The following is a 53,878-nucleotide window of genomic DNA, read 5'->3' as shown; positions in this document are numbered from 1 at the left end:
ATTGCACGCGCCGGGCCTGCATATGGCGGTGCCCTTCGGGCCCGCCGCGAATGGGAGCGAACTGCAACTCGAAACCGTCAGCAACGCGCGCGACCTCGGCGGCCTTGCCGGAGCCGGCGGCCGTCGCGTACGGCATGGCCGCCTGTACCGCAGCGGCAATCCGGCACTTGCCTGCGGGGCCGACATCGACCGGCTGCAGGGGCTGGGGCTGGACGCCGTGGTGGACTTTCGCTCGCCCGGCGAAAAGTCGGCGGACGAAGCCCCGTTCGGCCAGCGCTTCAACTGGATCGCCATGCCGGTGCTCGAAGGCAGCATGGCCATGGATGTGCTGATGCCGCGCCTGCGCGAAAGCACGCCTGAAGACGTGGATGCATTCATGCTCGGCGTCTATCGCGACTTTCCGGTGCGCTACCGGCAGGTCTTTGGCGATTTCATGCGCAATGCCCAGGCGGGCAAGACGCTGCTGTACCACTGCACCGCGGGCAAGGACCGCACGGGCTTTGCGTCACTGCTGCTGCTCTCGGCGCTTGGCGTGGGGCAGGACGATATCCTCGCCAACTACCTCGAATCCAACCAGCGCAATGCGCGGTTCAACACGCAGGCGCTGGAGCGCATCGCGCAGTTCGGGATCCGGCCGGAAGTCATGATGCCATTGCTGGAGGTGCGGGCCAGTTATATGGAAGCTTCGATTCAGGCAATCGAAGCGGGGTATGGCGATATGGGACGGTATCTCTCCGAGGGGTTGGGGGTGGATGTGGAGGCCCTCAGGCATCACTACCTGGCGTAGCCGGCCGGGGGCTTGCCATGCCTGGCGGGCGGCGCCAGGCATCATCCCCAAGGCCCCGGAGCGCCTAACCCCTCTGCCGCATCATCCTCGCCGTACTCAGCGCCGTGAGATTGTGCGGCCGGTGCAGCGGCGCGAGCGGGATCAGCGCCTCGAGCCGCGCGATCGCCGCTGTCTGCACGCGGTCGGCCACATGGGTGCGGTTGCCATGGACATGGCACGCTGGTAGGCTTGTTTTTGCTGCAAAGCACAATGCGTCACGTCAGGGGCAGGCCCGGATGGCTGACCCGGCATGCGTGGCGCACACACCCGATGCCAACCAGGGAACGTGGAATGCCCGCTAGCAACGCCTCCGGCCCGACCATTCTCGGGTCCGCACAGCCTGAAACCACGGAAGCGACCACTGGCCCACTGGCGCAGTTCGGCGCCCTTGCCCCATTCGCGGCATGGCCGTGGGCCGCGCTCGAATACGGAGTCGATGCCTGGCAACGCTCGGTCCTGCTGCTCGACATCCTGCGCCAGCGCGGCAACGAATCCTCCGAACATGAGCGCGAAGGCATGCCGCCGGTGCTCGTGTTCGACTACGAGATGCTCGCCGACGCGCGCACGCAGCCCGAGCCGGTCAACTATGCGCTGCTGCGCATCATCCCGCCGGCCGGCATGCCGACCGACCCGGCCAGGCGCCCGTTTGTCGTGATCGACCCGCGCGCCGGGCACGGCCCCGGCATCGGCGGCTTCAAGGCCGACAGCGAGATCGGCATCGCGCTGCGCACCGGGCATCCGTGCTACTTCATCACGTTCTTCCGCGATCCGTGCCCGGGCCAGACCATCGAAGCCGTCGCGCGGGCCGAGGCCGGCTTCCTGCAGATCATCAAGGAACGCCATCCCGATGCGCCGGGCAAGCCATTCGTGGTCGGCAACTGCCAGGCCGGCTGGGCGCTGATGATCCTCGCGGCGGTGGCACCCGCCGTCGGCCCGCTGCTGGTGGCGGGCGCGCCGCTGGCGTACTGGTCCGGCAAGCGCGGCACCAACCCGATGCGCTACAGCGGCGGCCTGCTCGGCGGGTCGTGGCTGGCCTCGCTGACGGCCGACCTCGGCAACGGGCGCTTCGACGGCGCCTGGCTGGTGCAGAACTTCGAGCAGCTCAATCCTTCCAACACGCTCTGGGGCAAGCTCTACAACGTCTACGCCAAGGCCGATACGGAAGGCCCGCGCTTCCTGGAGTTCGAGCGCTGGTGGGGCGGACACTTCCTGATGAACCGGGAAGAGATCGACTGGATCGTGCAGAACCTGTTCGTCGGCAACCGCCTGACCGCGGGCCAGGTGCGCAGCGCCGATGGCAAGACCGTGGTGGACCTGCGCAATATCCGCTCGCCGGTGATCGTGTTCGCGTCATGGGGGGACAACATCACGCCGCCGCAGCAGGCGCTGAACTGGATTCCCGACCTGTACGCCACCGACGAGGAGCTGGTCGCCAACGACCAGGTCATCGTGTACTGCCTGCATCCGACGGTGGGGCACCTGGGCATCTTCGTGTCCGCGGGCGTGGCCAACCGCGAGCACAGCGAACTGTTCTGCGCGCTGGATCTCATCGACGTGCTGCCGCCGGGACTGTACGAGGCGAAGATCGAGGACATCGCGCCCGGCACCCCGCACCGCAACCTGATCGAGGGGCGCTATCTGGTGCGCTTCGAGCGCCGCAAGATCGCCGACATCCTCGCGCTCGACGACGGCCGCGAGGACGAGCGCGCGTTCGAAGTCGTGCGCCGCGTGTCCCAAGTCAACCAGCACCTCTACGACACCTTCGCTTCGCCGCTGGTGCGCGCGGCATCGAGCGAGCTTGGCGCGGAGGCTTCGCGCGCTGTCCACCCGTCGCGCCTGGAGCGCTCGGCGGCCACCGACGCCAATCCGTGGATGGCCTGGATCGGCGCACTGGCGCCGATGGTGCGCGAGCACCGCCATGCCGTCTCGCAGGACAACCCGTTCCTGACCATGGAGCGTGCCGTGTCGGCGCAGATCACTACCGCGCTCGACCAGTATCGCGATGTGCGCGATGCCTGGTACGAACAGGTATTCGAAGCGATATACCAGTCACCGATGATGGCGGCGCTGGTGGGCATGACGGCGCAGGCACCCGTCAACCTGGAATCGCCGGTGACGGTGCAGCTGCGCAAGGAGCTGGCGCAGCGGCGCCTGCAGGATGCCCAGGCTGCCATCGAGCAGGGCGGCATGCGCGAAGCCTTCGTTCGCGTGCTGGCCTACGTCGCGGACGCCAATGCCGCGATCGAGGAACGCCCGTTCAACCTGCTGCGCCAGATGGCGCGCGAGCAGCCGGAGGGGCGCGGCCGCCTGACGCTGGCCGAGTTCAAGTCGCTGGTGCGGCAGCAGACCTTCATCGTGCAGCTTGACCGTCAGCGCGCGCTGAACGCGCTGCCGCTGCTGGTGCCGGAGCAGGACGAGCGCCGCAGGCTGATGGTGGCCGCGCATCGCGTGCTGACCGTGAGCGCGCCGCTGGAGAGCGAGCGCCTGGCGCACTACCGTGAAGTGGCCGACGTGCTGGGCACCGACCACGCGCACGGCGGGGCCCAGTCCGCCGAGTTGCCAGTGGCTCCGGCTGCAAAGACCGGCAACGGACGCGCGCGCGTGGCACGTCCGGAGGCAAGCAACCCGGCGGCTGGCGGCAAGCGCCGCGCCGGCGGCCCGCGCGCGTGCTGATCGTCGGCGTGGCCAACGCCGATTCCATCGCCTGGGGGTGCGCAAACGCCCGAGCGCGCGGCGCGCGTCGCGTTGCACGGCCACGCAAGCCATGCAGATCCTGATCCGCGGCCTGCGCCGCAACGTCACCGAAGCGATGCTGCGCGACATGCTCGCGCAGCATGTACCGGTCAACTCCGTGGAGATCGTCCGTGAAGGCGATCCCGAGCGCCCGTGGGCCTGGGTGGACCTGGAGGTCGACCGTTTCATGGCATGGAGCCTGCTGCGCCAGTTGGACCGGCAGTATTTCGCCGGCGGGCGCATGCACTGGTACATCCCCGCGCATCAGGAGCCGGAGTCCCCGGCCGACGGCGCAAAGCGATTACCATAACCGCATTCCGACTCTGCCGCGCCGCCTTCGCAGGGCGGCGCCATCCACGCCATGCTTGAACTCCAGGGGGCCATCTGGTTCCGCTCCGGCTCACACGACTGGGGCGGCAAGGATCGCATCGCGCTACTGGCCGCCATCGGCGAACAGGGCTCGATCACGGCGGCGGCGCGCGCCGTGGGCATCAGCTACAAGGCCGCCTGGGACGCCATCGACGCCATGAACAACAGCGCCGGCGAACCGCTCGTGGTGCGCGCCGCGGGCGGCAAGGGTGGCGGCGGCACGCGCCTCACCGAGCGCGCCGAACAGCTGATCCGCACCTATCGGGCGCTCGAGGAAGAACACCGGCGCTTCGTCGCCCACCTTGGCCGCCTGGGCGATAGCGCGGCTGAAGACCTTAACGTGATGAGGCGTTTCATGATCCGCACGAGTGCGCGCAACAAGCTGTTCGGCAAGGTCGACAGCATCCGCGGCGGCGCCGTCAACGACGAGGTGGTGCTGGCCTTGCCGGGCGGGCAGGCCATCGTGTCCACGATCACGCATGAGAGCGTCGAGACGCTGGAGCTGAAACCTGGCGTGGAGGCGTTTGCGCTGATCAAGGCGTCGTCGGTCCTCATCGGGCTGCCCGATCCCGGCTTGCGCCTGTCCGCGCGCAACCAGCTGCCCGGCGTGGTGTCGCGCGTCGTGCCCGGTGCCGTCAATGCGGAGATCGTGCTGGACCTGGATGGCGGCGGCAGCGTGGCGGCCATCGTCACCAATGAGAGCGTGCAGGCCCTCGGTCTTGCGGCGGGTGTGCGCGCGCTGGCAATCTTCAAGGCGTCCAGCGTCATCCTGGGCGTGGTGGCGTAGGCAGGCAGCGCAGCGCGTGCGGGTCGTCCATAATGTCGGGCCTCCTCGCAAGACCCGATCTTCCCGCACATGGACGCCTCGCTGGCCGGTTTTTCCCTCGGTCTTTCCCTGATCCTTGCGATCGGTTCCCAGAATGCCTTCGTGCTGCGCCAGGGACTGCGCCGCGAGCACGTGTTCTGGGTCTGCCTCATCTGCGCCTTGTCCGATGCCCTGCTGATCCTGGCTGGCGTGTCGGGCTTTGCGGTCATGATCCGGCAGCTTCCGTGGCTTGGCGCGGCCATGCGCTATGGCGGCGCGGCTTTCCTGGTCTGGTATGGCGCGCGCAGCTTCCTTGCGGCAATGCGGTCGTCGGCGGTGCTCGATCCGAGCAATGCCGAGCCCCGGCCGCTGCTGGCGACGCTCGGCGTCTGCCTGGCATTTACCTGGCTCAATCCGCACGTGTACCTCGACACGGTGATGCTGATCGGTTCGGTCTCCACGCAGTTCCACGGCCGCGAGACGCAGTTCGCCGCGGGCGCGGTGACGGCGTCGTTCCTGTTCTTCTTCGCGCTGGGCTATGGCGCCGCGCTGCTGAGGCCGGTGTTCGCGCGGCCGCGCGCATGGCAGGTGCTGGAGGTGGTGATCGGCGTCACCATGTGGGCAATCGCGGCGAAGCTGCTGCTGGACTGAACACGCACAACAAGGCAGGTACCCATGGCAAGAAATATCGAAATCAAGGCGCGTCTGGACAGCATCGACGCCATCGAGCCGCGTGTCGCGGCGCTGACAAGCAGCGGACCGGAACGGATCGAGCAGGACGACACCTTCTTCCCGTGCCCCAACGGCCGGCTGAAGCTCAGGGCGTTCAGCGCCGGTCGCGGCGAGCTGATCTTCTACGCGCGCCCCGATCAGGCCGGTCCCAAGGAGAGCTTCTACCTCCTTTCCCCGACGGCATCGCCCGATACGCTGCGTGCCGCGCTGGCGGCCGCCCACGGCGAAGCGGGACGCGTGCGCAAGGTACGCACGCTGTACCTGGCGGGCCGCACGCGCATTCACCTGGACCGCGTGGAAGAACTCGGCGAGTTCCTGGAGCTTGAGGTGGTGCTGGCCGATGACGAGAGCGTGGCCGACGGCGTCGCGGAAGCGCACGGCCTGCTGGACCAGCTGGGGGTGGAAGCCGGCGCCCTGCTGGAGGGCGCCTATGTCGACCTGCTGCGCACGGCTCAGACCACGCTGGCCGGTAGCGGGGCGTAGACGGGCGGGTGGCGGCGCGCGGTACCGCCGCCAAAGATCCGGCCTTCGCGGATCTCCAGCACGTGCTCGCCGAGCGCTTCCACGTCGGCCGGGTCGTGCGAGATGACCAGCATCGGCACGTCCAGACTGGCCTGCAACGCGCGCAGCTCTTCCCGCATGCGCAGGCGCAGCGCGGGGTCGAGTGCCGAGAACGGTTCGTCGAGCAGCACGATATCGGGCTTTGCCACCAGCGCGCGCGCCAGCGCGACGCGCTGCTTCTGGCCGCCGGAGATCTCGGCGGGATAATTGCCGAGGATCTCGCGCAGGCCGAAAGCGTGGATCCAGCGTTCGGTCTCCGGGTGCATGGCGCCGCGGCGCGGATTGCGCCAGCCCCTGGCGAGGCCGAAGGCGATGTTCTGCTCCACGGTCAGGTGCGGGAACAACGCGTACTCCTGGAACAGGTAGGCGACGCGGCGTTCCTGCGGGCGCACGTTGATGCCGGCCTCGGCATCGAACAGCGTGCGGCCGTTGAGCACGATGCGCCCGGAATCCGGCATCAGCAACCCGGCGATGGCGCGCAGCGTCAGGCTCTTGCCGGCGCCGGAAGGGCCGAACAGCGCGATGCGGCGGCTGTCCGAATCGAAGCTGATGTCCAGCTCGAAATGACGGTCGGCCGAGACCATGCGCTTGCGAATGCTGACCTGCATGCTCATGGCTGCCTCACTGCGCCGTGCGCGTGCGCCGCAGGCGTCCGCGCTCGTAGATTTCGGCCGGGTTGCGCGCCGTGGCGGGAACCAGCCGCCCCGCCACCACCAGTATCGCGACGCAGGTGACCGAGGTGACCAGCACCAGCAGGTTGGCGGTGTTGTCGTCGCCGGCTTGCACGGCCTCGTAGATGGCGACGGAAAGGGTCTGTGTGCGCCCCGGCAGGTTGCCGGCGACCATCAGCGTGGCGCCGAACTCGCCGAGCGCGCGCGCAAAGGCCAGCAGCACGCCGGCGAAGATGCCGCGCGCGGCCAGCGGCAGCGTGACGCGGAAGAAGATCCCCGCTTCCGGCACGCCGAGCACGCGCGCGGCGTTTTCCAGCTGGTGGTCCACGCCTTCAAACGCGGCGCGCGCCGATTTCAGCACCAGCGGAAAAGCGACGATGGTCGAGGCCAGCACCGCCCCCTGCCATGTGAACACCAGTTCGATGCCGAGCGTGCCGAGCCATTCGCCGAACACACCGCGCCGGCCCACCAGCACCAGCAGGTAGTAGCCGAGCACCGTGGGCGGCAGCACCAGCGGCAGCGTCAGCACCGCGTCGACCACGTCGCGTGCCGGAGAGCGCCAGCGCGCCAGCGCATAGGCCGCGGCTACGCCCAGCACGGCGTTGATCGCGGTGGCCCAGCCCGCGACCTTCAGCGACAGCAGCAGCGGCACCCAGACAGCGTTCATGGTATGTGCCGGTCCGGATCAGGGCTTCTGGAAGCCGTAGCGCGCCAGGATCGCCTGGCCTTCGGCCGACAGCACGTAGCTCACGAAGGCGGTAGCCTGCGTGTTCTGCCTGGTCAGGCTGGTCAAGGCGATGGGGTAGGTCACTGGCGTGCGGCTGGGCACGCGCACGGCCACCTTGACCTTGTCCGGCATGACCGCCGCGTCGGTAGCGAAGACAAAGCCCGCTTCGACCTCCCCACGCGCGACATAGTCCAGGCTCTGGCGCACGTTCTGCGCGGGCACGCCCTTGGCCGAGACGGCGTCCCACAGGCCGGCGGCTTCGAGCGCGCCCTTGGTGTAGCGGCCGACCGGCACCGAGGCCGGGTTGCCGAAGGCAATGCGTTTCACCTCGGGCCTGGTCAGGTCCTGCAGCGCGCCGATATGGAGCTTGCTGTCGCTGGGCACGATCAGCACGACCTGGTTGGCGGCGAAGTCGCGGCGCGTGGCCGGGACCACCACCTTCTCGGCCTCGGCCTTGTTCATGGCTTCCTGGTCGGCCGAGGCGAACACGTCGGCGGGCGCGCCCTTGATGATCTGCTGCATCAGCACGTCCGACGCACCGAAGTTCAGGACTACCTTGGTGTCCGGGTGCGCCTTCTCGAACGACTCGGCCAGCGTCTTGAACGCATTGGTCAGGCTCGCCGCCGCCGATACCACCAGGTCGGCGCCGAAGGCGGGCGGGGCGGCCAGCGCCAGGGCGGCCAGCGCGGCGCTGGCGAAATGAACGGCACGGCGCCGGAAAGCCGGGCCCGGCGTGCGAGCGGAGCGGGAGGTCTGCATGGAAGTCCTGGAAGCGCGTGGGCGCGGATAGGCTTGAGCGTACTGTCAGGCGCAATATAAGGCTGTATATAGCGAGGCGTCAATGATGCGCCATGACTGCCTGCATGGGTATTGACCCACGCACAAGGCGGATATCACGGGCGGCGAATGCCGCACAAAGGGGACAGGAGCGGGAGATGGCGCGCCGGTGCCGGCGCGCCAACACGGTTCAGGCCGGCGGTGCGCCGTCCTTGAACAGGGTCTTCAACTGCGCGCGCAACTCAGGGGTGTCCTGGTGCTGGTGCACAGCCACGGCATGCTGGACCGCGGCTTCGAGCAGTTCGTCTTCGCTGTCGGCGCTGAGGGCGACCGTGCAGTTGGCCTCGCTCGGAAACTCGCGGCAATCAATATACTTGCGTCCCATATTGCCTCCTGACACTGGTCCGGCGACCGGTGTTTCCCAGTATAGGGCGCAGGTCGGCAGGTGTTACAGGACGGGATTGAGGACCTTGCCGGTGGCCAGGAACGCCTCCAGGTTCTCGAGCGTCAGCGCGGTCATGGCAGCGCGCGTTTCATGCGTGCCGCTGGCCATGTGCGGCGCCAGCACGACATTGTCGAGCGCCAGCAGCGCCGGCGGGACATTGGGCTCGTCGCGGAACACGTCGAGGCCCGCGCCGCCGAGCCGGCCGTCGGCCAGTGCCTCCACCATTGCCGCCTCGTCGATCACGCTGCCGCGCGAGACATTGACGAGGATACCCTTGGGCCCCAGCGCCTCGATGATCCCGCGCGAGACCAGGCCCTCGGTTTCGGGGCCGCCCACGCAGGCCACCACGAGGAAGTCGGACCATGCCGCCAGCGCCTTCAGGTCAGGCTCGAAGCGCCACGGCGCGCCTTCGCGCGGACGGCGGTTGTGGTACGCGATCTCCATGTCGAAGCCGCCCGCGCGGCGTGCGACGATCTCGCCGATGCGGCCCAGGCCCAGGATGCCCAGCTTCTTGCCCGATACCCGCGTGGTCAGCGCAAAGCCGCCCTGCGGCCAGCGTTGCGCGCGCACGAAGCGGTCGCCGTGGGCAATGCCGCGCGCCGCGTCGATCAGCAGGCCAATGGCCAGGTCGGCCACGCAGTCATTGAGCACCTCGGGCGTATTGCTGACCTGGATGCCGCGGGCGCGGGCCGCGTCGAGCGCGATCGAGTCGTAGCCGACTCCGAAGCTGACGATGGCCTCCAGGCGCGGGAGCGCGGCGATCAGCGCGGCGCTGCAGCCATGCCGGGCGGAGGTCACCACGACGCGCACCTCGCCACCCTGCTCGCGCGCCCAGGCCAGCGGATCGGCCTGTTGCCACAGCGCGGCAGCGCCGAAGCGCTCCTGCAGCGCGAGGTTGGTCGGCGGCGTCAGCGGGCCGACCTGGAGGATCTGGATTGCGGACATGGGAGCGGATGGAAATCGGGCGAAAAACGGAACGGCAATGGTAGCGCAGGCTTGCCGGTCCTGCCGGCCAGCGGCACGCGCGCTGCGCTATGCTGGCAGCCGTCCTGAACAACCGTTGCGCCTGCGCGCCTTGCCATGAAGACCCCTATGACGACCCTCTACCTGGCCGGATTCGATGTGTTCCGCGAGGATGCCCTGGAATGGGGAGAGCAACTCAAGGCGCTATGCGCCCGGTATGGCTTCGAAGGGCTGTATCCGCTCGACAAGGCGGCGCCCGCCGGCTTGTCCGGGCCGGACACCGCTCGCTGGATCTACGACACCAATATCGCGCTGATCCGCCGTGCCGACCGGGTCATGGCCAACCTCGGGGATTTCCGCGGGCCTGGCGAACCGGACTCGGGCACGGCCTTCGAAGTCGGCTTCGCCGTGGCGCTGCAGAAGCCGGTGTGGGGCTACTACGGGGAACACGGGTCGCTGCGCGAGCGCGCGACCGCGGGCGTCGATGCGCGCGGACGTGCCCGGGATGCGCAGGGGTATCTGGTCGAGGACTTCGGGCTGCCGAAGAACCTGATGCTGGCCTGCCCGGCCAGGCTCGTGCATGGGGGGCCCGAGGCGTGCCTGCAGGCGATGGTGGATGCCGAGCGGCGTCGGGCAGCAAGACGGGAAAGGGAGACGGCGTCGCGCGATGCGGATGACTAGGTGCCTGCCATGCCGGGCACCTGGTCAGGCCATACCCGAACGCCTCACTCCAGCACGCCCCGATGCCTGCCCACCGCCTCCTGGACAATCCCCAGCAGTCCGGCGCCGGCATCCGCATCCACATGGCCCAGCAAGGCCCTGCGCATGCGCGGCTCCCAGAACCGCTTGATGTGTCCGGCGATGTCGGCCAGCGCCTCCTCCCGGTCCGGCATCGCTTCAAAGAAACTGCCGATCTGGTTGGCCATCGTAATCAGGTTGTCGATCTTCATGCCAGGCTCGCTTCGTGTTGCAGGCGTTGGGGATGGGTGTAGACCACGTGGCCGCTGGCGCGGACGAAGCCGGCCAGCGTGATGTTGGCCTGCTCGGCCAGCCGCACGGCCAGCGCCGTGGGCGCCGAGACGGCGGCCAGCACGCCGGCGCCGATGGACGCGGCCTTGAGCACCATTTCATAGCTGGCGCGGCTGGTCACGAGCACGGCGCCGGTGGCGATGTCCTCGCCGCTGCGCGCCAGCGCGCCGGCGAGTTTATCGAGCGCGTTGTGGCGCCCCACGTCCTCGCGCACCATCGCGACATGGCCGTCGGCACGCAGCCACGCCGCCGCATGCGTGGCGCCGGTCTCGCGCTGCAGCGCCTGGCGCAGCTGAAGCTGCACGAACGCGGCCTGGATCAGCTCGGCGTCGAAGCTGGCTTCGCTCTTCACCGGCGCCGGCATGCGCATCACCTGCTCCAGCGATTCGGTGCCGCACAGGCCGCAGCCCGTGCGGCCCGCCAGCGAACGGCGCCGCTCCTTCAGGCCCATGAAGGCTTCCGACGCGATCTCCAGCCGCACCGCGATGCCGTGCTCGCGCGGCTCGACCTCGATGTCGTACACATCGCGCGGACTGGAGACAATGCCCTCGCTCAGGCTGAAGCCGAGCGCAAAGTCTTCCAGGTCCGCCGGCGTGGCCAGCATCACCGCGTGCGAGATGCCGTTGTATTCCAGCGCAACGGGCACCTCTTCGGCCAGCTCGTCCGGGCTCAGCGCGTGTTCGCCGTTGCGCCAGCGGCTCACGGCGAAGGTGCTGTGCGTGGCCGGCTCACCGTCCGCTTGCAGCGCCGGTTCGAGTTCCGGCGCATTCAGGCAGCGCATCATGATGCGATCCTCCTCTCAGCCTGCCGCGGCCTGGGCCGGGTCGGCACTGGCGGCTTCGAGCAGCTGCAGCTGCTGCGCGTTGAACGCGTGGTACTCCTTCTGCCACGCCGATGGCTGCGCCACCGGCATCACCTGCACCGCGGTCACCTTGTACTCGGGGCAGTTGGTGGCCCAGTCGGAGTTGTCGGTGGTAATGACGTTGGCGCCGGATTCCGGGAAGTGGAAGGTGGTGTAGACCACGCCCGGCTGCATGCGCTCGCTGACGATCGCGCGCAGCACGGTCTCCCCTGCCCGGCTCTGCACGCCGACCCAGTCACCGTCCTTGACGCCGCGTTCCTCGGCATCGTGCGGATGGATTTCGAGCCGGTCCTCGTCATGCCACTGGACGTTCTCGGTGCGCCGCGTCTGCGCGCCCACGTTGTACTGCGACAGGATGCGGCCCGTGGTCAGGATCAGCGGATAGGCGCGCGTGATCTTCTCCGTGGTCGGCACGTACTTGGTGATGATGAACTTGCCCTTGCCGCGCACGAACTGGTCGATGTGCATGGTCGGCGTGCCTTCCGGCGCCTGCTCGTTGCACGGCCACTGGATGCTGCCCAGTTCGTCCAGCCGCTTGTAGCTGACACCCGAGAACGTCGGCGTCAGGCGGGCAATCTCGTCCATGATTTCGGACGGATGCTTGTAGTGCATCGGATAGCCGAGCGCGTTGGCCAGCAGGATGGTCGCTTCCCAGTCAGCGTAGCCGGCCTTGGGCGGCATCACCTTGCGCACGCGCGAGATGCGGCGCTCGGCATTGGTGAAGGTGCCGTCCTTTTCCAGGAACGACGAGCCCGGCAGGAACACGTGCGCGTACTTGGCGGTCTCGTTCAGGAAGATGTCCTGCACCACGATGCATTCCATCGACGACAGCGCCTCGGACACGTGCTGGGTGTTCGGGTCGGACTGGACGATGTCCTCGCCCTGGCAGTACAGGCCCATGAAGCTGCCGCCGAGCGCGGCCTCGAACATATTCGGGATGCGCAGGCCCGGCTCGGGGCTGATCTGGACATTCCACGCCGATTCGAACAGCCCGCGCACGGTCGAGTCCGACACGTGGCGGTAGCCCGGCAGTTCGTGCGGGAACGAACCCATGTCGCACGAGCCCTGCACGTTGTTCTGGCCGCGCAGCGGGTTCACGCCCACGCCTTCGCGGCCGACATTGCCGGTCGCCATGGCGAGGTTGGCGATGCCCATCACCGTGGTGGAGCCCTGCGCATGTTCCGTGACGCCCAGGCCGTAGAAGATGGCCGCGTTGCCGCCGGTGGCATAGAGGCGCGCGGCGCCGCGCAGCTGGTCGGCCGGCACGCCGGTCACCTCGGCCATGGCTTCGGGCGAGTTCTCGGGCAGCGAGACAAAGTCGCGCCATTGCTGGAACGCGCGGTCCTCGCAGCGCTCGGCGATGTAGGCGTCGGCCAGCAGGCCTTCGGTCACGATCACGTGGGCCAGCGACGTCACCAGCGCGACGTTCGTACCCGGACGCAGCTGCAGGTGGTAGTCGGCGCGGATGTGCGGCGAATCGACCAGGTCGATCCTGCGCGGATCCACCACGATCAGCTTGGCGCCGGCGCGCAGGCGCTTCTTCATGCGCGATGCGAACACCGGGTGGCCATCGGTCGGGTTGGCGCCGATCACCATGATCACGTCGGATTTCTCGACCGACTTGAAGGTCTGGGTGCCGGCCGATTCGCCAAGCGTCTGCTTCAGGCCGTAGCCGGTCGGCGAGTGGCAGACCCGTGCGCAGGTATCGACGTTGTTGTTGCCGAACGCGGCGCGCACGAGCTTCTGGACCAGGTAGCCTTCCTCGTTGGTGCAGCGCGACGACACGATGCCGCCGATCGAATCCTTGCCATGCCTGGCCTGGATGCGCTTGAACTCCGAAGCCGCGTAGTTGATGGCCTCTTCCCACGACACCTCGCGCCACGGATCGGTGATCTTCGCGCGGATCATCGGCTTGAGGATGCGGTCCTGGTGCGTGGCGTAGCCCCAGGCGAAGCGGCCCTTGACGCAGGCGTGGCCTTCATTGGCCTTGCCGTCCTTGTACGGCACCATGCGCACGACCTCGTTGCCCTTCATCTCGGCCTTGAACGAGCAACCCACGCCGCAGTAGGCGCAGGTGGTGACGACGCTGCGCGGCGCCTGGCCCAGCTTGATGACGGAGGTCTCGGTCAGCGTCGCGGTCGGGCAGGCCTGCACGCAGGCGCCGCACGACACGCAGTCCGAGTCCATGAACGACTGGCTGGTGCCCGGCGACACGCGCGAGTCGAAGCCGCGGCCCGAGATCGTCAGCGCGAAGGTGCCCTGCGTTTCCTCGCACGCGCGCACGCAGCGGTTGCAGACGATGCACTTGGACGGGTCGTAGGTGAAGTAAGGATTGGACTCGTCCTTCTTCATCTCGGTGTGGGTCGCGATCGGGCCGCCGTCGTTGTAGCGCACCTCGCGCAGGCCCACCTCGCCGGCCATGTCCTGCAGCTCGCAGTTGCCGTTGGTCGGGCAGGTCAGGCAGTCCAGCGGGTGGTCGGAGATGTACAGCTCCATCACGCCGCGGCGCAGGTCGGACAGCTTGTCGCTTTGCGTCTTCACCTTCATGCCGGCTTCCACCGGCGTGGTGCACGAGGCCGGATAGCCGCGGCGCCCTTCGATCTCCACCAGGCACAGGCGGCACGAGCCGAAGGACTTCAGGCTGTCGGTCGCGCACAGCTTGGGCACGCTGACCTGCGCCTCCATCGCGGCGCGCATCACCGACGTGCCCGCGGGCACGGTGACGCTGACACCGTCGATCTCGAGGGTGACCAGCTCGGTCGATTCGCTGGCGGGGGTGCCGAAGTCAATCACATCGCGGCAATCCATGGTTGTCTCCCGTTGTTCTCTTCGTTAGTCGGCTTAGGTGGACCTATGCCGCCTTGGCTGGGTTGGGGGCGAGGCCGAAGTCCTCGGGGAATTCATTGAGCGCGGACAGCACCGGGTACGGCGTCATGCCGCCCATGGCGCAGAGCGAGCCGTTGAGCATGGTGTCGCACAGGTCGCGCACGAGCTTGATGTGCTTGACAGGTTCGTTGCCGGCGATGATCCGGTCCATGACTTCGACGCCGCGCGTGGAGCCGATCCGGCACGGCGTGCACTTGCCGCACGACTCGACCGCGCAGAACTCCATCGCGTAGCGCGCCTGCTTCGCCATGTCGACGGTCTCGTCGAACACCACGATGCCGCCGTGGCCGACCACGCCGCCGAACGCGGCATAGGCCTCGTAGTCCATCGGCACGTCGAAGCGCGATTCCGGCAGGTAGGCGCCGAGCGGGCCGCCCACCTGCACCGCGCGCACGGCGCGGCCGCTGCGCGTGCCGCCGCCGTAGTCGTGGAGCAGTTCGCGCAGCGTCACGCCGAATGCCTTTTCGACCAGGCCGCCCTGGCGGATATTGCCGGCCAGCTGGAACGGCAGCGTGCCGCGCGAACGGCCCATGCCGAAGTCGCGGTAGTACTGCGCGCCGCGCGCGAGGATCACGGGCACCGTGGCCAGCGAGATCACGTTGTTGATGACCGTGGGCTTGCCGAACAGGCCTTCGAGCGCGGGCAGCGGCGGCTTGGCGCGCACCACGCCGCGCTTGCCTTCCAGGCTCTCGAGCAGCGCGGTTTCCTCGCCGCATACGTAGGCGCCGGCGCCCTTGCGCACTTCAAGGTGAAAACGCTTGCCGCTGCCGCGGATGTCATCGCCCAGCCAGCCGCCAGCGGTGGCGATGGCGATGGCGGCATTGAGCACGGCGATCGCATGCGGGTATTCGGAACGGCAGTAGATATAGCCCTGCTCCGCGCCCACGGCGAGGCCGGCGATGGTCATGCCCTCGATCAGCATGAACGGATCGTCTTCCATCACCATGCGGTCGGAGAACGTGCCCGAATCGCCCTCGTCCGCATTGCAGACGATGTACTTGACGGCCGACTTCGCGCCCAACACGGTCTTCCACTTGATGCCGGTCGGGAAGGCCGCGCCGCCGCGGCCGCGCAGGCCCGAGTCGGTCACTTCCTGCACGATCGCGGCGGGTTCCATCGCGAGCGCGCGTTCCAGGCCGGCAAAGCCTTCATGCGCCCGGTAGTCGTCCAGCGACAACGGATCGGTGATGCCGACGCGTGCGAACGTCAGGCGTTCCTGGCGCTTGAGGAAGGGGATCTCGTCGGTCAGGCCGTGCGCGAGCGCATGCGCGCCGCCTTGCAGCAGGCCGGCATCGAACAGCCCCGGCACATCACTGGCGCTGACCGGGCCGTAGGCCACGCGGCCCGCGCCGGCCTGCACCTCGATCAGCGGCTCAAGCCAGAACATGCCGCGCGAACCGTTGCGCACGATGCGCACGGATTCGCCGCGCGCCGCGGCCTCGCGCGCAATCGCGCGCGCCACGTCGTCGGCGCCCAGGGCCAGCGCGGTGGAGTCGCGCGGGACGAAGATGGTGGTGACTGCGGCGCTCATGCCTGGGCCTCCTCGTTGGCGGGCTGGACGTCGCGCAGCTGGCGCACCAGCACGTCGAAGCGCCTGGCATCGACGTAGCCGTGCAGCTGCTCGCCCATCATCACGGCCGGGCCGCAGGCGCACTGGCCCAGGCAGTAGACCGGCTCCAGCGTGACCGCGCCGTCGGCGGTGGTTTCATGGAAATCGCAGCCCAGCGCGCGCTTCGCGTGTTCGGCCAGCGCCTCGGCGCCGACCGACTGGCAGGCCTCGGCACGGCAGACCTGCACCACGTGGCGGCCGGCGGGCTGCTGGCGGAAATGGTGGTAGAACGTGATCACGCCATGCACTTCGGCGCGCGACAGGTTCAATGCCTTGGCGATGACCGGCACGGCCGTCTCCGGGATGTAGCCCTGGGTATCCTGGATTTCATGCAGGATGGGCAGCAGGGCTCCGGGCATGTCCTGGCGGGCCGCCACGATCGCGGCGATGGCCGCTGTGCGGGCCGCGTCGGCCGGCGCCGTAGCGAGGGTAGCGGTATCTGGCATGGCGTCTCCTGTGGGGGCCGCATCCTCGGCGGGGCGACCGTTTATATGCTATTTTTTTCCTATTTACCGGGGTATAACGACGACTTTATGGCCGTTGGAGCGACTATAAGTAGTTGTCCGGCAGGGTTCAATAAGCTATTTTTTTCATATGATCCGCATCTCGATCTCCCCTCACCTGCAGATCCGGGACGATGACAGCCCGACTGCGGAGCCGCTGGACGTTTCGCGCCTGGTGGCGCTGCTCGGCCATATCGAGGCCTCCGGCAGCATCAGCCAGTCGGCCGAGGCGGTGTCGCTGTCCTACCGCTATGCGTGGGGCATCCTGCGCGATGCCGAGGCGCTGTTCGGCGGCCCGCTGATCGACAAGACGCGCGGACGCGGCAGTGCCCTGACGCCGCTGGCGCAGCAGCTGGTATGGGCCAGCAAGCGCATTGGCGCGCGCTTGTCGCCGACGCTGGACAGCCTGGCGTCGGAGCTGGAGATCGAACTGAAGAAGCTGATGGACCGGACCGACCCGGCCGTGCGCCTGCACGCCAGCCATGGTTTCGCGGTGGCGGCGCTGCGCGATTTCCTCGACGAGCAGCAGGTGCGGCACGACCTGAAGTACTGCGGCAGCGTGGAAGCCGTGGCCGCCCTGGCGGAAGGCGCCTGCGACATCGCTGGCTTCCATGTGCCGGTCGGCGAGTTCGAGCATGGCATGGTTCGCCACTTCACCACGTGGCTCAAGCCCGACACGCACTGCCTGATCCATCTGGCCGTGCGCAGCCAGGGGCTGTTCGTGCGCATGGGCAACCCGCTCGGCGTGCTGACACTGGAAGACCTGACGCGGCGCGAAGTGCGCTTCGTCAACCGGCAGGTCGGCTCCGGCACGCGGCTGCTGCTGGACCTGATCCTGGCGGCGCGCGGCATCGATCCGGCACGGATCGAGGGCTACAACAACGGCGAGTTCACGCATGCGGCGGTCGCCGCGTATATCGGCAGCGGCATGGCGGACGTGGGCTTTGGCGTGGAAACCGCGGCGCGGCGCTTCGGGCTGGAGTTCGTGCCGGTGCTCAAGGAGCGCTACTTCTTCGCGATCGAAAAGAAGAAGCTGACCAGCCCCGCACTGGCCGATGCCGTCGGCGCGCTCACGAGCGAGAGCTTTCGCGAGCGCGTCAATGCCTTGCCGGGCTATGACGGCAGCCTGACCGGCACGGTGCTGACGCTGGCCGAGGCGTTTCCGGAGTACCGCGCGCAGAAGCGCTGAAGCGGAGGCTCGCGCCGCTTACCGGATCAGCAGCGACAGCCTGTCGGGATGGCCGGCCCAGTCGGCATGACCGGGCAGCGGCCCCTTCGCCTGCAGCAGCGGCGGCCAGTCCGCGCGGCGCGCCAGTTCGGCGTTGAGCGCCAGGAAATGGCGCTGGTCTTCGGGCAGGTCATGCTCGGAATAGATCGCGCCCACCGGACACACCGGCACGCACATCGAGCAGTCGATGCACTGGTCGGGATCAATGGCGAGGAAGTTGGGCCCTTCGTGGAAGCACGACATGGGGCAGACTTCCACGCAGTCGGTGTGGCGGCACTGGATGCAGGCATCCGTCACGACAAAGGTCATCTTGGGGGGCGAACAGCGGACAGCAAACCCGACGATGTTAGCGCGCCACCGTTGCCGGCGGGGCGGCGCGCACTGTCCGAGTCATTCAAATTGCCTGAACCGTGGCCGCCGCCGGCAGGCGCTGCAGCCGCCGGTACAGCGTGCGTTCGCTACACCCAAGATGGGTCGCCAGGGCCTTGCGCGTGCCCGGGAATTCCAGCGCCAGCGCGCGCAGCGCCGCATCGTCGGGCCAGCGCATCCGGCCGTGGCCATGCCACGCGGCATCGCCCGGCAGGTCCGTGCGTGCCGGCGTGAGCGGGCCTTGCGCCAGTTCCGGCGGCAGATCCCTGACACGGATCACCCCGTCATCGGCGAACAGCATGGCCCGCTCCAGCACGTTGCGCAGCTCGCGGATATTGCCCGGCCACGCGTGCGCGCACAGCCGTGCCGCGGCCTCGTCGTCAATGCGCAGGGTCCGGTCCACCGGCAGCGCACGCCGCAGCAGTGCCTGCGCCAGCAGCGGGATGTCCTGCGGCCGCTCGCGCAAGGCCGGCAGATGAATCGGAAAGGCGTTGATGCGATACAGCAGGTCTTGCCGGAACGTGCCCTGCGCCACCATCTGCTGCAGCGGCTTGTGCGTGGCCGCCACCAGGCGGAAGTCGGCGGCATGCGTTTCCAGTCCGCCCACGCGGCGGAACGTGCGCGACTCGATCAGCCGCAGCAGCTTCACCTGCATGGCCAGGGGCACGTCGCCGATCTCGTCGAGGAACAGCGTGCCATGCTGCGCGGTTTCGACAAGGCCGGGCTTGCGCGCTTGCGCACCGGTGAACGCGCCCTTCTCGTAGCCGAACAGTTCGCTCTCGAACAGCGTCTCCGACAGGCCCGAGCAGTCCACCACCACGAACGGGCCGTCCGCGCGGTCGCTGGCGTCGTGCAGGGCGCGCGCGAACATCTCCTTGCCGGTGCCGGACTCCCCCTGCAGCAGCACGGGCAGCGCGGACGGCGCCACGCGATGCAGTTGTTCGAGCACCGCGTTGAACGCCGGCGAGCGCCCGACCAGGCCGTCCTCGCTGACGCGCGCCGACGCGCTCCTGACGGTGTTGAGCCGCTCGACAAAGGCGACGATCGCGCCGTCGGCGCCCACAATGGGCCGAAGCTCGACATCGACATGCTCGGGGCCGCGCGGCGTGTGGTGAACATGCAGGACGCGGTCCGTGCCAAGGGTTTCGCGCGCCTTCTGCATCGGGCAGTGTTCGCCGGCCCGGTCGCACGGCACGTCGTACTGGTGCGAAACCTGGTAGCACTTCCTGCCCACGTACTGGGTCCCGTTGCGCGCGAACTGCCGCTGGTAGGCGGCATTGGCCGCGACGATGTTGTAGTCGGGATCGAGCACGATCATCGGCTGCGCCTCATGTTCGAGGAAGGCGATCAGCGGACGCATTGCATCGGCCTGGGCCGGGGTATTGCCGGTTTCGGAAGGAAGAGTCCTGGGGGGCGCCATCATGATGGGCAGCCCACTGTCATGAACTGCCAATTACTGCCAAATGGCAGAGGAGTATGCCATAGGGGCGCGATCGAGGCGGTGCTCCACGCGCGTCCCGGGCATCTCTTTCCCGTTGATTTTTCTGGAGGAACCCGCCCTTCCCGCGCAACAAGCGGCGCAGCAGGCACGAAAATTGATCTTCCCCTGCCCAGAACATCAACTGGCAGACAATCGTGGCAGCACAACCGACCCCATCCGCCCCCAGCCTTGCCGTCGAAGGCTTCTTCGACCCTCGCACCAGCACCGTCAGCTATCTCGTGCTCGACGAAGCCTCGCGCCAGTGCGCCGTCATCGACAGCGTGCTCGACTATGACGCCAGCGCCGGGCGCACCAGCACCGCGAGCGCCGACCGCCTGATCGCGCGGGTACAGGCGCTCGGCGCCACGGTCGCGTGGATTCTCGAGACTCATGTCCATGCCGACCATCTCTCCGCGGCGCCCTATCTGCAGGCCCGGCTGGGCGGCATGACGGCCATCGGCGCCCACATCACGACCGTGCAGACCGTGTTCGGCAAGATGTTCAACGCCGGCACTGCCTTTGCGCGCGACGGCAGCCAGTTCAACCGCTTGCTGGCCGACGGCGACCGCTTGCGCATCGGCGAGCTCGAGGTCACCGTGCTGTCCACGCCGGGACATACGCCCGCGTGCCTGACCTATCTCGTCAGCGACGGCAGCCGGCAGGCCGCCTTTGTCGGCGACACACTATTCATGCCCGACTACGGCACCGCCCGTTGCGATTTTCCCGGCGGCGACGCGCGCACGCTGTACCGCTCGATTCAGCGCATCCTGTCGCTGCCGCCGCAGACCGAACTCTTTCTGTGCCATGACTACCAGCCCGGCGGCCGCGAGCTGCGTTTCCGCTCCACCGTGGCCGACCAGCGCCGCGGCAACCTGCATGTCCACGACGGCGTGACCGAGGACGATTTCGTCGCCATGCGCACGCAGCGCGATGCCACGCTGGGCATGCCCGCGCTGATGCTGCCCTCGGTCCAGGTCAATATGCGCGCCGGCCACTTGCCCGAGCCCGAGGACAACGGCGTGCGCTACCTGAAGATTCCCCTCGACGCGGTCTGAAGCCGCCGCGGCCCGGCCGCATCTCCTCCGCCGCCTGACCGCGGCGGGCAGCACTCACCCCAAGGAACGCCCCCAATCATGGATCCTCGCCCCCAAGATCCCCGCCCGGCCACGCCCGGCGGGCAACCCGGCCATGCCCCTGCCGGCAAGGTCATCGACAGCACCCACCGCGTGGTCATCGTCGGCGCCGGTGCCGCCGGCATTGCCGTGGCCGCCAGCCTGCTCGCGCGCGAGCCCGGGCTGGACATTGCGCTGATCGACCCAGCGCAGCACCACTACTACCAGCCCGGCTGGACCATGGTGGGCGGCGGCGTGTTCAAGGCCGGCGCCACCGTGCGCGCGATGTCGGACTGCATTCCGCCGCAGGCACGCTGGATCCGCGCCGCCGTGGCGGCGTTCGATCCCGAGCGCAACGAGGTCCGGCTCGACGACGCGCGCATCGTGCGCTACGAGCAGCTCGTCGTATGCCCGGGCCTGCAGCTTGACTGGGACGGCATCGAGGGCCTGGCGCAGGCGCTGGGCCGCAATGGCGTAACGTCCAACTACCGCTTCGACCTGGCGCCCTACACATGGCAGCTCGTCAGCGAACTGCACGGCGGCAAGGCGCTCTTCACCCAGCCGCCGATGCCGATCAAGTGTGCCGGCGCGCCGCAGAAGGCGATGTACCTGGCCTGCGACGCCTGGCGGCGCCAGGGCACTCTGGATGCCACGCGCGTCAGCTTTCTCAACGCAGGTGCAGCGCTGTTCGGCGTGGCCGACTATGTACCGGCGCTGATGTCCTATGTGCAGGCTTACGGCATCGACCTGCGCCTGCAGCACCGCCTGACGGCGATCGACGGCGTGCGCCGGCGTGCGCGCTTCGTGCGCACCATGGCGGACGGCACCACGCAGAGCGTGGAAGAAGATTTCGACATGATCCACGTCGTGCCGCCGCAGAGCGCGCCCGGCTTCATCAAGGCCAGTCCGCTCGCAAACGCCGCCGGCTGGATCAACGTGGATCCGGCCACGCTGCGTCATGCGGCCTTTGCGAACATCTGGGCGCTGGGCGACGCGACCAATACCAGCAACGCCAAGACCGCGGCAGCCGCGCGCAAGCAGGCTCCGATCGTCGCGCACAATGTGCTGGCCAGCCTGGGCCGCGCGCACGGCCTGGCGCACTACGATGGTTATGGCTCATGCCCGCTCACGGTCGAGCGCGGCAAGATCGTGCTGGCCGAGTTCGTCTATGGTGGCAAGGTCAGGCCGACATTTCCCAAATGGTTCATCGACGGCACGCGCCCTTCGCGCGCTGCCTGGATGCTCAAGGCCAACGTCCTGCCCGCGCTGTATTGGGAGGGCATGCTCAAGGGCCGCGAGTGGCTGGTGCGGCCGGAAGTGACCGGGTAGCCGCGATGGAAGCCTCGCTCCTGACCGCCGCGCTCGGCGCAGTCATCGGTGCCATCCTGGCCGCCACGGGTGCCGGCGGCGGCATCCTGGCAGTGCCGATGCTGGTGTTCGGCCTGCACCTTGACGTCGCCCAGGCCGCCCCGATGGGATTGATCGCAGTAGGGATGTCGGCCGCGGTGGGCGCCGGACTCGGACTGCGCGACGGCATCGTGCGCTATCGCGCGGCGGCGCTGATCGGCGTGCTCGGCATGGCCGTGGCCCCGCTCGGCGTGGCGCTGGCAGGGCGGCTGCCAAATCCGCCGCTGATGACGGCGTTCGCACTGGTGCTGGCGCTGAATGCGTGGCGCACCTTGCGCAGGGCCGGCACGGCCGCGCCCGGCGCAGTGCGTCCACCGTGCGTACTGCACCCGCAGCAAGGCCGGCTGCGCTGGACGCGTCCGTGCGCACGGGCGCTTGCCGCCATCGGCGCGTTGTCCGGCTTGCTCAGCGGGCTGCTCGGCGTGGGCGGCGGCTTTGTTATCGTGCCGGCCTTGCGACGCTATACCGACCTGACCGCGCGCAGCATTCTGGCGACATCGCTGGCAGTCATTGCGCTGGTTTCGGCGGGGGCCATCACCGCAGCTGCCGCCCGTGGCCGTGTGGACTGGGGCATGGCCCTGCCCTTTGCGCTGGGTGCGGTGGCAGCGATGCTGGCGGGCAGGCGCTTCGTGGCGGCGGCACACCCGGCACGGCTGCAACGCCTGTTCGCGCTGGTGAGCATGGCGGCAGCCGGCCTGATGCTGTGGCGCGCCTTCACGGGTGCAGCCTGAAAGGCCGGTTCGCCTGGTCTTAAGTTTCGCTTAAGTCTCGCGCCATAGACTGCCTGCGTACTCAAGCACCGGACAGTCCGGACAGGAGAAATCTGATGGCCCCCCAGGAATTGCAGGCACTCGAAGCCTTTCTGACCCAGCTCACGCAGGCCCGTGCCGGCGCCAAGGACCCGCAGGCGCAACAGCTCATTGCCGAGGCCGTGGCCCGGCAGCCTGACGCGGCCTACCTGCTGGTCCAGCGCGCCATGCTGCTCGACCACGCGCTCGCCTCGGCGCAGGCGCAGGTCGCATCGCTGCAGGGGCAGCTCGCCGCCGCACAGGCCAACGCGGGGAATGGCGCCGGCACCGGCAGCTTCATCAACGCGCAGAACGCATGGGGCCACGCCCCAGCGCAGATGCCGCCCGCACCGGCCGCCGCAGTGCCGCAACCGATGCCGCAATCGATGCCGCAACCCATGCCGCAGGGGGTGCCAGTCCAGGCGCCACGCCCGGGCTTCCTCAGCGGCGGGCTTGGCAGCACGCTGGGCAGCATTGCGACCACCGCCGCCGGCGTGGCCGGCGGCGCGTTCCTGTTCCAGGGTATCGAGAACCTGTTCCACCACAACAGCGGCAGCGGCTTTCTCGGCCAGTCGGGCACGGGCCAGGCAGCGAGCGACACTACCATCGTCAACAACTACTTCGGCAACGACGACCCGGCCTTGTCCGGCAACCGCAATGCAGCCTCGGCAAACGGCTTCCTGGACGATGGCGGGCTGTCCGGCGGACTCGACGACGGTGGCTTCTTCGACGACGATTCGTCGCTCGTGTGAAGCGTACGCGGCAGTTGCGCCTTGGTAGGAAACTTCCCCTGCGCCGCCACCAGATGCTATGTTGGCAGGTACGGATTCGAGGCAGCGCTGTCGCCGCGACAAAGCGCCCTGCCCGCCTCCCATGAGCGCGGCTAGCCGGCAGTGCCGGCCAGCCGTCATGCACTAACGCGCCAGCCGTCCTGCAGGGAGGAAACTGCATGCGCGTACGCTCCCGCCCTCCCAATGAAGGATTCCGCTGGCTGTGGCAGCTGTCATCGTCCGGCTGGGGATACTGCGGCCTGGCCTACGCCAGCGCCGGACGGCTGCCGCCGCACTGGTGGCCGGTAAGGTCTGGCATGCCGCTACGCGACCGGTACTCGTCGCGCCGCACCTCGCTGGTCCTGTTCACGCTCGCGTACCGCAAGGGCGGCGCGCCGGGCGGTGCAGCGCCACCCAATGAAATCGTGTCGTGGCGCAACCAGGCATGGATGAAAGAGTAAGAAGCCCCGCGCCCCTGCGCTAGCGCCCGGGACCTCGCACCCGGCACTGGCCGCCAACGCAAATGCGTCGCTCGTGGCCGCGCAACGTGACGTACACTTGGCATTCGCCCCCAGCCGCCACGCGATCATGCTCGATCTCCTGCGCAAGACCACCGATGTGCTGTTCGACACGAACCTTCGCTTCCGTCAGGCCAGGCAGTTCCACGCGATACGCGTCGCATTCGCGCTGCTGGCATCGATCGCACTGACCACTGGCATCGACATCCCGCACGGCGAGTGGGCCACCATCACGGTGCTGGTGGTGATCGGCGGGCTGCAGCACCACGGCAATATCCGGCGCCGCGCGGCCGAGCGCGGGCTGGGCACGCTGATCGGCGCGCTGGCGGGCCTGGCGCTGATCGTGCAGCAATCGTATGTCGGCATGCCGCTGCTGACGTACTTGCTGATGGCCATCATTTGCGGCTACTGTGCGTACCACGCCATTGGCAAGGGCGGCTATATCGCCCTGCTCGCAGCGATCACCGTGGTGATCACCGCCGGCCATGGCAACCAGAACGTCTATGACGCGCTGTGGCGCACCGTCGATGTCCTTATCGGCACGGCGATCGCGCTCGTGTTCTCGTTCGCGTTGCCCGCCCATGCCTCCTATGCCTGGCGCATCCTGCTGGCCGCGCTGCTGCGGGCCAGCGCAGCGGTCCACCGCAAGATGCAGAGCGGCTTTGCCGATGCCGCGGAACAGCGCAAGGCCATGCTCGACCTCGGCACGACACTGATTCCCCTGCGCGGGCTGATTCCCTCCGTGGCCAAGGAGACCGGCGTGCCGGCAGCAGAGTTCGAAGAGACCCAGCACGCCGCGCGCGTCTGCATCAGCGCGCTGGAACTCATGGCCGCGATCGAACACGAAACGGGCATGCGCGAGGGCGAAGACCCGGGCATCGAGCCCGCGCTGCTGTCGATGGCCGAGGCGCTCGAAACCGGGCAGGCGCCATCGCCCGCCGCGCCCATGGCCACCGCAGGGGCCGACATGCAGTCCGGCCCGCTCCCGTTCATGGCGCGCCAGCTCGCCGCCGACCTGGCCCGCATGCGCGCGCGGCTTGACCGGATGAGCGCGCAGCACGGCTTTCCGTACGGGGCGCAATAGCGCGCACCGCGGTGGGAGGCCTCGGGTGGATCTTTACGGCTCGCTGGGCCGCCGCAGGCCGCGGGCACCTGCATTCTCGTACGCGTTTCGCCTACGCCGTTGTCAGACACGCGCCGATTGCCTCGGCCCGCCTGCCGATGAATAACTCAAGGGGAACGGGCAAACCGGAGGTACCGGAAATGAAGTCCATGGATGTGCATGTCGTGCCGGCACTGCAAGGCTGGGCCGTCGAGGAAGCCAGCAACCCCGCCAGCAGGAAGCTGTTTGCAACCCAGGAAGATGCGATCGAGGTTGCCACCGAGATGGCAAGGCAGAGCAAGAGTGAGCTGTTCATCCACGGCCGGGACGGCCAGATTCGCAGCCGCAGCTCGTTCGGCCATGATCCGCGCCAGATCCGGGGCTGACTGCCCGCCGGCTCGCGCAGCCCAGGCAGTTCTGGCGTGAAGCTTGCTGCGAAGGGGACGTATAGCCCAGCGGAACATGCCATGGATCCGATCGAGGAAACCGCCCGCTTCCTGCAGCGGCGCGGATTGCGCCTTGCCACGGCCGAGTCATGCACGGCCGGGCTGATTGCTTCGCATATCGCCGATGTGCCTGGCTGCGGCAGCACGCTGAAGTGCGCCGTCGTGGCCTACTCGCCCGATGCCAAGACGCAGATCCTGGGCGTGAGCGCCACGCTCATCCGCCGGCACGGGCTGACCAGCGAAGCTGTGTCGCTGGCCATGGCGCGTGGCGTGATGAGGCTCAGCGGGGCCAACGTCGCCATCGCCAATACCGGCGTAGCCGATGATGGCGCGCCGGACGGCACTCCCCCGGGCACGCAATGCTTTGCGTGGCTGATCCGCCTGGAAGCGCGGGCCGGCCTGCCCCATGCGTTCACCGAAACCCGGCGCTTTCGCGGCAACCGCACCGAGATCCGCCAGGCGGCGTCCGCATGGGCGCTGCAACGCATTCCGCACTACTACGCGCTGGCGGCTTCGGCGACAAAGTTACCGGTTAGCCAAACCGCCCTTACCGATATCCGGGAGCCAGCAATGCCCGTCAAGGCCGTGGCCTCAGGCAACCATACATCCGGGGAAGAAGCCCCGCCAACACCGGAGACGATCGAAGTCAGGGTCACCGGGGAAGGCAACGGCTTGGTCGACGATGAGACCTCGGGCAACGCTGCCAAACCAGACCCGCGCAGGCCGATCGACAACCGCAAGACGGCCAACGAGATCAATGGCGGCGAAGGCGACGGGGACGCGACCAGCCAGTAAAGCACCGTGAACTCCGGACACGGCCCAGCGGCGCACCCGGTTCGTGACCGCCTGCATGGCATATCCACTGCGTGGCAGGCGGGGTTGCAGGAGCTTCAATGACCCGAAATATCGTGGTGATCGGCGGTTCGCGCGGCGCCTTCGCTGTGCTGCGGGACCTCGTGGCCGCTCTGCCGGCGGATCTCGATGCCGCCGTCTTCATCGTCCTGCATGTAGGCAAGCACCAGTCTCAGCTGCCAAGCCTGCTGGCGCGGTGGGGAAAGCTGCCCGCGTCATATCCGCGCCATGGGGAAACCTGGCATGCCGGCCACATCTACGTGGCCCCCCCCGACTACCACATGCTTGTCACGGCGAAAGAGATCGAACTCTCGCACGGCGCCCAGGAGAACCACAGCCGGCCTGCGATCGATCCGCTGTTCCGCTCCGCGGCGGTTGCGTTCGGACCGCGTGTGATCGGCGTGATCCTCAGCGGCGATCTCGATGACGGCGCTGCGGGCCTGGCATTCGTGCGCGCCTTTGGCGGACGCACGCTGATCCAGCACCCGTGCAATGCGGAGGCGTCATCCATGCCGCGCGCGGCAATGGAGGCCGCCGGTGCCGATGCCGTAGCAGAACCCCGCGAAATCGGGGAAGCCATTGCGGGCCTGCTTCATGCCGGCGGAGGTCAACACCAGTGGGAGAAAGACATGGACGCACTGCGAACCGAGGCCGCCACCGCAGGCAGTCCAGAGGGCGGCGTTGAAGACCTGGACCGCATTGCCATGCGCGCGGCCATCACCTGTCCCGAATGCGGCGGGGCGATGTGGCAGCTCCGCGATACGCACCCGCTGCGCTTTCGCTGCCATACCGGACACGCATTCAGCGGCATGACCCTGGCCGCGGCCGAGGACAAGGCCGCCGAGCACGCCCTGTTTGCCGCGATGCGCACGCAAAAGGAAAGCCTCGCGCTGGCGCGCATCCGCGCATCGCAGGCGAAGGCCGATGGGGACCATGATGCCTACCAGTTCGAACAGTCGCGCATCCGGCAAACCGAGCGGCTTTTGAAGATACTGCATGACGCGATATGCGGCTGATCGCTGGCCGCATTCGCTGGCCGCATTACCACGCTGCATTACCACGCGCCGCGCGGGTACAGAACGATCAGCAGGTACACGAACCCCAGCACGCACAGCAAGACGAGCAGCTGCATGTAGAAGCGGCTGCGGCCATGCGGCTCGTCTTTGCGCAGAGCACGGCGCGATTTCTGGATATGCGGCTTCATGGCGAATCAGGCGGTGCGGCCGGCGACGACATGCATGGCGCCGTCAATCGCTTGCGGCCTGTGGCGGCGTCGATGTCAGCAGTTCGCTGTGTATGGCGTACTCCGGAAGACATTGGCCGGCAATCGCTTCGATGCGAATCCGGGTGGCGGCATCGCGTACCGTGCCGCGCAGCGTGCAAACCCCCGTTTCGATTTCGGCCTTGACAATGCCCGGGTCGACGACCTGGGCGATCTCCACCTCGAACCGCTCGAGCAGTCTGGCCTCGCTCGCCTGCGCCCCGGTACGCACGCCGTCACCGTCATAGCATCCAGGTATGGGCTCGACATAGGCAGGGCTAGCCAGAGCGTCCGTGGCCGGCCACCCCGGTGCCACGCCATACATGCCGTAGCGTTCGACCCCGACCGGCTCGTTGGCGCCTGATGGGACATACGGCTGGATCAGGTAGTTGTCGTGACTGGCCGGCGTCACCTCTGCGGCAGCGAACCGGCCGCGATCATTGCTCACCGCGCTGTGGCCGCCGTAGTGGTAGTCGGTCAGCCTGGACTTGAATTCGGGCATGATGTGGACTCCGCGAAAGTCGATGGGGTTCCCTGACATCCGTGTGAGCAACGTTCATTCCTGCCTGCCCCCGCCCGGCACCCGTTCGTATCGTCAGTAACTCTTTCCCCGCGACGGAAAGAAACGGCAACCGGATCTGCCCTGCGCGTGTTGCGAAGTCGAAACGATGCGCCCATGAAAAAAGGGCCCGGCGGGCCCTTTTTCACATCGGCGCTGAAACGGATCAGCCGGCGAAGTTCTTGCTGGCGAAGTCCCAGTTCACGACGTTCCAGAATGCCTCGACGTACTTCGGACGGGCATTGCGGTAGTCGATGTAGTAGGCGTGTTCCCACACGTCGCAGGTCAGCAGCGGCTTGGCGTCGGTGGTCAGCGGCGTGGCGGCGTTCGAGGTCGACACCAGGTCCAGCGAGCCGTCGGCCTTCTTGACCAGCCAGGCCCAGCCCGAACCGAAGGTGCCGACGGCGGTCTTGGTGAATTCTTCCTTGAACTTGTCGAACGAGCCCCACTTGGCGTTGATGGCGTCAGCCAGGGCGCCGGTCGGCTGGCCGCCGCCGTTGGGCTTCATCGAGTCCCAGTAGAAGGTGTGGTTCCACACCTGGGCGGCGTTGTTGAAGATGCCGCCGGACGACTTCTTGGTGATCTCTTCCAGGGTCGCGTTCTCGAACTCGGTGCCCTTGATGAGGTTGTTCAGGTTGGTGACGTAGGTCTGGTGATGCTTGTCATGGTGGAACTCCAGCGTCTCCTTGGAGATGTGCGGAGCCAGGGCATCATGCGCGTACGGCAGCGGGGGGAGCTTGTGTTCCATTGTTCTGTCTCTGTGGGTTGGGGTTGTGGTCGGGGAATTGCCGATTGTAGGAGACTTGCAAGACCCACGCAAACCGCGGCGCAAAGCCCCCTGGGGTCATGTTAGTTTGTCCGCGCCGGCGCGGGCAGCCTGCTCAGAATCCGCCCAGCTTGGCCTGCACGGCGGCAATGGCAAGGTCGGCCACGCCTTCGGCAAGGTGGGCCTCCACGACACTGCCCGCACGCAGTTCGGCCGGCGAACGCAGGGCGCGGCCACGCTGGTCGAGCAGCACGGCATAGCCGCGCTCCAGCGTACGTTGCGGCGCCAGCAGTTCAAGCGCGCCCGCGACGCGTGCCAGGCGCTGCGCCTGCCGCTCCTGCTGGCGGGCCGCCGCGGCCTGCATGCGCTGCGACAACCGCGCGACGTCCGCGCTCGCCGCGGCCGTGTCGGGCCGGCAGGCGGTCCAGCGCATCGCCAGCACTTGCTGGCGGTGGCGCTGTGCCACCACGGTCTCCCGCAATGCCGAACGCAAGTGTCGCGCCAGATTGTCGACGCGCGCGCGCCGCTCCTGCAGTTGCGCCTGCGGACTGCGCAGCCGGCGCGCGAGCCAGTCCAGGTGCTGCGCGCGCCGGTCCAGCTCGCGGCGCATCGACTGCGCCAGTGCGTCCCCGGCCCGGCGCGTCAGCGCCAGCAGGTGCCCGCGGTCCGGGCTGACCAGTTCCGCCGCTCCAGTAGGCGTGGGCGCGCGCACGTCGGCCACGAAATCGGCGATGGTGAAGTCGGTTTCATGGCCCACGCCCGAGATCACCGGCACCGCGCTGCGCGCGATGGCGTGCGCCACCACCTCTTCGTTGAACGACCACAGGTCTTCGATACTGCCGCCGCCGCGGCACAGGATGATCACGTCGCACTCGCGCCGGGCAGAGGCCTGATCGAGCATGTCGGCAATCTTCTGCGCGGCGCCGGCGCCCTGCACCGGCGCCGGATAGACCATCACCGGCACGTGCGGCGCGCGCCGGCGCAGCGTGGTCAGCACATCGCGCAGCGCGGCCGCCTGCAGCGATGTGACGATGCCGATCGCGCGCGGGTGCGCGGGCACGGGCCGCTTGCGCTCGAGCGCGAACAGTCCTGCCTGTGCCAGTTTTTCCTTCAGGCGCAGGAACGCTTCGTAAAGATTGCCGAGGCCGGCACGGCGCATGGCCTCGACGCCAAGCTGCAGGTCGCCGCGCGCTTCGTAAAGCGTAACCACGGCACGCACTTCCACCGCCTCGCCTTCGCGCGGCGTGAAGTCGACATGCTGATTGCGCCCGCGGAACATCACGCAGCGAATCTGCGCACGCGCGTCCTTGAGCGAGAAATACCAGTGGCCGCTGGCCGCCCGGGTCAGGTTGGAAATCTCGCCCCGTACCCAGGTCAAAGGAAAACCACGCTCAAGCATGGTCGCGATCGCATGGTTCAGTTCGCCGACCGGGATCGCTTCGCGCGGGTTTCGGGCGGGCATGGAAGGCAAGTCACGCGAAAAGTTCTGCGGCTCGGGCATGGGGCGTCGCCGTGCATGCGGCGTGGGTTGGACATGTCCACAGCATAACGGCTATGTCAAGAGGGGAGATATGTTGTCGCCAACCCCTGCCGGAATCCGCATGAGTAGGTACAAGCCTTTGATTCTTATGAATTTTCGGAGCGCAACAAAAATTAGGCAATGTAACCAATTTCCTTACGCGTCAATCACTTACAGGCGGCACCCCGGGCTTGTTCACAAAGTTATCCACAGGAACTCTGGATAAAAGAGATTCATTCGGCACAAGCGCTGAGAATGTACAGCGTTAGTCGCCTGCGCCGGTGCGATGTCATCAAGCCGGTCCGGGAGATGAATCCCAAGGGCCACAAGCCTGTTTCATGCCCTTTGCACGGTACCCTTGCCTATTTTGCGGGCAATGGCCGGCACCCCCTGATAAATCAAGGAGTTAGGATCGATCTCCAAGGGTTGTCCACAGGCCGTCCACAATGCTCTCCCTGTGGTGTGTGGAAAAAGACCGACATTGGCCAGGACTTTGGCGGCAGATGCCGCGAGCTGCTGCGCGCCACATTGCCCATTTTTTAGGCAGGGATGCATCCTCCCATTGAAATCAATGACTTAGCTTCCTTCTCAGAACAATTTCCACAGGCCGTCCACAATCCTGTCCCGTAGTCATGTGGAAAGCAGCGGGTAAACCCCTCCCGATGCCTGCGAAAGCCTATCCACAGCCAAATAAGGGCGGTGAGACCCGATCTGCACAAAAAACAGGCAGCGCCATCTTTACCCTTTCGGATCAATAACTTAGCCTGCTTGTCCGGCTGGTTTCCACAATCCATCCACAATACTGTCCCGCCTCGCTGTGGAAAGCGTGCGTCACCGCACCGATGCGCGGCCGAGACACCCGTTGCCAGCGTCTTGCCGCGCGCCATGGCGCGGGTTAGAGTGCTGCCTGATTTTCGGAGCAGTGCCGCTGCGTGCAGAGACCCGGTGTGCGCGCATCCAAGGCCTGCCATATAAAGCCGGTCGTTTTTTTGTCGTGTTTGGTTGTCGATTCGGGGGTCCAATTGTTTTCGATCATTCAAGCGGCCGGCTGGCCGATCTGGCCGCTGCTGCTCGCTTCGGTTCTTGCGCTGGCACTGATCGTGGAGCGCTTCCTTACCCTCAAGCGCAGCAAGGTGCTTCCGACCCGCCTCTACGAAGAAGCGCTCTCGGCCGCGCAGCAGCGCCGCGCCACGCCGGAAGTGGTCAATACGCTGGAACAGAGTTCGCCGCTGGGCCGCGTCCTTGCGGCCGGACTGCGCCACGTGGTGCTGCAGCCGCAGACTTCGCGCGACGCCGCCAAGGAAGTCGTGGAGGAAGCTGGTCGCGTGGTTGCCCATGACCTGGAGCGCTACCTGAACGCGCTGGGCACCATCGCTTCGGTCGCCCCGCTGATGGGCCTGCTCGGCACCGTCATCGGCATGATCGAGATCTTTGGCAGCCAGGGCGGCACGGGCGCCAATCCCGAGCAGCTCGCTCACGGTATCTCGGTAGCGCTGTACAACACCGCCTTCGGCCTGATCGTGGCGATCCCGGCACTGATTTTCTGGCGCTATTTCCGCCGCCGCGTGGACGACTACGTGGCCGAGCTGGAATTCCGCGCCACGGCGTTCCTGGACGCCATCCTGCCGCAGCGGCGCGGCTAAGCACCGGAACAGGCAGGAAACGCCATGCAATTCCGTTCCCGCCAGCGGCGCGAAGAGCCGGAAATCAACCTGATTCCGCTCATCGACGTACTGCTCGTGATCCTGATCTTCCTGATGATCACGACCACCTACTCGCGCTACACCGAGCTGCAGATCCAGCTCCCGACCGCCGATGCCGAGCACGCGCAACAGCGCCCGCAGGAGATCGTCGTATCGGTGTCTTCGCGCGGCATCTATTCCGTCAACAAGCATGTGATGGAGCAGAAGGACGTGACCAGCCTGGCGGACCAGTTGCGCGCCGCGGCCGGTCCCGCGTCTGGCGGCCAGCCGCCGGTGGTCATCGTCAACGCCGATGCCCAGGCCACGCACCAGGCCGTCGTCAACGTGATGGAAGCCGCGCGCCTGGCCGGACTGTCGCGCCTGACCTTCTCGACGCAAAGCGCGCAGCCGCGCTGACCTCCGCAGGGCTCGGACACCGGCATGGCGCCGGGCCCGGGGTTGCCGCATGCGCAGGGCAATGCCCATAATGTGCGCGTCCGGCCGGCCGCCGCGCCAGCCAACCAACCCTTCGCCCCGCCCTCCCATGTCCGTTCCGCGCCATGCCCTTGCCGATTTCGTGACCGCCCAGTGGCAGCGCCGGGGCTGGTTCGCGTGGGTGATGCTGCCGTTTTCGCTGCTGTTCGGCCTGATCGCACGCGTGCGCCGCCACGGCTACCTGCGCGGCTGGTTCAAGTCCACGCGGCTGCCGATGCCCGTGATCGTGGTCGGCAACGTGACCGTGGGCGGCACCGGCAAGACGCCGGCCGTGATCGCGCTGGCGCAGGCGCTGACCGAGGCCGGCCTGCGTCCGGGCGTGGTGTCGCGCGGCTATGGGGTCGCGCTCAAGCATCCGCGCCGGGTCAAGCCGACCTCGAAGGCGTCGGACGTCGGCGACGAACCGCTGCTGATCGCGCGCGCCGCCGACGTGCCGGTCTGGGTCTTTCCCGACCGCGCGCTGTGCGCGCAGGCCATGCTGGTATCGCACCCCGGCGTCAATGTGCTGCTGCTAGACGACGGCCTGCAGCACTACCGGCTGCAGCGCGACTTCGAAATCGTGATGTTCGACTCCCGCATGGGCGGCAACGGCCTGATGCTGCCCGCCGGCCCCCTGCGCGAGCCGCTGTCGCGCCCGCGCGACGCAACGCTGATCAATGATCCGAACTTCCGCGCCACGCCGGACCGGCCCGATGTCTACGGCATGCGCCTGGAGCTGGACGAGGCCTGGCGGCTCAACGATCCGGCCATGGCGCGGCCGGTCGGCGCCTTTGCCGGACGCCGTGTCCTGGCCGCGGCCGGCATCGGCAACCCGGAGCGCTTCTTCGCGAGCCTGCGCGGTGCCGGCCTGAGCCCGAAGACGCTGCCGCTGCCCGACCACTACGATTTCGCCGACGACCCGTTCGCCGGCAACCCCGACGCGCTCGACGCCGACGTCATCCTGATCACCGAGAAGGATGCCGTAAAATGCGAGCGATTCGACGACCCGCGCATCTGGGTCGTGCCCACCACGCCCGTGATCGACGCGGGCCTGATCGACAAGATTCGCCGCGCCGTGCAGGCGCGCGTCGCGGCGCCGACGACTGCCGCGGCGCCCGCATCGGGCGGCGCCCCCGGCCTCAACAAGGAACACCAAGATGGACAACCGGCTGCTTGAAATCCTGGTCTGCCCCCTGTGCAAGGGCAAGCTGGAATACGACCGCGCCGCGCAGGAACTGATCTGCCACGCCGACAAGCTCGCCTACCCGATCCGCGACGGCATCCCCGTCATGCTGGCCGATGAGGCCCGCCAGTCGGTGCCGGGCCGCGTGATCGACCCGGCCAAGCCAAGCGCGGACTGAGGCGCGCATCATGAGCATCCCGGACTTCACCGTTGTCATTCCCGCTCGGCTGGCATCCACGCGCCTGCCGGACAAGCCGCTGGCCGATATCGGCGGACGGCCGATGATCGTGCGCGTGGCCGAACGCGCGCACGCGTCGTCGGCGCGGCGTACCGTGGTCGCCACCGATGCGCCGGCGGTGGCGCAAGCCTGCGCCGCGCACGGGATCGACGCCGTGCTGACGCGCGCCGACCACCCTTCGGGCACGGACCGCCTGGCCGAAGTCGCGGCAAAGCTCGCGCTGCCCGACGACGCCATTGTCGTCAACGTGCAGGGTGACGAGCCGCTGATCGACCCGCAACTGATCGATGAGGTCGCGCTTCACCTCGCGCATCATCCCGACTGCGCGATCGCGACCGCCGCGCATCCGCTGCACGACGTCGCCGAGGTCTTCAACCCGAACGTGGTCAAGGTGGTGTGCGATGCTGCCGGCCGTGCGCTGTACTTCTCGCGCGCGCCGATTCCGTGGTCGCGCGACGACTGGGCCGGCGTGCCCGCGGTGCCCGCCTCGCTTGCCCAGGTGCCGCTGCCGCCCATGCCGGTGCTGCGCCATATCGGCCTGTATGCGTACCGCGCCGGCTTCCTGCGCCGCTTCCCGACGCTGGCGGCGGCACCGCTGGAGCAGACCGAGGCCCTGGAGCAGCTGCGCGCGATGTGGCATGGCGAGCGTATCGCGGTGCTGGAAACGGCGGCCGCGCCGGCACCCGGCGTCGATACCCTGGCCGATCTGGAACGCGTGCGCGCACTGTGGGCGCAAGGCATGGCGCAAGAAGGCCCCTGAGCACTTTGTTGCGTGACATGGCCTTTGCGTTGGGGTTCATACTGTTGCAACCATGGAATCGGCTCGATTTCGGGCCGGATTCCTGCCGCCTCATGGCATAATGCTTGACGATACAGAGCCGTCGGAATGGTGCACCAGAATGCACCGGCCGGCCAAGGCTCGGTGGGGAGATAAAGATAGAGCCCGTCCGGTGACCCGCGCCGCGTTCCCCCGCAGCGCCGCACCGGCCGACCACGTGACCTGATCCAAGCGCGCGCAGTAAGTCCTGCGTCAAGTTACGGCGTTACCCTCGTTCTCATCTCCCGCCACACCAGATTCAAAACTCTGAGGACCCGTAAATGCGTTTGATCCTGTTGGGTGCGCCTGGCGCCGGCAAAGGCACGCAAGCCAAGTTCATCTGCGAGAAGTTCGGCATTCCGCAAATCTCCACGGGCGACATGCTGCGCGCCGCGGTGAAGGCCGGCACGCCGCTGGGCGTCGAAGCCAAGAAGGTCATGGATGCGGGCGGACTGGTGTCGGATGACATCATCATCGGCCTGGTCAAGGACCGCCTGAAGGAAGCCGACTGCAAGAACGGCTACCTGTTCGACGGCTTCCCGCGCACCATTCCGCAGGCCGAGGCGATGAAGGAAGCCGGCGTCGCGATCGACTACGTGCTGGAAATCGACGTGCCGTTCGACGCCATCATCGAGCGCATGAGCGGCCGCCGCGTGCACGTGGCATCGGGCCGCACCTACCACGTCAAGTACAACCCGCCCAAGGTCGAGGGCATCGACGACGAGACCGGCGAGGCGCTGATCCAGCGCGACGACGACAAGGAAGAGACCGTGCGCAAGCGCCTGGACGTCTACTCGCAGCAAACCCGGCCGCTGGTGGACTACTACTCGGACTGGGCCGCCAAGGGCGACCCCGCTGCCAAGGTGGCCCCGCCCAAGTACCGCAAGATCGCGGGCGTGGGCGACGTCGACAGCATCACCGCACGCGTGTTCGAAGCCCTCAAGTAAGCTTCGGCATAAAGACCGCAAAAAAAGCGACCTTCGGGTCGCTTTTTTTGTTTCTTCGCGATGCATGGCTTTCCCTCTTGCCAGCCACTCATGGCTCCGTACAATAGCGCGAGAATTGACGTTTACGTAAACGGCAGTCGCCAACGCGACTGGCCATAGAGGAGACTGCAGATGGACATCCAGGGCAATGTATTCATCGTCACGGGCGGCGCATCGGGCCTGGGCGCCGGCACCGCACGCATGATTGCCGAGGCGGGCGGCAAGGTTGTCATCGCCGACCTGAACGAGGCCGCGGGCACCGCGCTCGCGCAGGAGCTGGGCGGCGCCTTCGTCAAGTGCGACGTGGCCTCCGAAGCCGACGGCCAGGCCGTCGTGGCCGCCGCGCTGGCACTGGGCCGCCTGGCCGGGCTGGTCAACTGCGCCGGCATCGCCGTCGCCAGCAAGACCGTGGGCAAGAACGGCCCGCATCCGCTCGACGCCTTCGACAAGACCATCCGCGTCAACCTGGTCGGCACCTTCAATATGATCCGCCTGGCCGCGGCGGCCATGGTGCAGAACACGCCCGACGCCGAAGGCGAACGTGGCGTGATCATCAACACCGCCTCGGTCGCGGCCTTCGACGGCCAGATCGGGCAAGCCGCCTACGCGGCCTCCAAGGGCGGCGTGGTCGGCATGACTCTGGCCATCGCGCGCGACCTGTCGCGCGACGGCGTGCGCTGCGTGACGATCGCCCCCGGCCTGTTCGAGACGCCGATGCTGCTGGGCATGCCGCCGGAGGTCCAGGACGCGCTCGGCAAGATGGTGCCCTTCCCGCCGCGCCTCGGCCGCCCGGCCGAATACGCCAAGCTGGCCCAGGCCATCATCGGCAACACCATGCTCAACGGCGAAGTGATCCGGCTCGACGGCGCGATCCGCATGCAGCCCAAGTAAGCGGCTGCTCTCCCCTGCTGCGGCCCTCAGGCCGGCAGCAGCATCACCAGCATCAACCCCGGCGCCGCCGCCGGCCACAGCGTGAGCTGCTCGAACTGCAGCGCGCCGAGCGCCGGATGGTGGAAGCCGCGGCGCCCGCCCTCGCGGTCTTCCACATCCTGCGACAGCCAGGCCGCGCGAAAGGCCGGGCTGTCGGCCATCAATCCCTCGATCAGCGCGCGCATCGGCGCATCTTCCGCATGGCGGATGCTGTGCGCGCGGAATTCCGCCACGAGGCGTCCGGCCCGGTGCGTCCAGTCGTCGACCAGCACCTGCAGCGGCGCGGACAGGAACATCGCGCGCAGCAGATTGCGCTCCTGGTTGCCGCCATCGAGCCAGCCGACAAACAACCGTGCCGCGGCCTCGTTCCACGCCAGCGCGTTCCACTGGCGGTCCAGCAGGTAGGCCGGGCCGTTGATGGCATGCACGCTGGCCATGACAGCCGGCGGGACCGCTTCGCTGCCGGCCTGCTGCGCATCGCGCCGCCCGGCCAGTTCGAACAGGTAGGCCCGCTCGGCGCGCGACAGGCGCAGCGCGCTGGCAAGGCCGGCCAGCGCCCGCGCCGACAACGCCACCGGGCGGCCCTGTTCCAGCCATGTCACCCACGTGGCGCTCAGCCCGGCAAGCTGGGCCACTTCCTCGCGGCGCAGGCCCGGCGTGCGCCGGCGCCGTCCTGGTGGCAGGCCCACGTCTGCCGGTGCCAGGCGTTCGCGGTGCGCGCGCAGGAAGGCGCCGAGCACCGCTTCACGCGTGACCGGCGCGGCGGCATCCGGATCCGGCGGATGGTCCGGATGGTCCGGACGTGCGAGGAAATCGGAGGATTCGACCATAGGCTGGTGCGTCTTATACCAGGATAAAACGGTAACTTGTACCGGGAAAACAGTCGTCATACAGTAGTCCGGACCCGCACTGCGGGCAAGTCCCCGAACCACCAGAAGACCGGCCTGGAGCCGGTTCAGGAGCCAGTCATGCAACAACAGGAACTCGTCGCCGCCCAGTTCGGCGCGACTGCCAGTGCTTACCTCACCAGCGCCGTCCACGCGCAGGGGGCGGACCTGGACCAGCTCACGCAGGAACTGGCCGAGCTGATCCCGGCGGAAAAGCGCGCGGCCAGCACCGTGCTGGACCTGGGCTGCGGTGCCGGACACGCGAGCTTCGCCGCGGCGGCGGTCGCCGGCACCGTCACGGCGTATGACCTGTCGCAGGAAATGCTCGACGTGGTAGCCGGCGCGGCGCGAGAGCGCGGGCTCGCCAATATCGTCACGCGGCAAGGCGCGGCGGAAACGCTGCCGTTCGATGATGGCAGCTTCTGCGCGGTGGTCTCGCGCATGAGCGCCCACCACTGGCGCAACGTGCCGGCCGCCCTGCGCGAGATGCGCCGCGTGCTCAAGCCGGGCGGCAAGGTGGTGCTGATCGATATCGCCGGCGCCGAAGATCCCTTGCGCGACACGTGGCTGCAGTCGGTCGAACTGCTGCGCGACCCGTCGCACGTGCGCGACTACACCGGCCCGGCCTGGCGCGCGATGTTCGAAGCGGCGGGCTTTGCCGCCGATGACATCGGCGTCTCGCCGGCCTGGCGCATCGGCATCGAGTTCGAGAGCTGGGTCAGGCGCATGCGTACCGCGCCGGTCGCGGTCGAGGCCATCCGCCACCTGTGGCAGCTCGCGCCCGCCGAGGTCCGCGAGCACTATCGCGTGCAGGCGGACGACAGCTTCGACCTGGAGGCGGTCATGGTCACCGCCCGGTCACGCTGAAGCCGTTCAGGCGGGCTCCTGCTCCGGCGCGGCCGCCTTGATGGTGAGGTTGCGGACCAGCGACCACACCGCCGCCGCGGCCGGCGACAGCGAGCGGTCCGCGCGCCGGACCATGACGATGCGCCGCTCCTCGCGCGGCACCAGCGGCCGCCATACCAGCGGCGACGCCGCCGGCAGCGGCAGTGAGTAGGTCGGCAGGACCGAGGCGCCAATGCCCGCCTCCACCATGCCGAACACGCTGGCCGAGTGGCCCAGTTCCTGTATCACCCGCGGCACGATGCCGTGGCGCCCGAACACGCGATCGATTAGCGGCCGGCTGCCGGAGGCGAAGTCCAACAGCACCAGCCGCATGCCGTCCAGCGCCGACCACGGGACCGTCCTGGCCTGTGCGAGCGGATGGTCACGCCGGCATACGAAGCAGAACGGGTCCGTCACCAGCGGCTCGATAGTGAGCCCTTCGTGCACCAGCGGGTCGATCAGCACGCCAAAGTCCACGCCGCCCACGCGCACCTGCTCCAGGCCATCGGCCTGCACGTTGTCGCGCACGGTCAGGCGGATTTCCGGGTATTGCGCCGCGCACGCGGCCACATACATCGGCATCAGCCGCGCCGAAATGGTCGGTGCCCCCGCTATCACCACACGGCCACGATAGTGCTCGCCGAGCTGACGGGTGTCCTCCAGCGTGTCATCGAGCTGGCCCAGCAGCCGTTCGAGCGCCGGTGCGAGCGCGTGTCCCGCAGGCGTCAGCACGACTTCACGCGTGGTGCGGTCGAGCAGCCGCACGCCAAGTGATTCCTCAAGCTCCGCCACGCCGCGGCTGATGGCGGACTGGGTCAGGCCGACGGCGTCCGCTGCCCGGCTGAAGCCGCCTGTTTCCGCGACGGCGAGAAACACCCGCAACTGCCGGAGTGTGTAATTCATGCAACGAGGAGATAAATGAATGCAATAAATGAATTTGCATTCTAGACCCGGGTATCGTCCAATACTAGGCTAAACCCTTAGAAGCCTAAGTAGCCCAGCATGTTTTCCAAGCTCAAGAAACTTTATGACCTGATCGACGGCTTCGTCCTGATCATGCTGACCGCCATAGGCATTGCCCTGCTGGCCCCCGAGTTCGGCAGCAGCCGCGGTCCGCTGCACCTTGGCACCGTCACCAGCCTGGGCGTGGCACTGGTGTTCTTCCTGCATGGCGCGGCACTGTCACGGGACAAGCTCGTGGCAGGCGCACGGCACTGGCGTCTGCACGTGTTCGTACAGGCCTTCACCTACGTCGTGTTCCCCGTGGTCGGCCTGCTGCTGATGCTGTCGCTGCGCAACTCGCTGCCGGCGGACCTGCTGCTCGGCGTGTTCTATCTTTGCGCGCTGCCGTCCACGGTATCTTCGTCAGTGGCCATGACGTCGATGGCGCGCGGCAACGTCCCGGGCGCCATCTTCAACGCCACCATCTCGGGCCTGATCGGCATGGCCGTCACGCCGCTGCTGATGGGCCTGGTGATCAGCGCCAGCGGCGCGTCGATGCCACTGGGCAAGGCGCTCACGGGCGTGGCGCTGCAGCTGCTGCTGCCGTTCGCGCTGGGCCAGCTGCTGCGTCCGCTGATCGGCAACTGGCTCGCGAAGAAGAAGCAGATCACCAGCAAGATCGACCGCGGCGTGATCGTGCTGATCGTCTACTCGTCGTTCTGCGACGCGACCGCCGAAGGCCTGTGGCACCACTACCAGTGGCAGACCATTGCCGCGGTGATGGGGCTGGCCGCCATGCTGCTGTTCGTTGTGCTGGGCACGACCACCTTCGTCGCGCGCCGGCTGCGCTTCAGTGTCGAGGACGAGATCACTGCTGTTTTCTGCGGCTCCAAGAAGAGCCTGGCCAACGGCATTCCGATGGCCAACATCCTGTTCGCCGGGCATCCGGCGCTGGGCCTGCTGGTGCTGCCGCTGATGGTCTATCACCAGCTGCAGCTGATCGTGTGCTCGGTGATTGCTGCGCGGTATGCCGACCGGGATGCGTTGGTTGAGGATGGGGGTACGGCGCGGGCTTGAGGTTTCGGTTTAGCCGGCGAAAAGACCACGCATGGCAAACTCCCCCTACACCGACGGATTCTTCGACAACGGCGGATTGCGCGCAAAGTAACTCCGAATCCCCCGCAGGATGGCATTGGCGAGCTGCTCCTGGTGCGCATCGTCATTGAGCTTGCGCTCTTCCTCCGGGTTGCTGATGAAGGCCGTCTCGACCAGGATCGACGGGATATCCGGCGCCTTCAGCACCGCAAACCCGGCCTGCTCCACGCTGCCCTTGTGCAGGCGGTTGATGCCGCCGATTTCCTGCAGCACGGCCTTGCCGACCAGCAGGCTGTCGTTGATCTGCGCCGTGGTCGACAGGTCCAGCAATACGCGCGCGACCTGCGCATCCTTGTTGAGGTTGGCCCCGCCGATCAGGTCCGAGGCATTTTCCTTGTTGGCCAGCCAGCGCGCGGCCGTGCTCGACGCCCCGCGCTCGGACAGCGCGAACACCGATGCGCCCTTCGCCTCCGGCGACAGGAAGGCATCGGCGTGGATCGACACGAACAGGTCGGCCTGCACGCGGCGCGCCTTCTGCACGCGCACGTTCAGCGGCACGAAGAAATCGGCGTCGCGCGTCATCATCGCGCGCATATTGGGCTGCGCATCGATCTTGGCGCGCAGGCGGTGCGCGATCTGCAGCACCACGTCCTTCTCGCGCGAGCCCGAGGCGCCGATGGCGCCGGGGTCTTCGCCGCCGTGGCCGGGATCGATCGCCACCGTCAGCAGGCGGCGCATCTTGAAGGGGCGCTCGGCCGTTGGATCGCCCTGCGCGACCGGCGGTACGACGGGCGCGTTGGGCCTGGGCACCACAGGCGCCGAAGGCTTGGGCGGCTTGACCGCGGCGATAGCCGGCGGCGGCGCCGTGGTCGCCGGCACGTCGCCCTTCTCATCGAACTTGCGCACGAGCGCGCCGATGGCGTCTTCCTCCGCGCCGGCGGGCGCGCCAGCCACGCCATCCGCACCCGGCGGCGGCGCGCTGTTGGCGAAACGGCGCTGCTTCTCCTCGGTGTCGCGCACGAGCTTCCACAGCGGATCGGGCGGGTTGACCGGATAGAGATCGAATACCAGACGGTTCTTGTAGCTGCCGATCGGCGCCAGCGTGAACACCTGCGGTGCGACGTTCTCCTTGAGATCGAACACCATGCGGACCACGCGCGGCCGGTTCTGGCCGACGCGCACGGTCTGGATATAGGGATCGTTCGGCGTAATCTTGGCCACCAGCTCGCGCAGCGTGGGCGAGAGATCGAGGCCGTCGATGTCCACCACGAGCCGGTCCGGGTCGTGGATCATCTGGTGCACGGCGGCCAGCGGCGTGTCGGATTCGATCGTGACGCGGGTGTAGTCCTCGGCAGGCCAGACGCGTACCGCGACAATGCCGGCACCGAAGGCCAGCTGCGGTCCGGCGAGGGTCAGCACGGCCGTGCCGGCACCAAGCTTCAAGCACTGCGCCATCCACTTGCGGCGGGCTTGCAGCAGTCCGTCGGGTCCATCGGGTCGGTCGGTGGCGAGTCGCTTGATCAGCATGCGTTCAGCAGGGTAATTCCAGTGGGAGTATAGGCGCGCAGCGTCGCGATCCGCCGCTCGCCGGCCATGTCCGCGATCCCGGCCGCGGACATGTCCGATTGGAGCAACACATGCAGGTCTGGTTCCCCAAGGAGGCGCCCGGCCTTCTCGGGCCACTCCACGAGATTGAAGGCGGGCTCGGCGAAGCAGTCGCGGAAACCCGCGTCGATCCATTCCTCGGGATCGGCGAAACGGTACAGGTCGAAGTGGTAGACCGTCAGCGGCGAACCATCCGCGCGCGCGACGTCGTAGGGCTCGCACAGCGTGTAGGTCGGGCTGCGGACCTTGCCGGCATGCCCGAGCGCGCGCAGGATGGCGCGCGACAACGTGGTCTTGCCCGCGCCCAGGTCGCCGGAAAGCTGCACGTGCACGGTCGTGGGCGGCAAGGCGCGTACCACGCCGGCGAGCGCCGCGCCGAAGCGGGCGGTGGCGGCTTCATCGGCCAGCGTCAGGGAACGTTCTTCGAGCAGGGGCATTGCGTACAATTCAGGGATGACCGACCGAGCATCCGAAGCGCCAGGCGCCCCCGTTCCGCGGCCCGTGGCCGCTGCCGATGCAGCCGCTACAGGCGGCCTGGAGGCGCTCGTGCAATCGATCCGGGACTGGGGCGCCGAGCTGGGCTTTGCCTCGGTGCGCATTGCGGACGTCGATCTCAGCCATGCTGAGCCAGGGCTGATGGCATGGCTGGCTCAGGGTTATCACGGCGACATGGATTATATGGCGAACCATGGCCCGCGGCGCGCCCGTCCCGCCGAACTGGTGCCGGGCACGGTACGCGCCATCGTCGCCCGCATGCCCTACCTGCCCGCCACGGCCGCGCCGGACTGGCGCCGGCATGAGCTGGCGCGGCTCGACGACCCCGCCACCGCCGTGCTGTCGCTCTACGCGCGCGGCCGGGACTACCACAAGGTGCTGCGCAACCGGCTGCAGCAGCTCGCGAGCCGCATCGAGGCCGCCATCGGCCCGTTCGGCTACCGCGTCTTCACCGATTCGGCGCCGGTGATGGAAGTGGCGCTGGCCAGCCAGGGCGGCCTGGGCTGGCGCGGCAAGCACACGCTGCTGCTCGACCGCGACGGCGGCTCGATGTTCTTCCTCGGCGAGATCCTGGTCGATGTGCCGCTGCCGGCCGACCCGCCCGAAGCCTCGCATTGCGGCAACTGCCACCGCTGCATCGACATCTGCCCCACGCGCGCGATCCTTGGACCCTACAGGCTCGATGCGCGCCGTTGTATTTCTTACCTGACCATCGAGCACAAGGGCCCGATCCCCGAGCAATTTCGCGCACCGATGGGCAACCGCGTGTATGGCTGCGACGACTGCCAGCTGGCTTGCCCGTGGAACAAGTTCGCGCACCGGGCCACGCTGCCCGACTTCGAAGTGCGCAACGGCTTCGACGCCGCGGACATGGTCGACCTGTTCCTGTGGACCGAGGCCGAATTCAACCAGCGCCTGGAAGGCAGTCCGATCCGCCGCATCGGCCATGAACGCTGGCTGCGCAACCTCGCGGTGGGGCTGGGCAACGGCCTGCGCGCCGCCGCCAGCGGCCAGCGGCCGCAAGACCGCGCGCTGGCCGCGCGGATCCGCTCCGCCCTGGAAAGCCGCCGCGCCGACGCCACCCCGCTCGTACGCGAGCACATCGACTGGGCGCTCGCGCAGGACCAGGCCGTCAGCTGACCAGTGCGAGCCAGATTGGCGTGGTGATGATCGCCGCGACGGTCATCACGGAGATGGTCGCAGCCACCATGGGCCCGTTGCCGCCCATGCGCACCGCCAGGATATAAGCGCTGGAAGCCGTGGGCAGCGAGGCGTACAGCACCACGATCTGGTACTGCAGCTCGGTCAGCGGCAGCAGCCGGCCCGCGAGCCAGGCCAGGCATGGCATCGCCAGCAGCTTGACGCCGGACCACCACGCGACCGGTCCGACAGTGCCGGTCGCCCCGCTCATCTGCAGCCCCGCGCCCACCGTCATCAGGCCGAGCGCGGTCGATGCCGAGCCAAGCCGGTTGAGCGTCATCGCCAGCACCTCGGGCGCGTGCAGCCCCATCAGGTTGGTCAGCAGCCCGCCGGCGGTGGCCAGGATCAGCGGATTGCGCGCCAGCTCGCGCCACAGCCGCGCGTCGCCGTGCCGCGCCAGCGCCCATACCGCGGCCACATTGCACAGCGGCACCGTGCAGCCCACGATCACCGCCATCATGGCCAGGCCCTCGCCGCCACCGATGCGCGAGGCCAGCGCCAGCCCGATATAGGAATTGAAGCGGAACGCGGTCTGCAGGCCCGATGCAAAGTCCATGGCATCGGGGCGCAGCACCCATTTGACGGCGTAGCCGGCCACCATGCCGAACGCCATGACCGCCAGCGCAAGGCCAAGCATGGCCGAGGTCGAGGAAAAATCGAACACGGCGCTATTGGTCGACTGCAGCAGCAGCGCGGGAAACAGCACGAAGTAGACCAGGCGCTCCACGCCGCTCCAGAAGGCACGGTCGAACGGCGAATAACGGACCAGCAGCCAGCCGATCAGGATCAGGCTGAAGTCGGGGACCAGCAGGAGAGCGGAAGACATCTCGTGAACGTTGTCGTTATTGTCACGGCCAGCTGGCCGGATGCTGCGAGGGGGGAAGCGGCGGAATGTGCAGACTAGGGCAGATCCGGATTGGTATTTTTCCAGAAATGGCCCAGCATGGCATACCAAGTTGTATGCCTGACCCTTATGCTGCACCGCCGCAATCCCTCATCGCCGGGCCGGATCATTGCCCCGCGCCCGTATTCCCGATCCCGCCTGACCCTGCGCCGCATGCTTGCCATGATGGCCGCCGGCCTGGCGTTTGCCGTGCTGCCGGCGGCCGGCAATGCGACGGAATTCGAGGGCCTGCGCTTTGAAGATGCCGCGCGCGTGGCCGGCAAGGAACTGCAGCTCAATGGCACCGCGCTGCGTTCGGGGCTGCTGCTCAGGGGTTACGTGGCAGCGCTGTACCTGCCCGAGAAAGCGCGCAACGCCACCGTGGTGCTTGGCACGCCCGGGACCAAGCGGTTGCAGCTTCGCATGCTGCGGGAAGTGGATCCCGCGGAATTCGCCAAAGCGTTGCAGAAGGGCATGCGTGACAACCACAGCGAACTGCAGATGCAGATGCTGTCCGCCCGGCTGGCCCAGTTCGAACGCACCATCGACCAGGTCGGGACGGCCCGCAAGGGCGACGTGATCAATCTCGACTTCTCACCGGATGCCGGGACCGTGGTCGCCATCAATGGCACCCCGCGCGGCCGCCCGATTCCCGGCGAAGACTTCTACCAGGCCGTACTGCGCGTCTTCCTCGGCGAACACCCCGTGGACCGGGACGTCAAGCGCGGCCTGCTGGGCGGCTGAGCCGCCGGACCAGACGTTGCCACCGCCGTCCCGCCACCTGCGGGAAAGCGGTGGTGTTTTCTGCCGGGCACCACCCCCGCCCGGACTTTCCTGACGGGAGACCTGATCTCATGCAAGCTGGCAAAATCGCTTTGACCCTGGCCCTGGCCACCGCGGCCTCCATCGCGCAAGCGCAGAGCTTTCCGAGCAAGCCGATCCGCCTGATCATTCCGTTCGCGCCGGGCGGCACCACCGACATCGTCGGCCGTGGCGCCGCCGACCAGATGAGCCGCATCCTGGGCCAGCCGGTCGTGGTCGAGAACCGCGCCGGCGGCGGCGGCTCGATCGGCGCCGACGCCATCGCCAAGGCCGCGCCCGACGGCTACACCATCGGCATCTCCACGGTGTCGACCATGGCCGTGAACCCGGCTTGCAACCCGAAGCTGTCGTACGACCCGATCAAGGACTTCAAGCCCATCACCAACCTGGCCAACGTGGCCAACGTGATCGCGGTGAACCCGAACTTCCCGGCCAAGAACTACAAGGAATTCCTGGCCGTGCTGAAGGCCAACCCGGGCAAGTATTCGTTCGCCACATCGGGTACCTGCGCGTTCGGACATATGCTGGGCGAGCAGTTCAAGGTCTCGACCAAGACTTTCATGGTGCATATCCCGTACCGTGGCGCGGGCCCGGCGCTGAATGACGTGCTGGCCGGCCAGGTGCCGATCATGGTGGACAACCTGCCGTCGTCGATGCCCTACATCAAGGCCGGCAAGCTGCGCCCGATCGTGGTGGCATGGAACAAGCGGCTGGATTCTCTGCCCGATGTGCCGACGTTCGGGGAGATGGGGCTGAAGGAACCGAATGACCCGGCCTGGTATGGCCTGGTGGCGCCGGCCGGCACGCCGGATGACGTCATCAAGAAGCTGAATGAAGCTGCCGTCAAGGCCCTGCAGGACAAGGGGTTCCAGGAGCGTCTGCGCGCCGCCGGCGCCGAACCTTCGGGCAATACGCCTGCGCAGCATGCGGCGGAGATTAAGAAGGAATTCGATAAGATGAAGAATCTTGTGAAGGTGCAGAATATTAAGTTGGAGCAGTGAGGGTGGTGTGAGATCTGCCGGGTCTCACGCGCGGATGGGCCGCCTGCGGGCGGCCCTTTTCCGTGGTATTGGCGGGGTTGTCGTGCTTGGCAGGCGTGGCTGTTTCGCCGGCGTAGCCGGCGAGTCACTTTTGTCTCGCGACAAAAGTAACCAAAAACGCGTTTTCGTGGCTGACGAACGGGCCGAGGTGGTGAAGACGGTACAGGGTAAAACGCATTAAAATCCGGACTTCGCGCTTCCCGCCACTGCCATGCCCGCCAATTTCGACGCCATCCTCCCCGCACCCTTCGGCAAGGTCGGCGTGCGCACCGACGGCGAGCGGATCGTGGAGACCTTCTATCTGCCTGACACCGCGGAGTTGCTGGCGCCGCGCCATGAGGTGGTGCTGCGCCTGCAGGCGGAACTCGAGGCGTACTACGCCGACCCCGATGCGCGCTTCGACGTGCCGCTGGCCATTGCCGGAACCGCTTTCCAGCGACAGGTCTGGCAGGCCATCTGCACGGTACCGCGCGGCGGGCTCACCACCTACGGCGACGTCGCCCGCAAGCTCGGCAGTGTGCCGCGCGCGGTCGGCCAGGCCTGCGGGCAGAATCCGCTGCCGATCGTGATCCCGTGCCATCGCGTGGTTTCGGCCAGCGGTATCGGCGGCTTCGCCCATCATGCCGAGGACGGCTTCCACCTGGAAGTGAAACGCTGGCTGCTGCGCCACGAAGGCGCCATGCTGTTATGAAGCGCCCCGCCGGTACCAGCCGGACGACACGCAAGCCGCGCACGGTGCATGCCGACGCGGATGCCGTAGCGCTCGATGCCGCCATCGCGCCCGAACTCGACCTGGTCAGCCGCTTCTGCGACGCGCTGTGGCTCGAGGACGGCCTCTCGCGCAACACCATGGACGCCTACCGGCGCGACCTGTCCATGCTGGCGCGCTGGCTGCACCAGGCTGGCAACGGCGGCCTGCTGGCGGCTGGCGACACCGAGCTGAACGCCTATTTCCTCGCCCGCCACCCCGAGACCCGCGCCTCGTCTTCGAACCGCCGCCTCGCCGTGTTCCGCCGCTTCTACCAGTGGGCGCTGCGCGAGCAGATGATCCAGGCCGATCCGTGCATCCTGCTGCGCCCGGCCAAGCAGCCCCCGCGCGTGCCCAAGACGCTCTCCGAAGCCCACGTGGAAGCCCTGCTCGAAGCGCCCGATACCAGCACGCCGCTCGGCCTGCGCGACCGCACCATGCTCGAGCTGATGTACGCGAGCGGGCTGCGCGTGTCGGAACTGACGCAGATGAAGACCGTGGAAATCGGCCTGAACGAAGGCGTGGCGCGCGTGGTCGGCGGCAAGGGCGACAAGGAGCGCCTGGTGCCATTCGGCATGCAGGCCGGCGACTGGCTGCGGCGCTACCTTGGCGGCGCGCGGCCCACGCTGCTTGCCGGCCGGGCCTGCGACGCGCTGTTCGTTACGCAGCGCGGCGAGGGCATGACGCGCCAGGCCTTCTGGCACCTGATCAAGCGCCATGCGCGCGATGCCGGCATCGACGTGCCGCTGTCGCCGCACACCTTGCGCCATGCGTTTGCCACGCACCTGCTCAACCATGGCGCCGACCTGCGCGTGGTACAGCTGCTGCTGGGCCACGCCGACATTTCCACGACACAGATCTACACCCACGTGGCGCGCGAACGGCTGCGCGAGCTGCACCAGCAGCACCATCCGCGCGGATAGTGTCCTGTTGTCCCGTATCGCTGCACCCCGACATGAGCAAATCGAAACATATCTCGGAAACCCCGGCCACCCAGTTCCTGCGCCGGCAGGGCGTCGCCTTCGGCGAGCATCCGTACGAATACGTCGACCACGGCGGCACCGGTGAATCGGCACGCCAGCTCGGCGTACCCGAACATGCCCTACACATTAGTTACGCCGGCATGGACAATCTAGCATCGCACATTGGATAACTACGCTCGCGTCAAAAAATTGTACGAGCGAGCTGCTCCATCCTTATACGCCAAGGTTCAGCTGGACTGCAATGGCCCACCTGCAACAACTCCTCAAGAAGTATTCCTCGGGGCATTTACTTCTGTTGAGAGATTGACAGTCAAACATACTGCGGCGCTTTGGCGCTCTGTCTACGACGAGAACAACGTGGCGCCCTATGAGATCGCAAGCGGGTACCCAACAAGGAGCTAGAGGTGACAAGAGATGATCTGGGCGAAGCACTCCCTGTCAGACTGCCGCGTAGCCCGTGGAAAACACGCTACTTTATTGATACAGAATTCACTGACTTTAAGGCTAGCCAACTCATTAGTGTGGCAATTGTGGGGGAGGATGGACGCGAGTTCTATGGGGAGTCTTCGGACTTTGAGTTGTCATTGTGCAATGACTTCGTGCGCGACGTCGTGCTGCCTCAACTCGGTCAATTTCCAGGCCGGTCCATGTCGCTGGCAAAGCTCAGCGAACAACTATGGGCGTGGCTTTTGAATGTACCGCTCAAGCCCAAGCCTGTTCTCTGCTATGACTCCAACTGTGATTACGAGCTTGTCACCCATTTGCTCGGGGGAGGGTTGCCGCGCGGGTGGAAGCATGAGAACGTGTTTTTGAAGATCGATGCCGAACGCTTCGCGAAGCACGTCGCGACACATGGCGGCGAGCATCACGCGCTGTACGACGCTCGCGCCAATGCTTTTGCGTTTCGCTAGCTCATTGTTTTCGCTATTTCATCCAACATCCAGCCATGCCGCCCACTCGGCGAAATACGCTGCCACGTTTGCTGGTTTGGAAAAATCAAGCAGAAAAAACGGGCCTCCTCGAAGCGCGAAATATTTAAATATTTCCTTCCTTACACAGGTCAAAATTTCCGGTGTCGCGGCTTCATTCATATCAGCACCTGCAGCATCCCAGATCTCTCTGCGGTAGAGACATGTGTCAAGGTCCCCATCGTCCTTAGCCCCACGAGCGATATAGCCGTAGACGACCTTCCCGTGCAATACAAAAGAAGTCTGCTCCAGGGCACATTGGTTGTCGAGCCACTTGAATCCAATTGCAGCTGCTTCCTGCAGGTCGTTGGAGAAGAACCAAGCATCCCGATCATCAACGTCTTCGACTGCGTATACCGGAAATCCGAAGCGTGCCCAGTGGTAAATCAGCTCGACTGGATGACGGCATACTGCTCTGCCCAGAGGACTAACCACCGGCGGGATATCGGTAACTACTCCTCCACGGCTCTGAGCCGCGTTCTCGGCGTAGTGACTCGCCTTGCCAGCAAGTCCGGGGGCATCACTCGTTTCCGTTGCTCGTTTTTCCATGCCGCTACCGTTCAAGAAGTTCTTACTTCGCGCGCGAGGCAACCCTTCTTCCGAAAATCAGGTCTCCAGGAGTCCAAACTACCTATTCGGACTTGCGCGCGTATTAGATGAATGCTCGGAGTGCGTGGCTGCGCTTTTGGGCGCGAACGGTTGCGCCAGAGCCTTGCCCACGCCTTGGAGAGCACAAGCCTCCAAACCGGAGGCGCAGCCGAGCGAAGTCGGTCTTCGCTTTCACAGCTTAGATTCTACGAATTTCGTAGGGAAACGCAATGTCGAATCTACGATATTCGCAGGATGGGAAAAACGGAGCCGATCACCGTATTCGGGCGCCGCCTGCGTCGAGCAAGGCGGCTTGCCCGCATTCCCCAAGATAAGCTGGGCGTCGCTATCGGCCTGGACGAAACTACTGCCAGCGCTCGTATCAGCCGGTATGAAACGGGCGTACACGAACCGTCGTTCGAAATCGCAAGAAAGCTTGCAGCAGTGCTGAAAGTCCCAACAGCCTATTTGTATTGCGACCAGGACGAACTCGCGGAGTTTCTTCTCGCTTGGCCACATCTAACTAGGACTGAGAAGAAGGAAATTGGGCACATCGTGGAGAACCGGCCGTCTTCGCGGACCTGACCAAAAGGCGCCCCAAAAATGAAGCCCCTTGCCCTCTTGCCTTTCAACCTGCCAGTACGCCTCTCCCATCACTGGGTCGACTCAATTTGCGTGGAAGCTTGAGCCTAAGGGGCACGCGTACCGCTAACAAATTCCGTTCACGCGCCCTTCAAGACACTGCGGCTAACGGGGTGGCCGCCAGCGAAATCCGGCCAGGAATAGCCCTCGACATTCTCGTCTAGATTGCACACAGCTCGAGCAGTAGAGGTCAATCGGCTGCACCGTTGTGAAGCCTCGACTAAGGCGCTAAGTATGCTGGAATGCCGTATGTTTCGAAACGATGCCTCGCTCAGCCCAGACAATGGCATAGCATTGGGAAGACAGACATGGACCGCACACCAAAACTGCAAGGGCCTAAGAGACAGCACTACCTGCCCCGCATGTACCAGAAGGGGTTCGCTACCGAGGGGGGAGTAGCCGTATTTAATCGTCATACCGGGAACACGAGGCGTCAGACGGTGGAGAACACTGGTCTAGAAACGCATATATATACCTTCGAGGACGAACAAGGGCGCCGGCGATATGAGATTGAAGAGATGCTCTCGCAGGTCGAAGCCGGGCTGGCGGACGCAATCCCTCGATTCGAAGCCGCAAAGGGCTATACGGATACCGATGTGGAGTTCTTGATCAGCTTCATCAGCTTCGCGGAGTTACGAACACCTGGCGCTATGACCGAGGCGAAGCGAGTGAAGGCCGGCTTCGTTGATGTCGTAGCTCAGGTCGCCACAGAATCCGTGGAGCGGACGATGAAGCTGCTCGCCGCTATGTACCGCGACAAGGGGCAACACCGCACGCAAGACGAACTTCTAGCGGAGGCAGAGGGGCTCGTGAAGTTCGTTCGCGGTGGCCAGTACGATATCGAAGTGGATCCACAAGCGGCTCTAATGGACAACCTCCGCCTGTGGCAGGCAACCGTCGACTCGCTGATACACAGAGATCTGCAGATTATCAGACCAATCGATCCTCAATCGCGGTACGTGACCTCCGACTCGCCTGTGGTGTTGGAATCCCGCTTCGGCGACAACCACGTTGGCTTCGGTTCAGACGAGGCCATGATTCTTTTCCCACTGACGGCTACCTGCCTGATCTCGCTGACCGGCAATAAGGGACGCCGAGGCACTGGTATCGCACGCCCGGAGCAGGTGGACCACATGAACGACGTGCTAGCGCTAAACGCCGACCGATACATCATCAGTGGCGATGACGACGGCCTACGACGCTTGGTGGAACGGCTTCAGCTCGCGAAAACGAGACGCGCTCCGAAGCATGTCGTCGGCCGGTTCCCAACTGAAGACGGCGCCCTTGCATTCGTGCAACGGGTCCTGCCCCACCGATCGCCACCTGTGAAAATCGATCAGGACGACCCTGCCTGGGCCTCCGGTTCGTCGTCAGCGACTGGCTGCGACACTAGGAACTGCTGATCGTACCCACTCTTCGCACTGCTCCACCCATCGCGCTCTCGGGAGTAGTCCGCCCAGAACTGCTGCAGGTCGGGCAACGTCGTGCTGAGCGCAAGCGGTGCATCAAGGTGCTGCGTTACGTTGTACTGCGGCGTTGCGACTACTTGAGAGCGGTCGCTATCATAGAAGATCGCGGTCGAGATAAAGTTGCAGACTTGGCAGAGGATTCTCAGCGACTCGTCGATGTCGTTGTAGGTCGGGAGCTCAATGCCATCGGTGAGATGCTCAGCGTGAGCAATCACTTTGTCCGTGTACGTCGTCACGCGGCGGATCGCATCGGACTTCAGCGCTGCGGACAGCTTGTCCAGAACCAATAGGCTGATTAACTGCGAAGGATCACGCCCTTCGCCGTCGCATAGTTGGTCGAATCGCTGATGCTTGAACTGCGAGTGAACCCAATCGATGTGGCCGCGGTGAACCGCGCCCGTGTTATCGACCCCGGCCTCGACGACTTCGCGTAGATACTTCTCCTTGTCCGCCTCCCAATCGTACGGATCGCCGCCAGCCTCGACATAGTGACGCCGCGTCAGAAGCTCATGGCCGCCGCGCAAACGCGCAATGATTCCTGCCAGTGAACCCGCGCGCTTGTCTTTATCGACTAGCCGCCTGATTCCAGTGGCAAGCAGCGATGCATGACCTGCGGCCGTCAGGCGCCACGCTACGCCACTGACGGCCCTCCCTTCTTCGATACGCCTCGCCTCGTTCAACATCCGGAAGACGGCGTCAGAGAGGAAAAGGCTTCTTAGCTGGGAGGCGACGGAGCTAACCTGCTTGCCCGACAGATGCTCTAGGCACGCAGACCGGAGTTCGTCGTAGAGTTTCATGCGGGCCTGCGCCTTTCGATCATTCGTCATCGGAGCACGCAAAGGAATATATGAGATTCAGGAATCTAGCACGCGACAACGCCACCCAGGGCGACGGCCTGCTCAACCCACAGAATCACGTCATAGCCGGTACCGCGCCCGTCGTCTCCAGGTCATGGTCGAGACTAAGATCGGTGACTGTTCCCATTTTGAGCGCCTAAATGCAGCGGGTCGCCTTCTGCCCTACGGGGGTCGGTCCGCGAGGAACATCCGGCTGGCCGCATGCGGCCACTTCCAGTCATTTGCTTGAGCTCCTGGAATGGTACTCGAACGTCAGGTTCAATCGGATAGCGGACCCACGACCGCGCGCGCCGTACATTCAAGCGACACGTCAACATCATTCGACTGCCACGCGCGATGAAACCAGCCAGAACCCGCGCCGGCAGGTAGACAGTTGCGAACGTTCAACATGTCCGCGCTTATCAACAACGACTACTTCAAAGCCATACGGCTGCTGTACAACAACCAGCACTTCATCTCATGCCTGAAACTGCTAATGTCGTTCCTCGACACCATCGCTTACGTCGAGTTCGGCGATCGTCCACCGCGTGAGACGCCGGTGTTCGTCGATTGGCTGCGAACTTTCGCCGACCCGGATCCGGCAGATGCAACGCCCGAGGAACTGTGGGAGTTCCGCAACAGCCTGCTGCACATGTCCAATCTTGAGTCTCGGAAAGTGGCCGCCGGCAAGGTGGCGAAGTTGACACCCTACGTCGGCGCCCAAGGCTACCCGCCGAGCGCCGATCCGCTCACGAAGTACATCAACATTAGCAAACTCATTGAAGCGGTCGCGGCTGCGATCCAG

Annotated in this window: 58 protein-coding genes and 1 pseudogene (1 of these 59 only partly in view); 36 read left to right on the top strand and 23 right to left on the bottom strand. The window is 66.7% G+C overall.

Going from position 1 to position 53,878, the window contains the following annotated elements; all coding sequences use genetic code 11:
• Positions 1-22: 22 nt before the first annotated feature.
• The 6 genes from CupriaWKF_RS03470 to CupriaWKF_RS03445 all read left to right on the top strand — a co-directional run bounded on the left by CupriaWKF_RS03470 (position 23) and on the right by CupriaWKF_RS03445 (position 5,948).
• Entirely contained in the window at positions 23-787 is a 765-nt protein-coding gene (locus CupriaWKF_RS03470; protein WP_276100656.1) for a tyrosine-protein phosphatase, read from the top strand.
• 330 nt (positions 788-1,117) lie between these two features.
• Positions 1,118-3,499, top strand: a complete 2,382-nt coding sequence (locus tag CupriaWKF_RS03465; RefSeq protein ID WP_276099640.1) for a DUF3141 domain-containing protein — start codon at positions 1,118-1,120, stop codon at positions 3,497-3,499.
• 91 nt (positions 3,500-3,590) lie between these two features.
• Positions 3,591-3,869, top strand: a complete 279-nt coding sequence (locus tag CupriaWKF_RS03460) for an RNA-binding protein (protein ID WP_276099639.1) — start codon at positions 3,591-3,593, stop codon at positions 3,867-3,869.
• A 51-nt stretch (positions 3,870-3,920) separates the two neighbouring features.
• Complete coding sequence (locus CupriaWKF_RS03455; RefSeq protein ID WP_276099638.1) at positions 3,921-4,715, top strand: TOBE domain-containing protein; 795 nt, start codon at positions 3,921-3,923, stop codon at positions 4,713-4,715.
• A gap of 69 nt (positions 4,716-4,784) precedes the next feature.
• Entirely contained in the window at positions 4,785-5,384 is a 600-nt protein-coding gene (locus tag CupriaWKF_RS03450; protein WP_276099637.1) for a LysE/ArgO family amino acid transporter, read from the top strand.
• 24 nt (positions 5,385-5,408) lie between these two features.
• Complete coding sequence (locus CupriaWKF_RS03445) at positions 5,409-5,948, top strand: class IV adenylate cyclase (RefSeq protein ID WP_276099636.1); 540 nt, start codon at positions 5,409-5,411, stop codon at positions 5,946-5,948.
• Here the strand turns inward: CupriaWKF_RS03445 and CupriaWKF_RS03440 are convergent.
• The 5 genes from CupriaWKF_RS03440 to CupriaWKF_RS03420 form a co-directional block, all read right to left on the bottom strand.
• Positions 5,918-6,640: an ATP-binding cassette domain-containing protein gene (locus tag CupriaWKF_RS03440; RefSeq protein WP_276099635.1), complete on the bottom strand. Its 723-nt coding sequence runs from the start codon at positions 6,638-6,640 to the stop codon at positions 5,918-5,920. The two genes, CupriaWKF_RS03445 and CupriaWKF_RS03440, sit on opposite strands and share 31 nt — an antisense overlap.
• A gap of 7 nt (positions 6,641-6,647) precedes the next feature.
• Entirely contained in the window at positions 6,648-7,364 is a 717-nt protein-coding gene (gene modB, locus CupriaWKF_RS03435; RefSeq protein ID WP_276099634.1) for a molybdate ABC transporter permease subunit, read from the bottom strand.
• A gap of 18 nt (positions 7,365-7,382) precedes the next feature.
• Positions 7,383-8,183 carry a molybdate ABC transporter substrate-binding protein gene (gene modA / locus CupriaWKF_RS03430; RefSeq protein WP_276099633.1) on the bottom strand — a complete coding sequence of 267 codons (801 nt, stop codon included), beginning with the start codon at positions 8,181-8,183 and terminating at the stop codon, positions 7,383-7,385.
• Positions 8,184-8,391: 208 nt separating this feature from the next.
• The gene (locus CupriaWKF_RS03425; protein WP_276099632.1) at positions 8,392-8,586 is read right to left on the bottom strand and encodes a DUF1059 domain-containing protein; all 195 of its coding nucleotides are present in this window, start codon (positions 8,584-8,586) and stop codon (positions 8,392-8,394) included.
• A 63-nt stretch (positions 8,587-8,649) separates the two neighbouring features.
• The gene (locus tag CupriaWKF_RS03420) at positions 8,650-9,591 is read right to left on the bottom strand and encodes a 2-hydroxyacid dehydrogenase (RefSeq protein ID WP_276099631.1); all 942 of its coding nucleotides are present in this window, start codon (positions 9,589-9,591) and stop codon (positions 8,650-8,652) included.
• 147 nt (positions 9,592-9,738) lie between these two features.
• Between CupriaWKF_RS03420 and CupriaWKF_RS03415 the strand changes: the two genes are divergently transcribed.
• Positions 9,739-10,290 (top strand): nucleoside 2-deoxyribosyltransferase, encoded by a 552-nt coding sequence (locus CupriaWKF_RS03415; protein ID WP_276099630.1) that lies wholly within the window; start codon positions 9,739-9,741, stop codon positions 10,288-10,290.
• A gap of 44 nt (positions 10,291-10,334) precedes the next feature.
• Here CupriaWKF_RS03415 and CupriaWKF_RS03410 read toward each other — a convergent pair whose 3' ends face one another.
• Genes CupriaWKF_RS03410 through CupriaWKF_RS03390 form a run of 5 tightly spaced genes read right to left on the bottom strand, consistent with a single transcriptional unit; the run spans position 10,335 to position 16,441 of the window.
• The gene (locus CupriaWKF_RS03410; RefSeq protein WP_276099629.1) at positions 10,335-10,559 is read right to left on the bottom strand and encodes a formate dehydrogenase subunit delta; all 225 of its coding nucleotides are present in this window, start codon (positions 10,557-10,559) and stop codon (positions 10,335-10,337) included.
• Positions 10,556-11,422: a formate dehydrogenase accessory sulfurtransferase FdhD gene (gene fdhD, locus CupriaWKF_RS03405; protein ID WP_276099628.1), complete on the bottom strand. Its 867-nt coding sequence runs from the start codon at positions 11,420-11,422 to the stop codon at positions 10,556-10,558. Before fdhD ends, CupriaWKF_RS03410 begins: the two co-directional genes overlap by 4 nt.
• A gap of 15 nt (positions 11,423-11,437) precedes the next feature.
• A complete protein-coding gene (gene fdhF, locus CupriaWKF_RS03400; RefSeq protein WP_276099627.1) occupies positions 11,438-14,308 on the bottom strand; it encodes a formate dehydrogenase subunit alpha in 2,871 nt (956 codons plus the stop codon).
• A gap of 43 nt (positions 14,309-14,351) precedes the next feature.
• Entirely contained in the window at positions 14,352-15,917 is a 1,566-nt protein-coding gene (locus CupriaWKF_RS03395; RefSeq protein WP_276099626.1) for a formate dehydrogenase beta subunit, read from the bottom strand.
• Entirely contained in the window at positions 15,914-16,441 is a 528-nt protein-coding gene (locus tag CupriaWKF_RS03390; protein ID WP_276099625.1) for a formate dehydrogenase subunit gamma, read from the bottom strand. The genes CupriaWKF_RS03395 and CupriaWKF_RS03390 overlap by 4 nt, the downstream gene beginning before the upstream one ends.
• 148 nt (positions 16,442-16,589) lie before the next feature.
• Here CupriaWKF_RS03390 and CupriaWKF_RS03385 point away from each other — a divergent pair, with 148 nt between their 5' ends.
• A complete protein-coding gene (locus CupriaWKF_RS03385) occupies positions 16,590-17,687 on the top strand; it encodes a substrate-binding domain-containing protein (protein WP_276099624.1) in 1,098 nt (365 codons plus the stop codon).
• Positions 17,688-17,705: 18 nt separating this feature from the next.
• Here the strand turns inward: CupriaWKF_RS03385 and fdxA are convergent, their stop codons facing one another.
• Complete coding sequence (gene fdxA / locus CupriaWKF_RS03380) at positions 17,706-18,035, bottom strand: ferredoxin FdxA (RefSeq protein WP_276099623.1); 330 nt, start codon at positions 18,033-18,035, stop codon at positions 17,706-17,708.
• An 85-nt stretch (positions 18,036-18,120) separates the two neighbouring features.
• Positions 18,121-19,515 carry a sigma 54-interacting transcriptional regulator gene (locus CupriaWKF_RS03375; RefSeq protein WP_276100654.1) on the bottom strand — a complete coding sequence of 465 codons (1,395 nt, stop codon included), beginning with the start codon at positions 19,513-19,515 and terminating at the stop codon, positions 18,121-18,123.
• 215 nt (positions 19,516-19,730) lie between these two features.
• Here CupriaWKF_RS03375 and CupriaWKF_RS03370 point away from each other — a divergent pair, with 215 nt between their 5' ends.
• From CupriaWKF_RS03370 to CupriaWKF_RS03330, 9 genes are all read left to right on the top strand, one after another.
• A complete protein-coding gene (locus tag CupriaWKF_RS03370) occupies positions 19,731-20,630 on the top strand; it encodes an MBL fold metallo-hydrolase (protein ID WP_276099622.1) in 900 nt (299 codons plus the stop codon).
• A 78-nt stretch (positions 20,631-20,708) separates the two neighbouring features.
• Complete coding sequence (locus tag CupriaWKF_RS03365; protein WP_276099621.1) at positions 20,709-22,016, top strand: FAD/NAD(P)-binding oxidoreductase; 1,308 nt, start codon at positions 20,709-20,711, stop codon at positions 22,014-22,016.
• 5 nt (positions 22,017-22,021) lie between these two features.
• On the top strand, positions 22,022-22,825 hold the full coding sequence (locus tag CupriaWKF_RS03360) for a sulfite exporter TauE/SafE family protein (RefSeq protein WP_276099620.1): 804 nt from the start codon (positions 22,022-22,024) through the stop codon (positions 22,823-22,825).
• 95 nt (positions 22,826-22,920) lie between these two features.
• Entirely contained in the window at positions 22,921-23,634 is a 714-nt protein-coding gene (locus CupriaWKF_RS03355) for a DUF2076 family protein (protein ID WP_276099619.1), read from the top strand.
• A 197-nt stretch (positions 23,635-23,831) separates the two neighbouring features.
• Positions 23,832-24,113, top strand: coding sequence for a hypothetical protein (locus tag CupriaWKF_RS03350; protein WP_276099618.1), 282 nt, complete (start codon positions 23,832-23,834; stop codon positions 24,111-24,113).
• Between the two features lie 97 nt (positions 24,114-24,210).
• On the top strand, positions 24,211-25,254 hold the full coding sequence (locus CupriaWKF_RS03345) for an FUSC family protein (RefSeq protein WP_346348601.1): 1,044 nt from the start codon (positions 24,211-24,213) through the stop codon (positions 25,252-25,254).
• Between the two features lie 179 nt (positions 25,255-25,433).
• Positions 25,434-25,658: a DUF2188 domain-containing protein gene (locus CupriaWKF_RS03340; protein ID WP_276099617.1), complete on the top strand. Its 225-nt coding sequence runs from the start codon at positions 25,434-25,436 to the stop codon at positions 25,656-25,658.
• 81 nt (positions 25,659-25,739) lie between these two features.
• The gene (locus CupriaWKF_RS34370; RefSeq protein WP_346348600.1) at positions 25,740-26,513 is read left to right on the top strand and encodes a CinA family protein; all 774 of its coding nucleotides are present in this window, start codon (positions 25,740-25,742) and stop codon (positions 26,511-26,513) included.
• Between the two features lie 98 nt (positions 26,514-26,611).
• Positions 26,612-27,586 (top strand): chemotaxis protein CheB, encoded by a 975-nt coding sequence (locus CupriaWKF_RS03330; RefSeq protein WP_276099616.1) that lies wholly within the window; start codon positions 26,612-26,614, stop codon positions 27,584-27,586.
• Between the two features lie 38 nt (positions 27,587-27,624).
• On the opposite strand, the gene CupriaWKF_RS03325 is transcribed toward CupriaWKF_RS03330, so the two are convergent.
• The 4 genes from CupriaWKF_RS03325 to xseA form a co-directional block, all read right to left on the bottom strand.
• Positions 27,625-27,774, bottom strand: coding sequence for a hypothetical protein (locus CupriaWKF_RS03325; RefSeq protein ID WP_276099615.1), 150 nt, complete (start codon positions 27,772-27,774; stop codon positions 27,625-27,627).
• A gap of 43 nt (positions 27,775-27,817) precedes the next feature.
• Entirely contained in the window at positions 27,818-28,333 is a 516-nt protein-coding gene (locus CupriaWKF_RS03320) for a hypothetical protein (protein WP_276099614.1), read from the bottom strand.
• A gap of 223 nt (positions 28,334-28,556) precedes the next feature.
• The gene (sodB, locus tag CupriaWKF_RS03315) at positions 28,557-29,138 is read right to left on the bottom strand and encodes a superoxide dismutase [Fe] (protein WP_276099613.1); all 582 of its coding nucleotides are present in this window, start codon (positions 29,136-29,138) and stop codon (positions 28,557-28,559) included.
• Between the two features lie 133 nt (positions 29,139-29,271).
• Entirely contained in the window at positions 29,272-30,657 is a 1,386-nt protein-coding gene (gene xseA / locus CupriaWKF_RS03310; protein WP_276099612.1) for an exodeoxyribonuclease VII large subunit, read from the bottom strand.
• A 1,040-nt stretch (positions 30,658-31,697) separates the two neighbouring features.
• On the opposite strand from xseA, the gene CupriaWKF_RS03305 reads away from it, so the two are divergent.
• The 7 genes from CupriaWKF_RS03305 (at position 31,698) to CupriaWKF_RS03275 (ending at position 36,946) form a co-directional block, all read left to right on the top strand.
• Positions 31,698-32,318 carry a MotA/TolQ/ExbB proton channel family protein gene (locus tag CupriaWKF_RS03305; protein WP_276099611.1) on the top strand — a complete coding sequence of 207 codons (621 nt, stop codon included), beginning with the start codon at positions 31,698-31,700 and terminating at the stop codon, positions 32,316-32,318.
• Between the two features lie 24 nt (positions 32,319-32,342).
• Complete coding sequence (locus CupriaWKF_RS03300) at positions 32,343-32,774, top strand: biopolymer transporter ExbD (protein WP_276099610.1); 432 nt, start codon at positions 32,343-32,345, stop codon at positions 32,772-32,774.
• A 127-nt stretch (positions 32,775-32,901) separates the two neighbouring features.
• Positions 32,902-34,008, top strand: coding sequence for a tetraacyldisaccharide 4'-kinase (gene lpxK / locus CupriaWKF_RS03295; RefSeq protein WP_276099609.1), 1,107 nt, complete (start codon positions 32,902-32,904; stop codon positions 34,006-34,008).
• Positions 33,989-34,192 carry a Trm112 family protein gene (locus tag CupriaWKF_RS03290; protein ID WP_276099608.1) on the top strand — a complete coding sequence of 68 codons (204 nt, stop codon included), beginning with the start codon at positions 33,989-33,991 and terminating at the stop codon, positions 34,190-34,192. Before lpxK ends, CupriaWKF_RS03290 begins: the two co-directional genes overlap by 20 nt.
• A 10-nt stretch (positions 34,193-34,202) precedes the next feature.
• Positions 34,203-35,012: a 3-deoxy-manno-octulosonate cytidylyltransferase gene (gene kdsB, locus CupriaWKF_RS03285; protein ID WP_276099607.1), complete on the top strand. Its 810-nt coding sequence runs from the start codon at positions 34,203-34,205 to the stop codon at positions 35,010-35,012.
• A gap of 338 nt (positions 35,013-35,350) precedes the next feature.
• Complete coding sequence (adk, locus tag CupriaWKF_RS03280) at positions 35,351-36,016, top strand: adenylate kinase (protein ID WP_276099606.1); 666 nt, start codon at positions 35,351-35,353, stop codon at positions 36,014-36,016.
• Between the two features lie 171 nt (positions 36,017-36,187).
• Entirely contained in the window at positions 36,188-36,946 is a 759-nt protein-coding gene (locus CupriaWKF_RS03275; RefSeq protein ID WP_276099605.1) for a 3-hydroxyacyl-CoA dehydrogenase, read from the top strand.
• 26 nt (positions 36,947-36,972) lie between these two features.
• Here CupriaWKF_RS03275 and CupriaWKF_RS03270 read toward each other — a convergent pair whose 3' ends face one another.
• Positions 36,973-37,815, bottom strand: coding sequence for a helix-turn-helix transcriptional regulator (locus CupriaWKF_RS03270; protein ID WP_276099604.1), 843 nt, complete (start codon positions 37,813-37,815; stop codon positions 36,973-36,975).
• Positions 37,816-37,953: 138 nt separating this feature from the next.
• Between CupriaWKF_RS03270 and CupriaWKF_RS03265 the strand changes: the two genes are divergently transcribed.
• The gene (locus tag CupriaWKF_RS03265) at positions 37,954-38,739 is read left to right on the top strand and encodes a class I SAM-dependent methyltransferase (RefSeq protein WP_276099603.1); all 786 of its coding nucleotides are present in this window, start codon (positions 37,954-37,956) and stop codon (positions 38,737-38,739) included.
• Between the two features lie 6 nt (positions 38,740-38,745).
• Here CupriaWKF_RS03265 and CupriaWKF_RS03260 read toward each other — a convergent pair whose 3' ends face one another.
• Positions 38,746-39,660, bottom strand: a complete 915-nt coding sequence (locus CupriaWKF_RS03260) for a LysR family transcriptional regulator (protein ID WP_276099602.1) — start codon at positions 39,658-39,660, stop codon at positions 38,746-38,748.
• 99 nt (positions 39,661-39,759) lie between these two features.
• Here CupriaWKF_RS03260 and CupriaWKF_RS03255 point away from each other — a divergent pair, with 99 nt between their 5' ends.
• A complete protein-coding gene (locus CupriaWKF_RS03255) occupies positions 39,760-40,776 on the top strand; it encodes a bile acid:sodium symporter family protein (RefSeq protein ID WP_276099601.1) in 1,017 nt (338 codons plus the stop codon).
• Positions 40,777-40,821: 45 nt separating this feature from the next.
• Here the strand turns inward: CupriaWKF_RS03255 and CupriaWKF_RS03250 are convergent, their stop codons facing one another.
• On the bottom strand, positions 40,822-42,321 hold the full coding sequence (locus CupriaWKF_RS03250; protein WP_276099600.1) for an N-acetylmuramoyl-L-alanine amidase: 1,500 nt from the start codon (positions 42,319-42,321) through the stop codon (positions 40,822-40,824).
• Positions 42,315-42,836: a tRNA (adenosine(37)-N6)-threonylcarbamoyltransferase complex ATPase subunit type 1 TsaE gene (gene tsaE / locus CupriaWKF_RS03245; protein WP_276099599.1), complete on the bottom strand. Its 522-nt coding sequence runs from the start codon at positions 42,834-42,836 to the stop codon at positions 42,315-42,317. Before tsaE ends, CupriaWKF_RS03250 begins: the two co-directional genes overlap by 7 nt.
• Before the next feature lie 16 nt (positions 42,837-42,852).
• On the opposite strand from tsaE, the gene queG reads away from it, so the two are divergent.
• A complete protein-coding gene (gene queG, locus CupriaWKF_RS03240; RefSeq protein WP_276099598.1) occupies positions 42,853-44,034 on the top strand; it encodes a tRNA epoxyqueuosine(34) reductase QueG in 1,182 nt (393 codons plus the stop codon).
• Here the strand turns inward: queG and CupriaWKF_RS03235 are convergent.
• Entirely contained in the window at positions 44,027-44,920 is an 894-nt protein-coding gene (locus CupriaWKF_RS03235) for an AEC family transporter (RefSeq protein WP_276099597.1), read from the bottom strand. The two genes, queG and CupriaWKF_RS03235, sit on opposite strands and share 8 nt — an antisense overlap.
• 243 nt (positions 44,921-45,163) lie before the next feature.
• Here CupriaWKF_RS03235 and CupriaWKF_RS03230 point away from each other — a divergent pair, with 243 nt between their 5' ends.
• The 6 genes and pseudogenes from CupriaWKF_RS03230 to CupriaWKF_RS03205 all read left to right on the top strand — a co-directional run bounded on the left by CupriaWKF_RS03230 (position 45,164) and on the right by CupriaWKF_RS03205 (position 49,481).
• Positions 45,164-45,721 (top strand): chalcone isomerase family protein, encoded by a 558-nt coding sequence (locus tag CupriaWKF_RS03230; RefSeq protein ID WP_276100652.1) that lies wholly within the window; start codon positions 45,164-45,166, stop codon positions 45,719-45,721.
• A 110-nt stretch (positions 45,722-45,831) separates the two neighbouring features.
• Positions 45,832-46,800, top strand: coding sequence for a tripartite tricarboxylate transporter substrate binding protein BugE (locus CupriaWKF_RS03225; protein ID WP_276099596.1), 969 nt, complete (start codon positions 45,832-45,834; stop codon positions 46,798-46,800).
• A 250-nt stretch (positions 46,801-47,050) separates the two neighbouring features.
• On the top strand, positions 47,051-47,530 hold the full coding sequence (locus tag CupriaWKF_RS03220; protein WP_276099595.1) for a methylated-DNA--[protein]-cysteine S-methyltransferase: 480 nt from the start codon (positions 47,051-47,053) through the stop codon (positions 47,528-47,530).
• Positions 47,527-48,510, top strand: a complete 984-nt coding sequence (xerD, locus tag CupriaWKF_RS03215; protein ID WP_276099594.1) for a site-specific tyrosine recombinase XerD — start codon at positions 47,527-47,529, stop codon at positions 48,508-48,510. Before CupriaWKF_RS03220 ends, xerD begins: the two co-directional genes overlap by 4 nt.
• A 32-nt stretch (positions 48,511-48,542) precedes the next feature.
• Positions 48,543-48,692: pseudogene (locus tag CupriaWKF_RS03210) on the top strand (Cys-tRNA(Pro) deacylase); the annotation flags it as partial.
• A gap of 282 nt (positions 48,693-48,974) precedes the next feature.
• The gene (locus tag CupriaWKF_RS03205; RefSeq protein WP_276099593.1) at positions 48,975-49,481 is read left to right on the top strand and encodes a 3'-5' exoribonuclease; all 507 of its coding nucleotides are present in this window, start codon (positions 48,975-48,977) and stop codon (positions 49,479-49,481) included.
• Between the two features lie 18 nt (positions 49,482-49,499).
• Here the strand turns inward: CupriaWKF_RS03205 and CupriaWKF_RS03200 are convergent, their stop codons facing one another.
• Entirely contained in the window at positions 49,500-50,087 is a 588-nt protein-coding gene (locus CupriaWKF_RS03200; protein WP_276099592.1) for a transposase, read from the bottom strand.
• 294 nt (positions 50,088-50,381) lie between these two features.
• Between CupriaWKF_RS03200 and CupriaWKF_RS03195 the strand changes: the two genes are divergently transcribed.
• Both CupriaWKF_RS03195 and CupriaWKF_RS03190 read left to right on the top strand, forming a co-directional pair.
• Entirely contained in the window at positions 50,382-50,711 is a 330-nt protein-coding gene (locus tag CupriaWKF_RS03195) for a helix-turn-helix transcriptional regulator (RefSeq protein ID WP_276099591.1), read from the top strand.
• Between the two features lie 365 nt (positions 50,712-51,076).
• A complete protein-coding gene (locus CupriaWKF_RS03190; RefSeq protein WP_276099590.1) occupies positions 51,077-52,171 on the top strand; it encodes a DUF4238 domain-containing protein in 1,095 nt (364 codons plus the stop codon).
• Here the strand turns inward: CupriaWKF_RS03190 and CupriaWKF_RS03185 are convergent.
• Entirely contained in the window at positions 52,105-53,034 is a 930-nt protein-coding gene (locus tag CupriaWKF_RS03185; RefSeq protein ID WP_276099589.1) for a hypothetical protein, read from the bottom strand. The genes CupriaWKF_RS03190 and CupriaWKF_RS03185 overlap by 67 nt on opposite strands.
• Positions 53,035-53,482: 448 nt before the next feature.
• Between CupriaWKF_RS03185 and CupriaWKF_RS03175 the strand changes: the two genes are divergently transcribed.
• Positions 53,483-53,878, top strand: partial view of a hypothetical protein gene (locus tag CupriaWKF_RS03175; protein WP_276099588.1) — the 5' portion only. Its footprint extends 147 nt past the window's final position; only the first 396 of its 543 coding nucleotides appear in the window; the start codon lies at positions 53,483-53,485; its stop codon lies beyond the right edge, outside the window.

This window comes from Cupriavidus sp. WKF15 (assembly GCF_029278605.1).
Lineage (GTDB): Bacteria > Pseudomonadota > Gammaproteobacteria > Burkholderiales > Burkholderiaceae > Cupriavidus.
Note: the sequence above shows the minus strand (reverse complement) of the source record. Positions and strands in the feature narration are given on the sequence as shown.

Excerpts from the sequence above, each read along its gene's own strand:
- CupriaWKF_RS03225 (WP_276099596.1), top strand. The coding sequence starts at position 45,832 with ATGCAAGCTGGCAAAATCGCTTTGACCCTGGCCCTGGCCACCGCGGCC.
- CupriaWKF_RS03200 (WP_276099592.1), bottom strand. The coding sequence starts at position 50,087 with ATGGAAAAACGAGCAACGGAAACGAGTGATGCCCCCGGACTTGCTGGC.
- fdhD (WP_276099628.1), bottom strand. The coding sequence starts at position 11,422 with ATGATGCGCTGCCTGAATGCGCCGGAACTCGAACCGGCGCTGCAAGCG.
- CupriaWKF_RS03440 (WP_276099635.1), bottom strand. The coding sequence starts at position 6,640 with ATGAGCATGCAGGTCAGCATTCGCAAGCGCATGGTCTCGGCCGACCGT.
- CupriaWKF_RS03220 (WP_276099595.1), top strand. The coding sequence starts at position 47,051 with ATGCCCGCCAATTTCGACGCCATCCTCCCCGCACCCTTCGGCAAGGTC.
- CupriaWKF_RS03375 (WP_276100654.1), bottom strand. The coding sequence starts at position 19,515 with ATGGCGCCCCCCAGGACTCTTCCTTCCGAAACCGGCAATACCCCGGCC.
- sodB (WP_276099613.1), bottom strand. The coding sequence starts at position 29,138 with ATGGAACACAAGCTCCCCCCGCTGCCGTACGCGCATGATGCCCTGGCT.
- CupriaWKF_RS03230 (WP_276100652.1), top strand. The coding sequence starts at position 45,164 with ATGGCCGCCGGCCTGGCGTTTGCCGTGCTGCCGGCGGCCGGCAATGCG.
- CupriaWKF_RS03395 (WP_276099626.1), bottom strand. The coding sequence starts at position 15,917 with ATGAGCGCCGCAGTCACCACCATCTTCGTCCCGCGCGACTCCACCGCG.
- CupriaWKF_RS34370 (WP_346348600.1), top strand. The coding sequence starts at position 25,740 with ATGGATCCGATCGAGGAAACCGCCCGCTTCCTGCAGCGGCGCGGATTG.
- CupriaWKF_RS03460 (WP_276099639.1), top strand. The coding sequence starts at position 3,591 with ATGCAGATCCTGATCCGCGGCCTGCGCCGCAACGTCACCGAAGCGATG.
- CupriaWKF_RS03320 (WP_276099614.1), bottom strand. The coding sequence starts at position 28,333 with ATGCCCGAATTCAAGTCCAGGCTGACCGACTACCACTACGGCGGCCAC.
- CupriaWKF_RS03390 (WP_276099625.1), bottom strand. The coding sequence starts at position 16,441 with ATGCCAGATACCGCTACCCTCGCTACGGCGCCGGCCGACGCGGCCCGC.
- CupriaWKF_RS03450 (WP_276099637.1), top strand. The coding sequence starts at position 4,785 with ATGGACGCCTCGCTGGCCGGTTTTTCCCTCGGTCTTTCCCTGATCCTT.
- fdhF (WP_276099627.1), bottom strand. The coding sequence starts at position 14,308 with ATGGATTGCCGCGATGTGATTGACTTCGGCACCCCCGCCAGCGAATCG.
- CupriaWKF_RS03425 (WP_276099632.1), bottom strand. The coding sequence starts at position 8,586 with ATGGGACGCAAGTATATTGATTGCCGCGAGTTTCCGAGCGAGGCCAAC.
- CupriaWKF_RS03445 (WP_276099636.1), top strand. The coding sequence starts at position 5,409 with ATGGCAAGAAATATCGAAATCAAGGCGCGTCTGGACAGCATCGACGCC.
- modB (WP_276099634.1), bottom strand. The coding sequence starts at position 7,364 with ATGAACGCTGTCTGGGTGCCGCTGCTGCTGTCGCTGAAGGTCGCGGGC.
- CupriaWKF_RS03260 (WP_276099602.1), bottom strand. The coding sequence starts at position 39,660 with ATGAATTACACACTCCGGCAGTTGCGGGTGTTTCTCGCCGTCGCGGAA.
- CupriaWKF_RS03265 (WP_276099603.1), top strand. The coding sequence starts at position 37,954 with ATGCAACAACAGGAACTCGTCGCCGCCCAGTTCGGCGCGACTGCCAGT.
- CupriaWKF_RS03195 (WP_276099591.1), top strand. The coding sequence starts at position 50,382 with ATGGGAAAAACGGAGCCGATCACCGTATTCGGGCGCCGCCTGCGTCGA.
- CupriaWKF_RS03350 (WP_276099618.1), top strand. The coding sequence starts at position 23,832 with ATGCGCGTACGCTCCCGCCCTCCCAATGAAGGATTCCGCTGGCTGTGG.
- CupriaWKF_RS03465 (WP_276099640.1), top strand. The coding sequence starts at position 1,118 with ATGCCCGCTAGCAACGCCTCCGGCCCGACCATTCTCGGGTCCGCACAG.
- CupriaWKF_RS03270 (WP_276099604.1), bottom strand. The coding sequence starts at position 37,815 with ATGGTCGAATCCTCCGATTTCCTCGCACGTCCGGACCATCCGGACCAT.
- CupriaWKF_RS03290 (WP_276099608.1), top strand. The coding sequence starts at position 33,989 with ATGGACAACCGGCTGCTTGAAATCCTGGTCTGCCCCCTGTGCAAGGGC.
- modA (WP_276099633.1), bottom strand. The coding sequence starts at position 8,183 with ATGCAGACCTCCCGCTCCGCTCGCACGCCGGGCCCGGCTTTCCGGCGC.
- fdxA (WP_276099623.1), bottom strand. The coding sequence starts at position 18,035 with ATGACCTTTGTCGTGACGGATGCCTGCATCCAGTGCCGCCACACCGAC.
- kdsB (WP_276099607.1), top strand. The coding sequence starts at position 34,203 with ATGAGCATCCCGGACTTCACCGTTGTCATTCCCGCTCGGCTGGCATCC.
- CupriaWKF_RS03325 (WP_276099615.1), bottom strand. The coding sequence starts at position 27,774 with ATGAAGCCGCATATCCAGAAATCGCGCCGTGCTCTGCGCAAAGACGAG.
- CupriaWKF_RS03190 (WP_276099590.1), top strand. The coding sequence starts at position 51,077 with ATGGACCGCACACCAAAACTGCAAGGGCCTAAGAGACAGCACTACCTG.
- CupriaWKF_RS03235 (WP_276099597.1), bottom strand. The coding sequence starts at position 44,920 with ATGTCTTCCGCTCTCCTGCTGGTCCCCGACTTCAGCCTGATCCTGATC.
- tsaE (WP_276099599.1), bottom strand. The coding sequence starts at position 42,836 with ATGCCCCTGCTCGAAGAACGTTCCCTGACGCTGGCCGATGAAGCCGCC.
- CupriaWKF_RS03415 (WP_276099630.1), top strand. The coding sequence starts at position 9,739 with ATGACGACCCTCTACCTGGCCGGATTCGATGTGTTCCGCGAGGATGCC.
- xseA (WP_276099612.1), bottom strand. The coding sequence starts at position 30,657 with ATGCCCGAGCCGCAGAACTTTTCGCGTGACTTGCCTTCCATGCCCGCC.
- CupriaWKF_RS03355 (WP_276099619.1), top strand. The coding sequence starts at position 22,921 with ATGGCCCCCCAGGAATTGCAGGCACTCGAAGCCTTTCTGACCCAGCTC.
- queG (WP_276099598.1), top strand. The coding sequence starts at position 42,853 with ATGACCGACCGAGCATCCGAAGCGCCAGGCGCCCCCGTTCCGCGGCCC.
- CupriaWKF_RS03360 (WP_276099620.1), top strand. The coding sequence starts at position 22,022 with ATGGAAGCCTCGCTCCTGACCGCCGCGCTCGGCGCAGTCATCGGTGCC.
- CupriaWKF_RS03250 (WP_276099600.1), bottom strand. The coding sequence starts at position 42,321 with ATGCTGATCAAGCGACTCGCCACCGACCGACCCGATGGACCCGACGGA.
- lpxK (WP_276099609.1), top strand. The coding sequence starts at position 32,902 with ATGTCCGTTCCGCGCCATGCCCTTGCCGATTTCGTGACCGCCCAGTGG.
- CupriaWKF_RS03340 (WP_276099617.1), top strand. The coding sequence starts at position 25,434 with ATGAAGTCCATGGATGTGCATGTCGTGCCGGCACTGCAAGGCTGGGCC.
- CupriaWKF_RS03275 (WP_276099605.1), top strand. The coding sequence starts at position 36,188 with ATGGACATCCAGGGCAATGTATTCATCGTCACGGGCGGCGCATCGGGC.
- CupriaWKF_RS03410 (WP_276099629.1), bottom strand. The coding sequence starts at position 10,559 with ATGAAGATCGACAACCTGATTACGATGGCCAACCAGATCGGCAGTTTC.
- CupriaWKF_RS03420 (WP_276099631.1), bottom strand. The coding sequence starts at position 9,591 with ATGTCCGCAATCCAGATCCTCCAGGTCGGCCCGCTGACGCCGCCGACC.
- CupriaWKF_RS03470 (WP_276100656.1), top strand. The coding sequence starts at position 23 with ATGGCGGTGCCCTTCGGGCCCGCCGCGAATGGGAGCGAACTGCAACTC.
- CupriaWKF_RS03455 (WP_276099638.1), top strand. The coding sequence starts at position 3,921 with ATGCTTGAACTCCAGGGGGCCATCTGGTTCCGCTCCGGCTCACACGAC.
- CupriaWKF_RS03255 (WP_276099601.1), top strand. The coding sequence starts at position 39,760 with ATGTTTTCCAAGCTCAAGAAACTTTATGACCTGATCGACGGCTTCGTC.
- adk (WP_276099606.1), top strand. The coding sequence starts at position 35,351 with ATGCGTTTGATCCTGTTGGGTGCGCCTGGCGCCGGCAAAGGCACGCAA.
- CupriaWKF_RS03385 (WP_276099624.1), top strand. The coding sequence starts at position 16,590 with ATGATCCGCATCTCGATCTCCCCTCACCTGCAGATCCGGGACGATGAC.
- CupriaWKF_RS03330 (WP_276099616.1), top strand. The coding sequence starts at position 26,612 with ATGACCCGAAATATCGTGGTGATCGGCGGTTCGCGCGGCGCCTTCGCT.
- CupriaWKF_RS03365 (WP_276099621.1), top strand. The coding sequence starts at position 20,709 with ATGGATCCTCGCCCCCAAGATCCCCGCCCGGCCACGCCCGGCGGGCAA.
- CupriaWKF_RS03300 (WP_276099610.1), top strand. The coding sequence starts at position 32,343 with ATGCAATTCCGTTCCCGCCAGCGGCGCGAAGAGCCGGAAATCAACCTG.
- CupriaWKF_RS03185 (WP_276099589.1), bottom strand. The coding sequence starts at position 53,034 with ATGAAACTCTACGACGAACTCCGGTCTGCGTGCCTAGAGCATCTGTCG.
- xerD (WP_276099594.1), top strand. The coding sequence starts at position 47,527 with ATGAAGCGCCCCGCCGGTACCAGCCGGACGACACGCAAGCCGCGCACG.